Annotated in this window: 44 protein-coding genes (2 of these 44 cut by a window edge); 29 read left to right on the top strand and 15 right to left on the bottom strand. The window is 62.9% G+C overall.

All coding sequences use genetic code 11. The features are described from left to right. Positions 1 to 467: the end of an FAD-dependent oxidoreductase gene (locus AB4Z15_RS07810; RefSeq protein WP_442016813.1), read on the top strand. The gene continues 1096 nt to the left of window position 1, outside the view; the window shows 467 of its 1563 coding nt (coding positions 1097-1563); its start codon lies beyond the left edge, outside the window; the stop codon is at positions 465 to 467. Positions 468 to 490: 23 nt separating this feature from the next. Continuing rightward, positions 491 to 1240 (top strand): MBL fold metallo-hydrolase, encoded by a 750-nt coding sequence (locus AB4Z15_RS07805; RefSeq protein WP_442016812.1) that lies wholly within the window; start codon positions 491 to 493, stop codon positions 1238 to 1240. Positions 1241 to 1337: 97 nt separating this feature from the next. Here the strand turns inward: AB4Z15_RS07805 and AB4Z15_RS07800 are convergent, their stop codons facing one another. Further along, positions 1338 to 2747 (bottom strand): NAD(P)H-quinone dehydrogenase, encoded by a 1410-nt coding sequence (locus AB4Z15_RS07800; RefSeq protein WP_442016811.1) that lies wholly within the window; start codon positions 2745 to 2747, stop codon positions 1338 to 1340. 131 nt (positions 2748 to 2878) lie between these two features. Between AB4Z15_RS07800 and AB4Z15_RS07795 the strand changes: the two genes are divergently transcribed. The 4 genes from AB4Z15_RS07795 (at position 2879) to AB4Z15_RS07780 (ending at position 9328) form a co-directional block, all read left to right on the top strand. Then, on the top strand, positions 2879 to 3679 hold the full coding sequence (locus AB4Z15_RS07795) for a purine-nucleoside phosphorylase (protein ID WP_442016810.1): 801 nt from the start codon (positions 2879 to 2881) through the stop codon (positions 3677 to 3679). 452 nt (positions 3680 to 4131) lie between these two features. Further along, on the top strand, positions 4132 to 5733 hold the full coding sequence (locus AB4Z15_RS07790; RefSeq protein ID WP_442006260.1) for a glycoside hydrolase family 68 protein: 1602 nt from the start codon (positions 4132 to 4134) through the stop codon (positions 5731 to 5733). 93 nt (positions 5734 to 5826) lie between these two features. Continuing rightward, on the top strand, positions 5827 to 7482 hold the full coding sequence (locus AB4Z15_RS07785) for a glycoside hydrolase family 32 protein (RefSeq protein ID WP_442016809.1): 1656 nt from the start codon (positions 5827 to 5829) through the stop codon (positions 7480 to 7482). A gap of 100 nt (positions 7483 to 7582) precedes the next feature. Then, positions 7583 to 9328, top strand: a complete 1746-nt coding sequence (locus AB4Z15_RS07780; RefSeq protein ID WP_442016808.1) for a phospho-sugar mutase — start codon at positions 7583 to 7585, stop codon at positions 9326 to 9328. 21 nt (positions 9329 to 9349) lie between these two features. On the opposite strand, the gene nirD is transcribed toward AB4Z15_RS07780, so the two are convergent. Further along, on the bottom strand, positions 9350 to 9718 hold the full coding sequence (gene nirD / locus AB4Z15_RS07775) for a nitrite reductase small subunit NirD (protein ID WP_442016807.1): 369 nt from the start codon (positions 9716 to 9718) through the stop codon (positions 9350 to 9352). A 282-nt stretch (positions 9719 to 10000) separates the two neighbouring features. Here nirD and nirB point away from each other — a divergent pair, with 282 nt between their 5' ends. From nirB to AB4Z15_RS07735, 8 genes are all read left to right on the top strand, one after another. Next, on the top strand, positions 10001 to 12646 hold the full coding sequence (gene nirB / locus AB4Z15_RS07770; RefSeq protein ID WP_442016806.1) for a nitrite reductase large subunit NirB: 2646 nt from the start codon (positions 10001 to 10003) through the stop codon (positions 12644 to 12646). 8 nt (positions 12647 to 12654) lie between these two features. After that, positions 12655 to 13689, top strand: a complete 1035-nt coding sequence (cobA, locus tag AB4Z15_RS07765; protein ID WP_442016805.1) for a uroporphyrinogen-III C-methyltransferase — start codon at positions 12655 to 12657, stop codon at positions 13687 to 13689. A gap of 10 nt (positions 13690 to 13699) precedes the next feature. Continuing rightward, a complete protein-coding gene (locus AB4Z15_RS07760) occupies positions 13700 to 14857 on the top strand; it encodes a uroporphyrinogen-III synthase (RefSeq protein WP_442016804.1) in 1158 nt (385 codons plus the stop codon). A 124-nt stretch (positions 14858 to 14981) separates the two neighbouring features. Further along, positions 14982 to 16013 (top strand): LacI family DNA-binding transcriptional regulator, encoded by a 1032-nt coding sequence (locus AB4Z15_RS07755; RefSeq protein ID WP_442006267.1) that lies wholly within the window; start codon positions 14982 to 14984, stop codon positions 16011 to 16013. A 140-nt stretch (positions 16014 to 16153) separates the two neighbouring features. Next, complete coding sequence (locus AB4Z15_RS07750; RefSeq protein WP_442016803.1) at positions 16154 to 17449, top strand: sugar ABC transporter substrate-binding protein; 1296 nt, start codon at positions 16154 to 16156, stop codon at positions 17447 to 17449. 88 nt (positions 17450 to 17537) lie between these two features. Next, entirely contained in the window at positions 17538 to 18500 is a 963-nt protein-coding gene (locus AB4Z15_RS07745; RefSeq protein WP_442016802.1) for a carbohydrate ABC transporter permease, read from the top strand. 1 nt (position 18501) lies between these two features. Further along, positions 18502 to 19389, top strand: coding sequence for a carbohydrate ABC transporter permease (locus AB4Z15_RS07740; RefSeq protein WP_442016801.1), 888 nt, complete (start codon positions 18502 to 18504; stop codon positions 19387 to 19389). Positions 19390 to 19425: 36 nt separating this feature from the next. Further along, on the top strand, positions 19426 to 20958 hold the full coding sequence (locus AB4Z15_RS07735) for a glycoside hydrolase family 32 protein (RefSeq protein ID WP_442016800.1): 1533 nt from the start codon (positions 19426 to 19428) through the stop codon (positions 20956 to 20958). Between the two features lie 76 nt (positions 20959 to 21034). Here the strand turns inward: AB4Z15_RS07735 and AB4Z15_RS07730 are convergent, their stop codons facing one another. Then, complete coding sequence (locus AB4Z15_RS07730; protein WP_442016799.1) at positions 21035 to 22483, bottom strand: sugar porter family MFS transporter; 1449 nt, start codon at positions 22481 to 22483, stop codon at positions 21035 to 21037. A 135-nt stretch (positions 22484 to 22618) separates the two neighbouring features. Here AB4Z15_RS07730 and AB4Z15_RS07725 point away from each other — a divergent pair, with 135 nt between their 5' ends. Further along, positions 22619 to 23635, top strand: coding sequence for a LacI family DNA-binding transcriptional regulator (locus AB4Z15_RS07725; protein ID WP_442016798.1), 1017 nt, complete (start codon positions 22619 to 22621; stop codon positions 23633 to 23635). A 22-nt stretch (positions 23636 to 23657) separates the two neighbouring features. Here the strand turns inward: AB4Z15_RS07725 and AB4Z15_RS07720 are convergent, their stop codons facing one another. After that, positions 23658 to 24254, bottom strand: coding sequence for a dihydrofolate reductase family protein (locus tag AB4Z15_RS07720; RefSeq protein WP_442016797.1), 597 nt, complete (start codon positions 24252 to 24254; stop codon positions 23658 to 23660). 101 nt (positions 24255 to 24355) lie between these two features. On the opposite strand from AB4Z15_RS07720, the gene AB4Z15_RS07715 reads away from it, so the two are divergent. The 11 genes from AB4Z15_RS07715 (at position 24356) to AB4Z15_RS07665 (ending at position 36160) form a co-directional block, all read left to right on the top strand. Then, positions 24356 to 24781, top strand: a complete 426-nt coding sequence (locus tag AB4Z15_RS07715) for a hypothetical protein (protein WP_442016796.1) — start codon at positions 24356 to 24358, stop codon at positions 24779 to 24781. Between the two features lie 147 nt (positions 24782 to 24928). Beyond that, positions 24929 to 27655, top strand: coding sequence for a GMC oxidoreductase (locus tag AB4Z15_RS07710; protein WP_442016795.1), 2727 nt, complete (start codon positions 24929 to 24931; stop codon positions 27653 to 27655). Then, positions 27652 to 29673 (top strand): hypothetical protein, encoded by a 2022-nt coding sequence (locus AB4Z15_RS07705; RefSeq protein WP_442016794.1) that lies wholly within the window; start codon positions 27652 to 27654, stop codon positions 29671 to 29673. The genes AB4Z15_RS07710 and AB4Z15_RS07705 overlap by 4 nt, the downstream gene beginning before the upstream one ends. Beyond that, entirely contained in the window at positions 29670 to 30725 is a 1056-nt protein-coding gene (locus AB4Z15_RS07700) for an esterase (protein WP_442016793.1), read from the top strand. Before AB4Z15_RS07705 ends, AB4Z15_RS07700 begins: the two co-directional genes overlap by 4 nt. After that, the gene (locus AB4Z15_RS07695; RefSeq protein WP_442016792.1) at positions 30722 to 31723 is read left to right on the top strand and encodes an acetoacetate decarboxylase family protein; all 1002 of its coding nucleotides are present in this window, start codon (positions 30722 to 30724) and stop codon (positions 31721 to 31723) included. Before AB4Z15_RS07700 ends, AB4Z15_RS07695 begins: the two co-directional genes overlap by 4 nt. Beyond that, positions 31720 to 32202, top strand: a complete 483-nt coding sequence (locus AB4Z15_RS07690) for a hypothetical protein (protein ID WP_431119171.1) — start codon at positions 31720 to 31722, stop codon at positions 32200 to 32202. Before AB4Z15_RS07695 ends, AB4Z15_RS07690 begins: the two co-directional genes overlap by 4 nt. Beyond that, positions 32199 to 32681, top strand: a complete 483-nt coding sequence (locus AB4Z15_RS07685) for a hypothetical protein (protein ID WP_442016791.1) — start codon at positions 32199 to 32201, stop codon at positions 32679 to 32681. Before AB4Z15_RS07690 ends, AB4Z15_RS07685 begins: the two co-directional genes overlap by 4 nt. Further along, the gene (locus AB4Z15_RS07680) at positions 32678 to 34039 is read left to right on the top strand and encodes a patatin-like phospholipase family protein (RefSeq protein WP_442016790.1); all 1362 of its coding nucleotides are present in this window, start codon (positions 32678 to 32680) and stop codon (positions 34037 to 34039) included. The genes AB4Z15_RS07685 and AB4Z15_RS07680 overlap by 4 nt, the downstream gene beginning before the upstream one ends. Before the next feature lie 160 nt (positions 34040 to 34199). After that, positions 34200 to 35060 (top strand): FAD-dependent oxidoreductase, encoded by an 861-nt coding sequence (locus AB4Z15_RS07675; RefSeq protein WP_442006289.1) that lies wholly within the window; start codon positions 34200 to 34202, stop codon positions 35058 to 35060. Positions 35061 to 35187: 127 nt separating this feature from the next. Further along, the gene (gene deoC, locus AB4Z15_RS07670; protein ID WP_442006290.1) at positions 35188 to 35880 is read left to right on the top strand and encodes a deoxyribose-phosphate aldolase; all 693 of its coding nucleotides are present in this window, start codon (positions 35188 to 35190) and stop codon (positions 35878 to 35880) included. Between the two features lie 52 nt (positions 35881 to 35932). After that, positions 35933 to 36160, top strand: a complete 228-nt coding sequence (locus tag AB4Z15_RS07665; RefSeq protein WP_442006291.1) for a hypothetical protein — start codon at positions 35933 to 35935, stop codon at positions 36158 to 36160. A gap of 61 nt (positions 36161 to 36221) precedes the next feature. Here AB4Z15_RS07665 and AB4Z15_RS07660 read toward each other — a convergent pair whose 3' ends face one another. From AB4Z15_RS07660 to mfd, 7 genes are all read right to left on the bottom strand, one after another. Further along, the gene (locus AB4Z15_RS07660) at positions 36222 to 37031 is read right to left on the bottom strand and encodes a PIG-L deacetylase family protein (RefSeq protein WP_442006292.1); all 810 of its coding nucleotides are present in this window, start codon (positions 37029 to 37031) and stop codon (positions 36222 to 36224) included. After that, the gene (locus AB4Z15_RS07655) at positions 37021 to 38163 is read right to left on the bottom strand and encodes a glycosyltransferase family 4 protein (protein ID WP_442006293.1); all 1143 of its coding nucleotides are present in this window, start codon (positions 38161 to 38163) and stop codon (positions 37021 to 37023) included. Before AB4Z15_RS07655 ends, AB4Z15_RS07660 begins: the two co-directional genes overlap by 11 nt. 5 nt (positions 38164 to 38168) lie before the next feature. Continuing rightward, complete coding sequence (locus tag AB4Z15_RS07650; protein WP_442016789.1) at positions 38169 to 41153, bottom strand: oligosaccharide flippase family protein; 2985 nt, start codon at positions 41151 to 41153, stop codon at positions 38169 to 38171. A 35-nt stretch (positions 41154 to 41188) separates the two neighbouring features. After that, on the bottom strand, positions 41189 to 42619 hold the full coding sequence (locus tag AB4Z15_RS07645; protein ID WP_442016788.1) for a glycosyltransferase family 4 protein: 1431 nt from the start codon (positions 42617 to 42619) through the stop codon (positions 41189 to 41191). Further along, positions 42616 to 43428 carry a glycosyltransferase gene (locus tag AB4Z15_RS07640; protein WP_442006296.1) on the bottom strand — a complete coding sequence of 271 codons (813 nt, stop codon included), beginning with the start codon at positions 43426 to 43428 and terminating at the stop codon, positions 42616 to 42618. Before AB4Z15_RS07640 ends, AB4Z15_RS07645 begins: the two co-directional genes overlap by 4 nt. 94 nt (positions 43429 to 43522) lie before the next feature. Next, the gene (locus AB4Z15_RS07635) at positions 43523 to 44332 is read right to left on the bottom strand and encodes a metal-dependent hydrolase (protein ID WP_442006297.1); all 810 of its coding nucleotides are present in this window, start codon (positions 44330 to 44332) and stop codon (positions 43523 to 43525) included. Positions 44333 to 44336: 4 nt separating this feature from the next. Beyond that, positions 44337 to 47969, bottom strand: a complete 3633-nt coding sequence (mfd, locus tag AB4Z15_RS07630) for a transcription-repair coupling factor (RefSeq protein WP_442016787.1) — start codon at positions 47967 to 47969, stop codon at positions 44337 to 44339. Positions 47970 to 48162: 193 nt separating this feature from the next. On the opposite strand from mfd, the gene AB4Z15_RS07625 reads away from it, so the two are divergent. From AB4Z15_RS07625 to nhaA, 3 genes are all read left to right on the top strand, one after another. Then, on the top strand, positions 48163 to 48660 hold the full coding sequence (locus AB4Z15_RS07625) for a DUF2505 domain-containing protein (protein WP_431119148.1): 498 nt from the start codon (positions 48163 to 48165) through the stop codon (positions 48658 to 48660). Position 48661: 1 nt separating this feature from the next. Then, a complete protein-coding gene (locus AB4Z15_RS07620) occupies positions 48662 to 48883 on the top strand; it encodes an SCO4848 family membrane protein (protein ID WP_442006299.1) in 222 nt (73 codons plus the stop codon). A gap of 158 nt (positions 48884 to 49041) precedes the next feature. Continuing rightward, on the top strand, positions 49042 to 50340 hold the full coding sequence (gene nhaA / locus AB4Z15_RS07615) for a Na+/H+ antiporter NhaA (protein ID WP_442016786.1): 1299 nt from the start codon (positions 49042 to 49044) through the stop codon (positions 50338 to 50340). Between the two features lie 33 nt (positions 50341 to 50373). On the opposite strand, the gene sufU is transcribed toward nhaA, so the two are convergent. From sufU to AB4Z15_RS07595, 4 genes are all read right to left on the bottom strand, one after another. Then, positions 50374 to 50826 carry a Fe-S cluster assembly sulfur transfer protein SufU gene (gene sufU / locus AB4Z15_RS07610; RefSeq protein ID WP_442006301.1) on the bottom strand — a complete coding sequence of 151 codons (453 nt, stop codon included), beginning with the start codon at positions 50824 to 50826 and terminating at the stop codon, positions 50374 to 50376. A 59-nt stretch (positions 50827 to 50885) separates the two neighbouring features. Next, complete coding sequence (locus AB4Z15_RS07605; RefSeq protein ID WP_442016785.1) at positions 50886 to 52214, bottom strand: cysteine desulfurase; 1329 nt, start codon at positions 52212 to 52214, stop codon at positions 50886 to 50888. A gap of 133 nt (positions 52215 to 52347) precedes the next feature. Further along, complete coding sequence (locus tag AB4Z15_RS07600) at positions 52348 to 54855, bottom strand: ATP-binding protein (protein WP_442016784.1); 2508 nt, start codon at positions 54853 to 54855, stop codon at positions 52348 to 52350. A 469-nt stretch (positions 54856 to 55324) separates the two neighbouring features. Further along, positions 55325 to 57671: the 3' portion of an AAA family ATPase gene (locus AB4Z15_RS07595; protein ID WP_442016783.1), read on the bottom strand. Its footprint extends 317 nt past the window's final position; the window shows 2347 of its 2664 coding nt (coding positions 318-2664); its start codon lies off the right edge, out of view; its stop codon occupies positions 55325 to 55327.

The raw sequence follows: 57671 nt of genomic DNA, 5'->3' as shown, positions 1-57671 counted from the left end.
ACAACCAAGCCGATCCATGGGACGAAGAGCTTCTGGAAGCCGGGGCCACTGCTGGCCGGGCACGCCGCCAGATCTCCCAGTGGGCCGATCCCGAGCACGGCCGCTACGTCAAGATGACAACGCGCGGCGGAGTGCTGGAGGGTTTGGTGGCCGTGGGCATGCCCCGGACTGCGGCTGAACTGGTGGTCCTTTTCGAACGTTCCTCAGAGCTGCCAGCGGACCGTTCCCTGCTGCTTCGCCTGGACGGCCCGGACCAGTTGGATTCCGGCGCTACCAGCAACGATCCCCAGCGCACAGTGTGCCGCTGTGCAGGCGTCAGCGCGGCAAGCATTGAGGATTCCGTTCTGGATGGTTGCAGCACTGTTGGCGAGGTCTCCAAGGCCACCCGCGCCGGAACAGGGTGCGGCGGATGCCACGAGGACATCAAGGGGCTCATCGAGAAGCACTTCCAAGCGGCTGCTGCATAGGTGTCCCCGCTTAGACTTCTCGGGTGAACGTATCTGAGCAGGCGCCAGGGGTCTTCTTCGTCGAGGGTCCTGCGTCCAACTGGGTCATTCTCCGGGATGCCCCGGCCTCCGCGGACAGGCCTGCCTTCCTGCTGATCGACGGCGGATATCCTGCCGACCGGGACCTGGTCCTCGAGTCCATCCGCCAACTGGGGCTGGATCCCGCCAATACCAAAGCCATGCTCATCACCCATGGCCATGTGGACCACACGGGCTCCGCGGCGTACTTCTCGCGGACGTTCGGCACGCCCATCCTGTGTTCCCCGGAGGAACTTGCCCACGTTCAGGGCAAGGAGAAGCACCAGGTCACGTTCGGCCAGGTGATTATCCGGGCGTGGCGGCCACGTGTTTTCCGCTGGTTGCTCCATGTCATCAAAGCGAAAGCCCTCCAGGCGGAGCCCGCAATCCGCGCCGAGCCGTGGGACGAGAACAGGCTCCGGAGCCTGCCCGGCCAGCCGGAAGCCATCCTCTTGCCCGGTCACACCCCAGGCAATGTTGCTCTACTGATCCCCGGGGCGCAGGCCATCGCCGTAGGTGACACATTTGCCAGTGGCCACCCGATCAGCACAAAATCCGGGCCCCAGATGCTGCACCGGATGTACCACTCGAATCCGGAGACCGCCCTCGCAGCGGCACGCTCCTTGAGCAGCGTCCAAGCCAACGTGATCCTGCCGGGCCACGGTCCTGCGTTGCACCTGCCACTCGCCGAAGCCATCGCGAGCCTCCAAACGTAGGAAACAGAAACGCCCGTTTCGATGGCTCGCTGCGCATTCGACGTCCAACCATCGAATCCGCAGCAAGCCATCGAAACGGGCGCCACAGGAGCAAAAACTACATGTGCACGTGCAAGCGCCGGGCTGCCTCCGAGATGGACCCAGTCAGTGACGGGTACACCGTGAAAGCACTGGCGACGTCGTCAACGTGCAGCTTCTGCGTCACGGCCACGGAGATCGGGAAGATGAGTTCGGAAGCGTTCGGTCCCACCACCACGCCCCCAATCACGGTGCCGGATCCCTTGCGGGCGATGATCTTGACGAAGCCATCCTTGGTGTTGCGCATCTTGGCGCGGGCATTGCTCAGCAGCGAGAGCATCACGACGTCGCCCTGGTACTTGCCGGAGGCGAGATCGGCCTCGGAAACACCCACGGAGGCGATTTCCGGGGACGTGAAGATGTTCGACGCCACCTGGTTGAGCTTGAGCGGCTTCACGCCATCACCCATGAAGTGTGCAACCGCGATGCGGCCCTGCATGGCGGCCACGGACGCCAGCGCGAACACTCCCGTGCAGTCGCCGGCTGCGTAAATGTTGGGGGCAGTGGTGCGCGAGACACCATCCACCTTGATGTGCCCGGACTCCGTCAAGGTCACCCCTGCTTCCTCAAGCCCGATTCCGGCCGTGTTGGGGATGGAACCAACGCACACCAGGCAATGCGAGCCGGTGACCACCGATCCATCGCCCAAGGTGACCTTCACTCCGTCGTCCGTCCGCTCAACCGCGTTGGCCCGCGACCGGGACAACACGCGCACGCCGCGGCGCTCGAAGACGCCTTCCAGCAGTTTGGCGGCGTCCGTGTCCTCACCGGGGAGGACCTGGTCGCGGCTGGAAATCAGGGTGACCTTGGAGCCGAGGCCGTTGTAGGCGGAGGCGAATTCGGCGCCGGTGACACCGGAGCCCACCACGATCAGTTCCTCGGGCAGCTCGTCCAGGTTGTAGATCTGGGCCCAGTTGAGGATGCGTTCGCCGTCGGGCTTGGCAGTGGGGAGCTCGCGCGGGTGTGCGCCCACCGCCAGCAGGATGGCATCGGCGTCGATGGTGCGGACGCCTTCAAGGGTCAGGACCTCAATCGTGTTGTTGTCCAGCAATTTGCCGGAACCGATCACGATCTCCACGCCGAGGCGCTCCAGCCCCGCGCGGATGTCGTGGGACTGTCCACGGGCCAGCTCCAGGACGCGGTTGTTGATGTGCTTCAGGTCGGCGCGGGGCTTGGAGCCGCCGCCGTCGCCGTCGAACTTGACGCCCAACTCGTCCGCCTCACCGACGCGGGTCATGAGGTCGGCGGTGGCAATAAGGGTTTTGGAAGGCACGACGTCGGTCAGCACGGCGGAGCCGCCAAGGCCTGCCCGCTCGACGATGGTGACTTTTGCGCCAAGGGAAGCGGCCACCATGGCGGCTTCATATCCTCCGGGACCACCTCCCAGAATCGCGATACGGGGGGAACTGAAGTCAACTTGGGTGGTCACAATCCTCAATTCTCGCTCATTGCAGCGCAGGCTGCCAGTCAGCCAAGCCTCACCCACGGGTGTCGAAAAGGCGTCCCTACCAAATTGCCGCACACGCAAGGTAGCTTGTACCAGTGAGTAACACTGAGCTGATGAACACAGACCCTTTCGAAGCTGCCCGGGCCGCCGCGGACTTCATTGCCGCAGAGACCGGCGTTGAGTCCCACGACGTTGCCTTGGTACTCGGTTCCGGTTGGGCCGAAGCTGCGGATCTCATTGGTGAAACTACGGCCACGCTGAATGCCTCCGAGGTTCCCGGCTTCCACCAACCTTCAGTTGTGGGCCATGTGGGAACCATTCGCTCCGTCCTGACCAAGGAAGGCAAGCGCGCCCTGGTCCTCGGAGCCAGGACGCACTACTACGAAGGCAAGGGTGTCCGCTCCGTCGTCCACGGCGTTCGCACCGCCGCAGCCGCAGGTTGCAAGACGCTGGTCCTCACCAATGGCTGCGGTGGCCTTAATGAGGATTGGACCCCGGGCACGCCTGTACTCATCAGCGACCACATCAACCTGACCGCCACGTCCCCGCTTGAGGGCGCAACGTTCGTGGACCTCACGGACCTCTACTCCTCACGTGTCCGGCAACTGGCCCGCGAAGTTGATCCGTCACTGCAGGAAGGTGTCTACGCCCAGTTCAGCGGTCCTCACTACGAGACACCGGCCGAGGTCCAGTACGCCAAGCGCATCGGAGCGGACCTCGTGGGAATGTCTACGGCGTTGGAAGCCATCGCCGGACGCCATGCAGGCATGGAGGTCTTCGGCATCTCGCTGGTCACCAACCTCGCCGCGGGTATCAGCCCGGTTCCGCTGAGCCACGCCGAAGTCCTCGAGGCCGGCCAAGCGGCAGGCAAGCGTATCTCCAAACTGCTTGCGGAAATCATCGCGAAGCTCTGAAGGCCAACCTCCAACAATCCCCTCCATTACCGCCAGTAGGCCTCCATCGTCTGTGTGACTTGAACCATTTCAAAAGTAAACACACAGCAAATTCTCAGATTAAATCTGATTTATAACGAAACAATTGATTCCGTCGCGGAGTTGTGGCACGCGCACGCGTTGAGAAATGTAAGCGCTTGCACACAGATGTCTGACAATCCGTTTTGGCCTCTGAAACGTGCTTTGATTTGTCCCGCGAAGCCCGTCTAGCGTGGGAGTCGTTCCGGTAAGTCGACGTGCCGGAGCCGCCGCGGCGAGAACCCTGCAAGGGGTTCGCCGCACCTCGAAACGATGGCGTCCCTCGAAGACGCCATCAGCGGATCGAGCGGACGCTGTAGTAGCGAGCCCCCTCCCGGGGGATCAGGGCATGCGCCCCACTCCACGAAGTCCAACACTCCGCGAGAAGAGCAAGCATGAACACGCACTCAACCCTTCAACGGCCGCGCCGCCGTCTGCGACAGGCAGCCGCCCTCGCAGCCGCAGCCAGCGTGGCCGGAAGCATCCTGCTGGTGACGCCGGCTGCGCAGGCCAACCTGCCGGCTGACCCGCCGTCGAGCACCATGCCGGCACCCACGCCCGGCTTCCCACTGCCCTCCGTCCACACGCAGGAGGCGTACGACCCCGCCGCCGACTTCACGTCCAAATGGACCCGTGCGGACGCCAAGCAGATCATGGCACAGAGCAACACCAACGTTGCTCCGGGCCAGAACTCCATGAGCCCCGACGTCACCATGCCGGAAATCCCCAAGGACTTCCCCGCCATGAACGACGACGTCTGGGTTTGGGACACCTGGTCCCTGACGGACGAGAACGCGAACCAGATCAGCTACAAGGGCTGGGACGTCATCTTCTCCCTGGTAGCTGACCGGCACGCCGGCTACGGCTTCGACCAGCGCCACTGGAACGCCCGGATCGGGTACTTCTTCCGCAAGACCAACGCTGATCCTGCCAAGGACAAGTGGAACTACGGCGGACACCTGTTCCTGGACAACACGTCCATCGGCAACACGGAATGGTCCGGCTCCACGCGCCTCATGCAGGGCAACAAGATCAACGTCTTCTACACGGCCACCACGTTCTACGACGTTGCTGAGCGCAACGCAGGCGGCGGCGGCATCGCTCCGGATGCTGTCATTGCGAAGGCACTGGGCAACATCCACGCCAACCAGGACGGCGTGACCTTCGATGGCTTCGAGCACACCAAGCTGCTGGAGCCGGACGGAAAGATGTACCAGAACAAGGCCCAGAACCCGGGCTTCGCTTTCCGTGACCCGTACACCTTCGCGGACCCCGCCCACCCGGGCAAGACCTTCATGGTCTTCGAAGGCAACACCGGCGGCACGCGCGGCGATTACAAGTGCAAGCAGGAAGACCTCGGCTACCAAGCGGGCGATCCCCACGCCGAGAGCCTGAACCAGGTCAACACCACCACAGGTGCCTGGTACCAGACCGCCAACGTGGGCCTGGCTGTGGCCGACAACAAGGACCTCACCAAGTGGAGCTTCCTGCCCCCGATCCTGTCCGCCAACTGCGTCAACGACCAAACTGAGCGTCCGCAGATCTTCATCCAGAACGAAAACGGCAAGAACAAGTACTACCTGTTCACCATCAGCCACCAGTTCACCTACGCCGATGGCATGCGTGGCCCGGACGGCGTCTACGGCTTCGTCGGCAACGGCGTTCGCTCGGACTTCCAGCCGGTGAACAACAGCGGCCTGGCCCTGGGCTCCCCCACGGACCTGAACATGCCGGCCAACGCGCCGGAGGGTCCGGACCCCCGCCAGAATGGTCGTCAGTTCCAGGCTTACTCGCACTACGTACAGCCCGGTGGCCTCGTCCAGTCGTTTATCGACAACGTGGGCGGCGTCCGCGGCGGCTCCCTGTCCCCCACCGTGAAGATGAACTTCCAGGGTGGCGTGACGCAGGTTGACCGCAGCTTCGGCAAGAACGGCCTTGGTCCGTTCGGCTACCTGCCCACCAACGTCCGCGTTGGCGGCGAAGGACTCTACAAGTAGGCCGCAACACCCCCGGCCGTTAGGCCACGGCAGGGGTGCAGGCTCCACAAGGGCCGGCACCCCTGCCACTCCCCAACCCCAGGATCTCTCCCCATGACTTACCCCAATCCCCGCCTGTCCCGCCGTAACCTGCTGGCCGCAAGTGCCGCCGTCGTGGTCGCCTTTTCTGCTGCCGCCTGCACTGCTCCTGCACCGGAAAGCCCCGGCCTGGCAACGGAAAGCCCGACGTCGGCCCCCATCCCGGGCGGCCACCGGCCATCCGTTTCGGATCCGTGGCGGCCCGCAGCCCACCTGACGGCTGAAAAGAACTGGCTCAACGATCCCAACGGCCTCGTCTACCACGACGGGACCTACCACGCCTTCTACCAGTACAACCCGCGCGGGAACTCGTGGGGCAACATGTCCTGGGGCCACTCCACCAGCACGGACCTGGTGCACTGGGAACAGCAGCCTGTTGCCATGGAGGCGAGCCCGCAGGAGGAAATCTTCTCCGGTTCGATCGTGATGGATAAGAACAACGCGTCCGGACTGGGGTCCGCGCAGAACCCGCCCATGGTTGCCCTCTACACCAGTGCCTACGGAAAGAACGGCGTGCTCCCACAAGGTGCGCAGGCGCAATCCGTAGCCTTCAGCCTGGACAACGGCAGCACCTGGCAGAAGTACAAGGGCAACCCTGTCCTGAACCTGGCGCCCACCAACAACAACTTCCGCGACCCCAAGATCACTTGGTACGAGCCCGGCCGATACTGGGTGATGACCACTGTCGTGGCGGACGCGCAGGTAGTGAAGATGTTCAAATCCACGGACCTTCTCCACTGGGACTTCCTCAGTGATTTCTCCGGAGTCGGCGCCCAGGGCGGACTCTGGGAGGTGCCGGAACTCATCCAGATGGACGTAGAGGACTCCACCGCGAAGAAGTGGGTCATGCTGCTGAGCATCAACCCCGGTGGCATCGCGGGTGGCTCAGGCATGCAGTACTTCGTCGGCGAATTTGACGGCACCCGTTTCACGGCCGAGAACGCCGCGCCCGCGGATGCCCCGCTCACGGAATCCCAGTGGCTGGACCATGGCGCCGACTACTATGCGGCAAACTCGATCTCCGGAGCGCCCGGCGGCAAGCCCGTGCTCCTTGGCTGGATGGGCAATTGGGACTACGCCCAACACGTTCCCACCACGCCCTGGCGCGGATCCATGGCAATCCCCCGCGAGCTCACCCTGGTGCGGGGCCAGAAGCGGTTCGAACTGCGATCGGCCATTGCCGGCGTGGCGAGGGAAGCACTCGAACATGCCGGAGGTGAGGTGAAGAGCAAAAACCTCACCGTCGGGCCGGACGTGCAGGATCTTGGCAGTGATTTCGCCCGTCGTACGCAGCTCATTGAACTCGAAATGGACCTTGCCTCGGCTCGGGAAGCAGGAATTCTCCTTCGTCGATCCGCTGACGGCAGCGCTGGCCTGCGTATCTCCTACAACAAGGAAAAGCGCACCGTCAGGGTTGACCGTTCCAAAGCCGGGACCAGCAACTTCTCCGAGAAATTCAGCCCCTACCACGAGGTTGCCCTGCCCTCCTCCGGCAGCGACAGCAAGGTCCGCCTCCGCATCCTCCTGGATTCCTCGTCCGTGGAGGTCTTCGCCCAGGATGGGGCTGCAGTCATTTCGGACATCTTCTTCCCGGACTGGGACAACACGGGATCCTCTGTGTTCAGCATGGATGGGAACACGGACTTCACCGTCCGATCCCTCGCCCTCTAAAGCAACGCGGGGTCAGATATGGCCCATTGCGACTGGATTTATGGGCCATATCTGACCCCGCGTTGCCTTTGACGTGGGCAATGAGGATAGTTTTGTCCCTATGACATCAAGCGATGCCGCCCTTAACCAGCTGCTCACCGACGCCCGTGAATGGGCTTCCCATGATCCGGACCCCACGACGTCGGCCGCTCTCCTTGAGCTCACCGACCTCGCCAGCGGCGGTGACGCGGGAGCAGTCCAGGAATTGGGCGACAGCTTTAACGGCACCCTGCAGTTTGGCACTGCCGGCCTCCGAGCGGCTCTCGGCCCAGGTCCCAACCGGATGAACAGGGTGGTGGTGCGCCGGGCAGCGGCTGGCTTGGCTGGTTTCCTGACCGAAGTGGTCGCTGCAGCTGCGCCGGGTACCCGGCCCCGCGCCGTCGTCGGCTTTGACGCCAGGTATAACTCGGTCATTTTCGCGGAAGAGACGGCTGCGATCTTCACTGCGGCTGGCATCGAGACCTTCCTGATGCCAGCAGCACTCCCGACGCCGTTGCTCGCCTATGCGGTCAGGGCGCTGGATTGCGATGGCGGCGTGATGGTCACCGCGAGCCACAATCCGCCGCAGGACAACGGCTACAAGGTTTATCTTGGCCGGCACGCCGTGACTGAGAGCGGCCGGGGTTCACAGATCGTGGCCCCGTACGATGCTCAGATTGCGGAAAAGATTGCGGACGTGGGCACCCTGGCGTCGATCGACCTGGCCGCGGCTGGCTGGACAGTACTTCCCAGCTCCATTGCCACGGACTACCAAGCGGCGATGGCAGGTCTGGTGGATGCAGAGCACTTCCCCTCGCGGGACCTGAAGATCGTCCTCACCCCCATGCATGGTGTGGGCGGCGAAACGGCCGTATCCGTACTGAACGCGGCGGGCTTCACGGATGTCACCCTCGTCGCTGAGCAGGCCGAACCTGACCCCGATTTCCCCACCGTCGCATTTCCCAACCCGGAAGAACCAGGCGCCCTGGACCTGGCGCTTGCGGCCGCGGCGGACCTGGGTGCCGACATCGTCCTGGCCAACGATCCCGACGCCGATCGGGCCGCAGTTGCTGCGGTTGACCCCGCAACCGGGGCTTGGCGGATGCTGCGCGGGGACGAAGTTGGTGCACTCCTGGGCGCACACATCGTTGCGCGCATGGCTGCCGGCGCCGGTGAAGAACCCCGGGCAGGCGTCTTCGCCAACTCGATAGTGTCCTCGCGGCTGTTATCACGCATTGCGGCTGCGGCGGGCTATGCCCATGAGGAAACACTCACGGGCTTCAAGTGGATTTCGCGCGTCCCAGGACTCACTTACGGGTATGAGGAAGCGCTGGGATATTGTGTGGCGCCGGATCTGGTCCGGGACAAGGATGGCATCTCAGCGGCCGTGTTGATCGCGGAATTAGCGGCAACCGCCAAGGCCGAGGGCAAGACGATCTTCGACACCCTGGATGAGCTGTACCTGGTGCACGGGCTGCACGCGAGTGACCAGTTGAGCATCCGTGTGGCTGACCTGGGGCTCCTGGATGCCATGATGAACCGCTTGCGGGTCAACCCGCCGGAAGCGTTTGGAGGCTCCGCCGTCGAGATTTTCACCGATCTTGCCGAAGGCAGCGAATCCTTGCCGCCCACGGATGGGCTCCTCTACCTCACACGGGACCAGAGCCGCGTGATCATCCGGCCCAGCGGCACGGAACCAAAGCTCAAGTGTTACCTGGAGGTCATCCAGGCTGTGGAGTCGGCAGCAGAGCTTCCAGCTGCCCGCCAAGCAGCGCGGACATCCCTGGACGATGTCCTTCGGGATGTCCGCGAAGCATTGGGCTTGTAGCCGCCGGAGTCTGGCGGGTTCTTAGAGTTCGACCTCGATGTAGCCATCCACAAGGCGGGTGGCAAAGGTTGCGAGCTTGAGGTCCGGATCGGTGAAGCACTCACCGGTTTCGAGGTCGTAAACCTCTTTGTGCAGCGGCGACGCAATGGTCGGCCGGCTGCCGCGGGACCCGATAATGCCGCGGGCCATGACGTTGGCCAGGGTGGCCGGGTCCTGCTGTGCGACGGCGAAGACTTCGCCGGGTGCGATGCGGAACAACGCTACCTGCCGGCCCTCGATGAGTGCCGCTTCGCCCCAGGCCACTTCGAGTTCGTCCACCGGGCACACACGGTGCCATTCGCCAACGGCGGTAGTAGTCAGTTCGTCGGCACGGTCCAGAATTACGGTCATTTCAGCCCCTCTCACTGTGTCCGGGCGCTGGCAATTTCCACCTTCACTCCCCCGGACCGGGCCACGCTTGCGGCCACTCTTCAAAGCTAGGGCGCGGGTGTTTCATCGGGGGTCCGCATTTGTGTCCGGTGCGTAAAAGAGACCTCACACCCCGCGAAATGCGTTCGTGATGCAGAAGTTAAGATCACGAAACAAAAGGGAAACTGAAGCGAAACTGCCCGTCCCTAGGCTGGAAGCACAAGTTGCGGAGATCCGTCTGCAACATCTGCGAAAGGCCCACCAGTGACCGGACACACTTCAAGTACAGAGAACCCGCGCCGCATCGTTGTCGTCGGAGGCGGCCCTGCGGCCCACCGTTTCGCCGACGCAATGTACAACCGCGGTCTTGAAGGCTGGCAGGTTACGGTGCTCACCGAAGAAGCCCACCTCCCCTACGACCGCGTTGCGTTGAGCAAGGCATTGACGGAAATGGACGTTGACCTCACGTTGGGCGAGGCGTCCATGTGGGACCACGAGGCATTGACGCTGAAGACCGGCGAGCGCGCCGTCAAGATCGATGTCGCCGCCAAGAGCGTCCTCACGGCCGCAGGGAACAAGTACGAATACGACCACCTGGTGGTCGCTTCTGGTTCAAACGCTGCCCGCCTGCCCATTCCCGGCAACGAGCTCACTCACGTGTACCGCACCCTTGAAGACGTTTGGGCCATTAACAAGGCCATCGCCGACCTCACGGAAAAGCTTGGCCGCAAGGTCAACGCGGTCACGATTGGTGGAGGCCTCCTCGGCCTTGAGTCCGCGGCCGGCACGGAGCAGCTGGGCGCCAACCCGATCGTCATCGACGGCTCGCAGTGGCTTATGGCCACCCAGCTGGATGAAGGCGCCGGCCAGGCGATGGGCCGCCTGATCAAGGCCAAGGGCTTCGAAGTGCACAGCGGCGTCTTCCCTTCCGAGGTGTTGTCCGACGACGACGGCCAGGTCACCGGAGTCCTCATGGCCGACGGCCGCACCATCGACGCAGATATGGTGATCGTAGCCATCGGCGTACGGCCCCGGGATGAACTCTTCCGCGCCGCAGAGGGTGAAGAGCAGCTCTTCTCGCTTGGCCAGCGTGGCGGCGTGGTCATCAACGACTACTGCGCCACAGAGGTCGATGGTATCTGGGCCATCGGTGAAGTAGCCAACTTCGAGGGCATGTGCCTGGGCCTCGTTGCCCCCGCCAACACTATGGCCGAGATCGTTGCAGACCGCCTTCACGGTGGCGAGGCAACGTTCCCGGGATTCGATACGGCCACCAAGCTGAAGTTGTCCGGCGTGGATGTTGCGAGCTTCGGTGACGCCTTCGCCCGCACCGAGCACTCCCTCGAAATCGTCTATGCCGACCCCGCCCGCGGCGTCTACCAGAAGATCGTCACCACTGACGATGCCAAGACCCTCCTGGGCGGCATCTTCGTGGGCGACGCTTCCCCTTACATGAGCCTTCGCCCGTTGCTCGGACGTGAACTGCCCGCCGAACCGGGCGCCTTCCTGAGCGCTGCCGGTGGTGGCGAGGCTCCCGAAACCGAGCTTCCGGATGATGCAATCCTGTGCTCCTGCAACAACGTGTCCGCCGGAACCATCCGGGACACCGTCAACGGTTGCGGTGCCTGCGAGGGCAACGCTCCGGTCCAGGAACTCGGCGAGCTCAAGGGCTGCACGCGTGCGGGCACCCAGTGCGGTTCCTGTGTCCCCATGTTGAAGAAGCTCCTCGAAGGCGAACTGAAGAAGTCCGGCATCGAGGTTTCCAAGGCCCTCTGCGAGCACATCAGCCTGTCCCGCCAGGAGTTGTTCGATGCCATCCGCGTCTTGGAACTCACCTCCTTCGAGGAGATCATGGCCAAGTACGGCACCGGTGCCGGTTGCGATATCTGCAAGCCGACCATCGCCTCCATCCTGGCCAGCCAGCACTCCGCTTACGTCCTGGATGCCGGCCGTGGTTCCCTGCAGGACACCAACGACCGTGCCTTGGCGAACATGCAGAAGGACGGCACGTACTCGGTGGTTCCGCGTATCGCCGGTGGTGAAATCACCCCCAAGGGACTCGGTGTCATTGCAGCGGTCGCCGAAAAGTACAACCTGTACACCAAGATCACCGGTGGCCAGCGCATCGATATGTTCGGTGCCCGCCTGGAGCAGCTGCCGGACATCTGGAAGGAACTGGTTGACGCCGGCTTCGAGTCCGGCCAGGCGTACGGCAAGAGCCTGCGCACGGTGAAGTCCTGCGTCGGATCAACGTGGTGCCGTTTCGGCGTCCAGGATTCCGTAGCCATGGCCATCGCCCTGGAACTGCGGTACCGGGGCCTGCGCAGCCCCCACAAGCTGAAGATGGGTGTCTCTGGTTGCGCCCGCGAGTGTGCCGAGGCCCGCGGCAAGGACGTCGGCGTCATTGCCACTGCTGATGGCTGGAACCTGTATGTGGGCGGCAACGGCGGAGCCACCCCGGCACACGCCCAGTTGCTCGCCAAGGATCTGGATGACGAAACACTCCTGAAGTACATCGACCGCTACCTCATGTACTACATCCGCACCGCCGACCGCCTGCAGCGCACTGCGCGCTGGCAGGAAGAGCTCGACGGCGGCATCAAGCACGTCGAGGAAGTAGTGGTACACGACTCCCTGGGTATCGCCGAAGAGCTTGAAGCCGCCATGGCCAAGCACATCGACACCTACGAGGACGAGTGGGCTGAGACCTTGAAGGACCCGGAGCGCCTCCGCCGTTTCCGTTCCTTCGTCAACGCCCCCAACCAGAAGGACGAGTCCATCTCCTTCGTTCCGGAGCGCGGCCAGATCCGCCCCGCGACGAACGAGGAAAAGGGCGGCGTGCTCATCGCCTCCACCATCCCGGTCCGCCGCGAAACTGTCGGCGCAGAACGCGTCGGCGCAGAGAACTAGGGGTACCCATGCAGCTCACCATTGATCTCACAGGCCGCGAAGTCCTCGTCACGGGATCCGAAAAGGCCGCCCGCCAAGCGGTTCGCCGCTACCAGGCTGCCGGGGCCAAGGTGTTCCGTCTCAGCACGCCTGCCGGCGCACCCGGCGACGGTCCGCTGCCCGAGCGTCCGTTCCTGGTAGCAGTGGTGGACGACGGCGACACGGGCTGGGAGCCGTTGGTGGAACGCTGCGGCGGCGCCGGGATTCCGGTTGCCTTCGAGCCCGCACCAGGCATCGAGGGCCATGTAACCCTGGTGGGAGGCGGACCTGGCGCCTTGGATCTCCTCACGGTTGGTGCGGTGGACGCCCTGCGCGATGCCGACGTCGTGTTTTACGATCGCCTGGCCCCGTACCAGGAGCTGGCCGACCTCACTTCCGGCGAGTTGGTGGACGTCGGAAAGCAGCCCGGGCACCACAAAGTCACCCAGCGTGACATTGAGAAACTCATGGTGGAAGCCGCCCTCCTGGGCAAGAATGTGGTCCGGCTCAAGGGCGGCGACCCTTACGTCTTCGGCCGCGGCGGCGAAGAAGTGGCCGCCTGTGTTGCCGCCGGCGTTCCGGTCCGCGTGATTTCCGGCGTCACCAGCGCTATCTCCGTTCCGGCCGCAGCCGGGATTCCGGTAACGCACCGCGAGGTCAGCCACATGTTCACGGTCGTTTCCGGGCACGCTCCCCTGACGGAGAAGGAACACACGCACCTGGCAGGACTCGGCGGCACGATCGTGGTCCTCATGGGCATCGGAACCCTCCCTCAGCTTGCCGCCGGCCTGCGCCGCGCGGGCATGGAATCCGACATGCCGATGGCCGTGGTGGAGCGCGGCTACCGCCCGGGCCAGCGCACTACCATCGCCGATCTGGGTACGATCGAAACGGCAGCCACCGGCTGCAGCAACCCGGCCGTGCTGGTCATAGGCGAGGTGGTCCGGGTGGCTGAAGCCAACCGTAATCATGCCGAAGCATCCGCTGAACTGAGCCGACTCGCGGCTTCGCTCCTTGAAGCCTGAAAGTAAATCAATGACTGTTGCACGTGCCTTTGAAATCCAAGACGTCACAACCGCCACGGACGTTTCAGAAGCTACCGAAGCGCCGCTGGACGGGTTCCGCATCGGCGTCACCTCGCATCGCCGTTCCAGGGACCTCATCGAGGCCCTGGAACGCCGTGGTGCGAGCGTGCTCCATGCTCCGGCCTTGAAGATCGCGCCCGTGCAGGAGGACATGGTCCTCATCGAGGACACCCGCACCATCATTGCCGCGAAGCCTGATATCTGCATCGCCACCACGGCCTACGGCATGCGCCGCTGGTGCGAGGCAGCCGACTCCTTCGGCATCGGCGAGCAACTCCTGGAAACACTCTCAGCCTGCCGCATGTTCGTTCGGGGACCCAAGGCCCGCGGTGCCGTCCGCGCGGCCGGCCTTGCCGACGTCGGCATCAGCAGTGACGAAACCACAGCAACACTTGTGGATATGCTCCTGGCGGAAGGCGTCCGGGGCAAGACCGTTGCTGTGCAGCTGCACGGCTACACCGACGTGCGCCAGCTGGAGCGCCTCCGGATGTCCGGTGCCACCGTCTTGACGGTGACGCCCTACCGTTGGGTCAAGCCCGACGGCGAGGACAAACTGCCGCGCCTGATCGAGGCCGTGTGCAACGGCAACCTTGACGTCCTGACCTTCACCAGCGCCCCCGCAGTGGACGCAATGTGGAGCACCGCGCACGAGATGGGTCTGTACCGCCAGCTTATTGAAGCGCTCAAGGGGCCCGTGACGGTCGCCGCCGTCGGGCCCGTCACCGCGCAGCCACTGGTCGACGCCGGGCTGACGCCACTCATTCCCGACCGCTACCGCATGGGCGCGCTGATTCGCCTGGTGACCGAGCACCTGTCCCTGAACCATGTGCGCCGCCTGGAAACCAAGAGCGCCACCATCGAACTCCGCGGTCGCTGCCTGCGGATCAACGGCGAAGTGATTGATCTTGCGCCAGCCCCGCTCCTGCTGCTCCGGGCCCTGCTCGGCGCTGGTGGTGCGGTGCTGTCGCGTGAAGCGCTCTCGGATCTCCTGGACCTCCGCGGTTCCGTGCACGCCTTGGACATGACCGTCAGCCGGCTGCGTTCCTCGCTTCCGGACGGCAAGCTCATAGAAACCGTCGTGAAGCGCGGGTACCGGCTGCGGGCTTAGGTTCGTCCCCCAAGAAAGCACCGCGACGTCCAGGGCGTTGCGGTGCTTTTTTGCTTGACAGTTGCAAAACGTTTTAGGTAATGTGATCCAAACAACATCCAAAACGTTTTGCAAAGGACTGTCGATGACGACGAGGGTAGGTATCCGCGAAGTGGCGAAGGCTGCCGGCGTTTCAATCACCACGGTGTCCCATGCACTCAACGACGCCACCAGCGATCGCGTGAACCGCAAAACGCAAGAACACGTACGGGCAGTGGCCAAGGACCTGGGCTACGCCCCCAATCGCCTGGCGAGCGGACTGCGGAACCAGCGTTCGCAGATCATCGGCCTCGTCAGTGATCAAATCACCACCACACCCTTTGCCGGGGCCATGATCCGCGGCGCCCAGGAAACCGCCTATCAGCGGGGCTACCTGCTGATGGTGCTCAATTCGGGGCTCGACAACGATCTTGAGAAACACGAGATCCAAACCCTCCAGCAGCACCAAGTGGACGGGATCATTTACGCCCGTATGTACCACCAGGGCGTCACGGTTCCGGAAGAACTCTACGAAGTCCCTACCGTGCTGCTGGACGCGGCCTCCGCTGACAGTTCAATCTCCTCAGTGGTCCCGGATGAAATCGCCGCCGCAGAAAGTGCAGTGGAAATCCTTGCTGCTGCAGGGCATACGAGGATCGGGATGATCAACAATATCGACGACATCCCGGCCACGCACGGACGGCTGGAGGGCTACCGAAACGCCCTCATTCGCAACGGGCTGCCGGAAGATCCCCGACTCGTCGCCTCTGCGCTCTCGGACACTGTGGGCGGCAGGCAAGCAGCGGCACAACTGCTGTCCTTACCTGATCGCCCCACTGCCCTGTTCTGCTTCAACGACCGCATGGCCATGGGCGCCTACCAATCAGCTTCCGCAGCAGGCCTCCGCATCCCGGAAGACCTCTCTGTGGTGGGAATGGACAACCTCGAACTCATCGCAGACTCGTTGTGGCCGGGGCTGACCACGGTTGCCCTTCCGCACTACGAGATGGGGTGCTGGGCCGTTACCCGGCTTCTGGACGACATTGAAAAGCCCGGCACGCCGCCGGGGCAGAAAAAACTCATCTGCCCTGTCATAGAGCGGGGCTCGGTGGCACCACCCACTGACATAAGCCACTAACCCACGCGAAAGACCACGTCAAAACACGACGTCACAACACCGGATTCCACAAAGAAAGGGACGCAGCCGTTGCAGCGGCTGCGCCCCGAAGGACCCGGGTCAATCATCCACACCCAAAAACAGCAGAAAGATTGAGAATCATGAACACACGATTCACACGGATCCTGGCAACCAGCATAGCTGCGGCGGCCCTCGTCGGCAGCCTGGGCGCCTGCAGCAAGGGCAGCTCCTCGTCCACAAGCGACAGCCCCAAAGAGATCACCATGTGGACGCACGCCGCCGGAAACCCGGAGGAACTGGCGGCAACCCAGGCGATCGTGGACTCCTATAACAAAAGCAGCGGCGCGAAGGCGCAAATCAAGGTGCAGGCTTTCCCGCAGGAGTCCTACAACGATTCCGTCGTTGGGGCCGCGTCAGCCGGAAAACTTCCCTGCATCGTGGACATTGACGGACCCAACGTTCCCAACTGGGCATGGGCCAAGTACCTGGCGCCGCTGAAGCTGTCCGCGGACCTTTCCAAGAACCTCCCCAGCACCGTTGCCAAGTGGCAGGGCGAGACCTATGCGGTTGGGTACGGCGACGTCGCCTTGTCCATGTTTGCCCGCAAATCCGATCTCGCTGCGGCGGGCGTCCGGGTCGCCACCCTTGAGAAGCCATGGACAAAGGACGAGTTCCAGGACGCGTTGACCAAACTCAAGGCACTGGGTAAATGGGATTACCCGTTGGACATGGGTACTGCCGGAACGGGCGAATGGCTGCCCTATGCGTACTCGCCGTTCCTGCAGTCCTTCGGCGGAGACCTGATCAACCGCCAGGATTACCAGTCGGCTGACGGAGCCCTTAATGGCGACAAAGCTGTGGAATGGGCCAAATGGTTCCGCGGACTGGCGGATCAGGGCTTCATGGCGACGAAGAGCGGGAAAGACTCCACCCAGGACTTCCTGAACAACAAGAGCGGCCTCCTCTACACCGGTTCCTGGGCCGGGGACAAGGCCCGGGCCGCCCTCGGAGATGAGCTCGTCGTCATGCCCAGCGTGGACCTGGGCAACGGTCCCAAGATCGGCGGAGCTTCCTGGCAGTGGGGCGTCACCAGCGGCTGCAACAACATGGATGCCGCGATGGACTACCTGTCCTATTCCTTGAAGCCGGAAAACGTGGCTTCCGTCATCAAGGCAACGGGAGGCATCCCCGCCACCAATGAAGCCGCCGCCCTGATTCCAGCGTTCGCCGAGGGCGGTGCCAACCGTATCTTCATGGAGTTCTCCCGCGAGTACGCGGTATTGCGGCCTGAAACCCCGGCTTACCCGTTCATCGCCACCGAATACGGCAAGGCTGTCCAGGACATTCTGGCCGGTGCGGATCCCAAGGCGGCCCTGGACAAGGCGGTCAAGGCGATCGACGCCAACATCAAGTCCAACGGCGGCTACAAGAACTAGCCGGCGAGCCGAACGGAACGGCGACGGCGGCACTCACCTGCCGTCGTCGTCGGACCTCCCGGCCCCCGACTGTCAACGGAGAACCCCCATGACAACCACCCGAATTCCCCCTGCTTCTGGCCGCCGCCTGGCGGCCCCCGCCTCCGCTGCACCGCCCAGCAAACCCCATCGCCGGCCACGCCATCTGCGCGAGCAGATCGCCGGATGGGGAATGATCGCCCCGGCCGCCGCCCTCCTGCTGCTCTTTGTCTTCCTCCCCGCGATCCTGGGCTTCGGCCTGGCCTTCACCAACGCCCGCCTTGTGTCACCGCGACCTGTTGAGTTTGTCGGTGCCGACAATTTCGTCCGGCTCTTCACGGATCCCACGTTCTGGCGGGCATTGCTGAACGTCAGCTACTTCGCGGTTGTGGTGGTGCCCGTCCAGGCCGGCCTTGCCCTGGCGATGGCACTGCTGATCAACAAGAAGTTCCGCGGCGTGAACTTCTTCCGCACCCTGTACTTCCTTCCCGTGGTGACGTCCATGGTGGTGGTGTCCCTGCTGTGGCTGTTCATGTACCGCAAGGACGGGCTGATCAACGAGTTCCTGTCCGCGGCCAGCTTCGGCCTGATCGATGGCCCGGACTGGCTCAACGATCCGGCCACGTCCATGCCGGCCATCATCATCCTGTCGATCTGGCAGGCCGCCGGCTTCCACATGATCATCTGGCTCGCGGGCCTGCAGAGCATCTCCGGGGAATTGTACGAGGCAGCCCAGCTGGACGGGGCAAGCCGCTGGCACCAGTTCCGCTACGTCACCTGGCCGGGCCTCAAGAACACCCGCACCCTGATCCTGGTGACCATCACCATCCAAGCACTCGGGCTCTTCGACCAGGTCAGCGTCATGACCCAGGGCGGGCCGCTCGATTCCACCACCACCATCATTTTCGAGGCGGTGCGCTCAGGCTTCAAGCAGCAGGAGACATCCTATGCCTCGGCCATCTCCCTCGTATTCTTCGTCCTGGTGCTGCTGATCTCCGCAGTGCAGCGCTACCTGACCCGAGAGAAGGACTGACATGAAAGAGACACTCACATCCAAGGGTCTCAGCAGTGCAGGCACCATGGTTGTACGGATCCTGTTTGCCGTCGTCGCCGCCTTCCCCCTCCTGTTCATGGTGGTGTCTTCACTCAAGCCGGACCAGCAGATCTTCGGGGACATGTCCTCAGTGGCAGCCTTCCTGCCCATCGGCAACATCTCGTTTGACAACTACACTGCTGTCTTTGACCGTGTGCCGGCCGCCCGCTTCCTGATCAACTCCATCGGGGTCTCGGCCGTGACGGTGGTGATGGGCATCTTCATCAACAGCCTGTGCGCCTTCGCTTTGTCCCGGATGCAGGTCCGCGGCAAGCGCATTGTGTTCACGGCGATCCTGGCCACGCTGATCGTGCCCTTCCAGACCCTGGCGCTGCCGCTGGTGTGGTGGGTGAACCAGTTGCCGTTCTTTGAGCTCAATGGGTTCAGCCTGGAGATCTCCAAGGGCTGGCTGGACACCTATCAGGTCCAGATCATCCCCTTCATCGCCAATGCGTTCTCCATCTACCTCTACCACCAGTACTTTGAGTCGATCCCGAAGGAGCTGGACGAGGCCGCAAGGATTGACGGCGCTGGCTGGTTCAAGATCTACCGCCTGGTGGTGATGCCCCTGGCAGGCCCGGCGACAGCCACGGTGGCGATCTTGACGTTCCTGCCCGCATGGAACTCCTACCTGTGGCCGCTCATGGTGGTCCAGTCCGAGGAGCTCCGACCCGTCATGATCGGCATCCAATACTTCTTCCAGCTCAACGTCTCCTGGGGCGAAGTCATGGCTTATGCGTCCCTCATCACGGTCCCGGTGGTGGTGCTCTTCATCGCCTTCCAGCGCTCCTTCATCAACAGCATCGCCTCCAGCGGCGTCAAGGGCTGACACGGCGTGCCCCTCATGCGAAAGGGAAATGCTCCCATGAATACAACCGCCGACCTCGACTGCCGCTACCGGCCCAAGTGGCACTATTCCGCGCAGCGCAACTGGCTCAACGACCCCAACGGGCTCCTCTACTCCAATGGCGTCTACCACCTCTTCTACCAGCACAACCCGGAGGGCGATACGTGGGGCAACATGTCCTGGGGCCACGCCACCTCGGTGGACCTGCTGCATTGGGAAGAGCAGCCCGTGGCCATCCCCTGCGACGATGAAGAAGCCATCTATTCCGGCTCCGCTGTGGTGGATGTCCGTAACACGAGCGGTTTCGGCACCAGCGACAACCCGCCCCTCGTGGCCATCTATACGAGTGCTTACACCTCCGGCTCGCCCATGGCCGGCCTCCAGGCGCAGTCCCTTGCCTACAGCACGGACGACGGCACCACCTGGACGAAGTATTCGGGGAACCCAGTGCTGGACAGGGTCTCCCCGGACTTCCGGGATCCGAAGGTCTTTTGGTACGACGGCGACGCCGGCAGCTACTGGGTTATGGTCGCCGTCGAAGCAGCCCGACGCGAAGTCGTGCTGTACAGCTCACCGGACCTGCTGTCCTGGGAATACCTCAGCACCTTCGGCCCGGCGAACGCCACCGGAGGCGTGTGGGAATGCCCGGACCTGTTTGAACTTCCGGTGGACGGCGACGTCTCCAACACCCGGTGGGTTCTGGTGGTGAACCTCAGCCCGGGCGGTATCGCCGGCGGCTCCGGCGGTCAATACTTCGTTGGAAAGTTCGACGGCGTGACGTTCCATTCCGAAACTACCGTCACCGAAGGCCTCCAGGCCGATGACACCCGGATGGCCGAGTACGGCTGGCTCGACTGGGGCCGGGACTACTACGCGGCCGTGTCCTTCAGCAACGTACCCGGCGGGCGCCGGCTCATGATCGGCTGGATGAACAACTGGCAGTATGCGGCTGCGACACCCTCCGACGGCTGGCGCAGCGCGATGTCGCTGGTTCGCGAAGTGAAGCTGGTTTCCCGCGGCGGGCGTCCCGTGCTGGTACAGGAGGCCATTGACCCTTTCGAAGGTCAGGGGACGGAGCTGACATTGGGCCGGAATCGGCTGGAGCCCGGGCTGACGTGGCTTCCCGAAGAGCTATCCGGGGACGTGCTGAGGATCGATGCCGAGTTCGAGCCCGGGCATGCCGGAAGGGTCGGCATCGTGCTGCGGGCCGACCCGCAGCGAGACGCCGCGACGGGTGTCTTTTCCGCAGGCTCAGAGCGCACAGTGCTGGCCTACAGCCCGGCAACGGGGGAACTCAGCCTGGACCGAACCGAATCCGGCAACGTGGGATTCCACGAGGCATTTCCGTCAGTGGATCGCGTTGCTGTGCCGTTGGAAGATGGCCGGATACGGGTTCGGATCTTCCTGGATCGCTGTTCCGTCGAGGTCTTCGCCCAGGACGGCAGGGCGACCATCACCGACCAAATCTTTCCCGCGGACTCCAGTGCTGCCCTCGCCCTCTTTGCAGAAGGTGAGGGGGCAAGCCTGGTGAGCTTCGCCGTCGTGCACTAACCAGAGGTTCGCAAAAACCGCCGGAGGGGAACGACGTGTTGAGTGTCGCTCCCCTCCGGCGTTTTTGGAAGAGTGACTAGTTCTTGTGCACCAGGTAGATGGCGCCAGTGGTCACGTCCTCTTCGAGTGCCTCCAGCGTACGTCCACGGGTTTCGGGGACCTGTGTGTAGATAAACACCAAGGCGAAGATGCCCACAACACCAAACAGGAAGAACGTTCCCGTAATCCCCATCCCGGCAACGAGTGTGGGGAAGAAGAGACCCAGCAGGGCGTTGACGATCCACAGGCAGAACACGGACAGGCCAATGGCGAAGCCGCGGACGTGCAGCGGGAAGATCTCGGACAGCATCACCCACACAGCAATGTTCAGGAATGTCTGCATCGATCCCACGAACGCCACCACCAGGAACAGGATCACGAAAGGCCTGGCCGCATTGCCCACCGGAAGGGCGATCGACGCGATACCGATGAGGAAGTGGCAAACCGTAGTCAGGGTGAAACCCAGGAGCAGCGTTGTGCGGCGGTTGACGCGCTGCATCAGCGTCAGCGCAATGACACCGCCGACGACGGCGATCACACCGGGCGCGATGTTGGCGACGAGCGCGGCATTGGAAGTGAATCCCGCCTCAACGAGTACGGACTGGCCGTAATACATGATCGAGTTGATGCCCGTCAGCTGCTGGGCAACGCCCAGCCCAATGCCTACAAGAATGATGCGCAGGATCCACTTGTCCTTCAGCGCGCCCCATGAGGTAGCCCTCGACGCCCTTTCTTCGTCCGCCAGGTGCTTCACGTCTGCCATTTCTGCCTCGGCGCGGTCCTCCGAGCGAATGGTCTTGAGCACTGCCAAGGCTTCCGGGTTCCTACCCTTGGAGATGAGCCAGCGTGGAGATTCCGGCATCCGCAGCATGCCAAAGAACAGTGCGATGGCGGGCAGTGCGGCAACAGCGAGCATGATGCGCCAGACTCCGCCGACTTCGCCCCAGACATTGCCGATGATGGCGTTGACAACGAACGCAGCCAACTGGCCGATGACAATCATGAGTTCGTTCCGCCCAGCCAGGGAACCACGGATTTCGTAGGGGGCCAGCTCGGCCAGGAAGACGGGCACCACAGTGGAAGCACCGCCAACGGCCAGGCCCAGGATGACGCGCCCGATGACCATTACCTCGAAGCTTGGCGCCGACACACAGGCCAGCGTACCCATGAGGAACAGCACGGCCAGGAGGATGATCGTCTTCCTACGGCCCCAGCTATCCGAGAGGCGCCCGCCGCCGACTGCTCCGGCAGCTGCCCCAAACAACAGTGAACTGGTGACGATCCCTTCCGTCAGCGGTGTCAGTGCGAGGTCGGCTGTCATTGGCCTCAGCGCGCCATTGATGACACCAGTGTCGTAGCCGAACAGCAGGCCCCCGAACGTAGCAACCAGGGCAACAAGGCCCAGTCGCTTACGATGCGGGCCATTGGTTAGCGGAGGAAGGGCAGCATTGCCGGTTCCTTTGCTCTGCGTTTGCGTAGCAGACATCAGGACTCCTTTGTCGGTGTGTTGCAGGCCATAGTCGCCTGCCCTGAAGTACAGACTAACGCGCGAAAGGCTTAAATGTAAGGTCAATCTAACAAATGACAAATTTTCATTCTTTTCCCCGTGGGAGGATGAACTATGGCTCCTGATTCTCAGCACCGCCCCGCAACGCAAAGCGACGTCGCGCGCGAAGTGGGCGTCTCCCGGACCTTGGTGTCCTTCGCCTTCCGCGGCGCACCCGGTGTCAGCCACGAGACAAAGCAGGCCATCTTCGAGGCAGCCAAGCGTCTCGGGTACCGGCCAAACGCCGTGGCCGCCGATTTGGCACGCAAGCACCGTTCCGCCGTCGGGCTTTATCTGCTGGACATCCGCAACGAGATCTACGCTGATGTCCTCAGCGGCGTCCGGACCGCGCTCCCCCAAGACAACAACCGGCTCATTTTAAGCGTTTCGCGGTCCGTGGACGGCGTGGATCCGGGCGCGCTGGAGTCCCTGATTGAGGCCCGTGTTGGAATTATCATCGCGGCTACGCTGCTGGACTCAGATGAACGAGTGCAAGAAATGGCCCGGATCGTCCCCCTGGTGAGTGTGACCCGGCCGGTGCACGGCGTGGACAGCGTGTACTCCGATGACCTTGCGGGCGCACGAGCGGCAACTGAGCATCTCCTCGGACTTGGCCATACGCGCATCGCCCATCTTTCTGGCCCGGTCTACGACGGCCACGTCGTCCGCCGCCAGAGTTACGAGCAGACAATGCGCGACGCCGGGCTCTCACCGCAGACGGTGGCAGCAGAGGACTTCACACCGGATGCAGGACAGCGCGCCGCCGCGCAGATGCTGAATAATTCCGACCGGCCGACTGCGATTTTCACCCACAACGACCAGTTGGCGCTAGGCGTTCGTGAGGCCGCCTACGCACGGGGACTCTCCATTCCCGAAGATTTGTCCCTTGTGGGCTACGACAATACAAGGACCGCCCACCTGCATGGCATCGACCTCACGTCCGTGGACTTGCATGCTGTTGAACTGGGTCGGACCGCCGGCACAGTAGCCCTGGAACGGCTCAATAATCCGGACGCCCCCATCGCCGACGAACGCCTCATGCCGCAATTGGTGGTGCGTAACTCCACGGCCCCGGTCAGGCGCGCGGGGTAGGTTCGTTTACCGGTAGGTTCGTTTACCGGGGCAGGCGGTACCGAACGTGGGTGACGAGCTTGGTGCCGGCCACTTCCGTAGGCTCAAGCTTGAGACTACCCACGCCGTCCAGCAACCGCTCGCCACCACCAAGAGTCATGGGCGAAATGTGGAGCCGCAACTCATCCATCAACCCCGCTTGGATGTACTGCCGGGCCGTCTGGGCTCCGCCAGCGATGGCCACGTCTTTGCTGCCTGCGGCCTCCCGCGCCTGTGCAAGCGCGGATTCGATCCCGTCGTTCACGAAATGGAACGTGGTGCCGCCCTGCATCTCCAGCGGCTCATGCTGATGGTGTGTCAGGACGAAAACCGGCGCGTGATATGGCGGTTCTTCACCCCACCACCCACGCCATTCCTTGTCCCACATGTCTGGGCCCGGTCCCGCAAACATATTCCGCCCCATGATGAAGGCGCCGGCGGCGAGGATTTCCTCAACCTGGGCCGCGTTGGCTTCGGGCTCTTCAAACATCCATCGGTGCAGAAGCTCTCCGCCGTCGCCCAAGGGCTCCGACATCCGCTGGTTGGGACCAGCAACGAAGCCGTCCAGGGAGATGGTCAAATCGCACGTCACTTGGCTCATTCGCCCATCATGTCACTGGGCAACCTTCGCCAACCAGGGCAGCTCTCGCCAAATCGGCCACCTACGGCGGAAACTGGGGCTACACATCTCAGGAGGACCACATGACATCCGAACTGCTGGAGCGACTCAACATCCTGGTCGGCGAATGGGAGACCACTGCCCCCGGCATGGACGCGGTGGGCCGGACAACGTTCGAATGGCTGCCAGCCGGCGGCTTCCTTATCCAGCGATCCACTGTTGAGAGGCCGGAATTCCCTAATGCCATCTGCACCATCGGCGCTACAGGGTCAGACGGCGCACTTCAGCAGCATTACTTCGATTCCCGGGGCGTCGCCCGCATCCTGGACATGACCCTGGAAGAGAACGTGTGGACCCTTTTCCGGGATGGACCCGATTGGCCGCAACGCTACATCGGACGCATCAGCGAGGACGGGAACACCATCACGGGCCGATGGGAGCGGGGAACCTACCCAGGCGGACCGCTTGAGCACGACTTCGACCTCAACTTCACGCGCATCCTCCCATGACAGTCGGCGAGCAACGCCGGATCAACGGATAACTCCACCTCATGGACAGATCCCCGGCCCGGTGGGAACATAAGGGCGATAGTCCGGAGGCACCGCCGGTCACGCCGGGGCTGCCTTCAGGTCAGCTTTCCTCTGAGAGGAACGGCCATGGGTCGTCTGGGGACCGGGAACAGTGGCAATACGGGTGCGGAACCAGCACCTGATCCGGCACGCCGCATTGCCCGGCACGGGGAACCAGGCATCGAAAAGGTTGACGCCGTGGTGGTCGGTTCAGGATTCGGCGGTTCGGTGGCTGCCCTTCGCTTGGCCGAGGCCGGGCAATCCGTGGTGCTCATGGAACGCGGCAAGCCTTATCCGCCCGGCAGTTTCGCGCGTTCGCCGGCGGAAATGGGCCGGAATTTCTGGGACCCGGATCGCGGACTGTACGGGCTCTTCGATGCGTGGACCTTCCGGGGCACGGAGGGGTTGGTATCCAGCGGCCTGGGCGGCGGCTCACTGATCTACGCCAACGTCCTCCTTCGCAAGGACGAAAAATGGTTCGTCAACGAGTCCCCCATTCCCGGCGGCGGTTACGAGAATTGGCCTTTCACACGGGCGGACCTTGATCCGTACTACAAGGCCGCAGAAGAGATGCTCCAACCTGTCCGTTATCCGTATGACGACACGCCTAAAACCATGGCAATGGAGAAGACCGCCGCAACCCTTGGCCTACCTATCAGCAGACCACCCATCGCCGTCACCTTTTCCACGGACCCCACCAAGGAACCACAAACCAACAGGCCACTCCCCCTTCCCGCCTACGGCAGCATCCACGGACCAAACACCGTCCGCACCACATGCACGCTCAGCGGTGAATGCGATATCGGCTGCAATGCCGGCGCCAAGAACACCCTGGACCACAACTACATTTCGGCGGCCGCTCATCAGGGGGCGGACATCCGCACGTTCCACGATGTCCGCGGGATCAGGCCACTTGCCAGGGGAGGTTACGAAGTCCGCTACGTGGTGCACGATCCTGAGCGTCAAGGCGAGCTCCTCAAGGAGCGGATCATTCACTGCCGCCGGCTCATCCTTGGCGCCGGCACCTTCGGCACCAACTTCCTGCTCCTGCGCAATCGAAGCTCCCTGCCCGCCCTTAGCGACGCCATAGGCACCCGTTTCAGTGGCAACGGCGATCTCCTGACGTTCATCATGGACGCCAAGACACCGGCCGCCAACGGATCCCCACCCGGAGTGCGAACACTCACCGGCAGCCGCGGACCCGTCATCACCACCGCGATCAGGATCGCCGATTCCAACGACGACGACGGCGATGGTCGCGGCTACTACGTGGAGGACGCCGGGTATCCAGCCTTCATGAACTGGCTCATGGAGACCGCCCAACTCAGCACCACCGTCAAACGGACAGCCAAAGTTGCCCGCCAACTGCTGATGGACAGGCTGTTCGACGCCGGGCGCTCGAACGTCTCCGCCGACCTCGCCGCTGCGCTGGGTGACGGCCGCCTCTCCTCCAGTTCGGTGCCGCTGCTGGGGATGGGCCGAGATATCCCCGACGGCGTCATGACCCTTCGCGACGGAAGACTCGCCATTGCATGGACCATGGCCACGTCCAAGGACTACTTCGGACGCGTCCGCGGAACAATGTCCGAGATCGCCAAGGACCTCGACGGAGATTTCGTAGACAACCCGCTGTGGTGGGCCAAACGTGTCATCACGGTGCACCCCATCGGCGGGGCACCATCGGGCCGCCACCCTGGCGAGGCGGTGTGCGACTCCTACGGCGAGGTGTTCGGTTATCCCGACCTGTTCGTGATGGATGGGGCAGCCATGCCTGGCCCGGTGGGCGCCAACCCTTCACTGACCATTTCCGCTTTTGCCGAACGTGCATGCCGTCACATCCTGGAGAACGCCCACAGTGCCGGACACAGGGGAATTACCCCCGCCGATGCTGCTGGAAGTGACGACCTGGCCAGTGATGACTCGGCTGGCGCTGACAGCCGGGCCAACGACCTCGACGCTTCGGCTCCACGCGAATTGGCGCCGGACGCTACCAAGGGCAAGGGCGCGCCCGAGGAGCGGCCCGCGAGCGCGGTCGCAGACGGCGCAACCGCCACGACGGCAGCAAGGAGCCGTGGTTTGGGGCTGCCGCGACCCCAAGACCAGCAACCAGCGGCGACAGACGCCACCACCTCTGTGCGTTTCACGGAGCAGATGCACGGCTGGTTCAGTCCCGGTCTCAGTGATCCGGAGAAGGGGCGAAGCCTGGGCAGGGACCGGAGCCGCAGGATCATGTTCGAGCTGACGATTACCGCCGAGGACATGCACGCGTTCGTTGAGGATCCGAGCCACCCTGCCAAGGCCGAGGGCTATATCCTCGCAGACTACTTCGGCGGCCGAATGCCGGTGGAACGTGGTTGGTTCAACCTCTTTGTGGAGGACGTTTCCGACGACGGCAGGCCGGCCAGGCGCATGCTGTACCGGTTGTGGCTGCGGGACCCGGGCGGAACGCCGTTCACGTTCACCGGGTACAAGCTGATCCATAACGAGGCCGGGCTGGATATTTGGCAGGACACGACCACGCTGTCCGCCACGATCCTGCGCGGCCATGTTCCGCCGTCGGAAGCGGTTGACGTTGAGGAGCCAGGCGGGCAGGAGCCAGGCCAGGAGGATGTCTTCGGTGCCGGCATTCTGTACATCCGCCCCTTGGACTTCGCCAAGCAACTGACCACGTTCCGTGCCAAGGGCCCGGCGCCGGCCGCGGGTTTGGCGTCCTTCATGAAATTGTTCGCCGGTGAGTTGTGGGAGGTCTACGGGCGGGGCCTCAAACGGGTCCCGTTCCCGGTCCGGAGACCACTGCGACGGCCACGCAGATGAAGAGCTGGGAGCTTGCGAAGCACCGTACTGTCCTGGGCTTCACTCCCCAGGCAGCGGTTCGCTGGCTCTCGCCGATGTCGCTGGCACGGACGGCATTGAAAGTCATGGCAGCCACTGTGTTCGCAGACTTCGGTGACAAGAGGGAACTTGAGGGGAGCTTCCCTGCCGATCAATTGCGCCTGGATAAACTCCCGGTCCCCGGCCAACCAGCCCAGCCGCCGGTCACGAGCCGCGGGCTTCCAAACCCCGGAGAGCTTGAGGCATCCCGCACCACAAAGCCCGACGAGCCCTTGAGCCCCGCTGATCTGTGGCTCGATTACACCGCAGATCTTGGCGACGGCTTCGACGCGACCTACTCCGTCGCAATGCTGCTCGCCCAGGACAAGGTAACCGTTCAGGGCCATGAGCTCCCCCGCGGAAGCGTGCTGGTCCTCGGGGGTGATGAGGTCTACCCCGTCGCCTCACCAGCTGCCTACGAGAATCGGATGGCAGGACCGTACCGGATGGCGCTGCCCACCAAGCACAATCCCACACCCATCATGCTCGCACTCCCCGGCAACCACGACTGGTACGACGGCCTGACCTCGTTCATCCGGATGTTCACCCGGCAACGAAGCATCGGGGGCTGGCGGACCATCCAGACCCGCAGCTACTTCGCGGTGCGGCTCACCGGACAATCGGGCACCCAGGGTCCCGATGAACCACAGGACGGTACGCCGGGCTGGTGGCTCCTGGGCCTGGACAGCCAGCTGGGACAGTACATCGACGAACCACAACTGGATTACTTCTACCGGAACGTCACACTCCAACTCCAACCAGGGGACGCCATCATCCTGTGCGTGGCGGCTCCCTTTTGGGTTGACGCCGAGCACCCGGGGCCGAATGAGTTCAGGCAGGTCAACTTTTTCGAGCAGGACTACCTGAGGCGTCGGTTCAATCCCGAGACCGGCCTGTTCGAGGCCACGGGCGCAAACGTCCGGCTGTGGCTCACCGGCGACCTGCACCACTATTCCCGCTACGAGGAACGAACGCCGACGGAGGAACCGGGCCCTGACAGACCGGGCGCCCAAAACCTCCCACCGGACTCAACGAGAACGCAAATGATCACCTGCGGCCTGGGCGGCGCCTATCTTTCAGATGCCCATTGGCTCCCGGATCACCTCGTCCTTCCCTGCCACGAAAACGCACCGGGCATGTCCTCCAGCGTCACCCAACCCGGAAACCCCCACGGCGACCACGAAGAAGCACCAACCCGGCACTTCACCCGCATGCCCACCCTCTACCCGGATCAGGCCGACTCCCAGTTGCTCGGTCCGAGGCTTGCGAACCCCTTCTCGCAATACTGGCTTCCCATCCGCAACCCTGGCTTCGGTTTGTCCCTGGGCATTGTCCACGTCATCGCTGCACTAACGCTCTGGACAGTCTTCAGCGCATTCCGCGGGGAATCGTTCGTGGACAGCCTCCGCAGCCTGACCCACGGAAACACCCTGCTCCTCATCGTCATCTTGATCCTTGCGATGCCACTCCTGCTCGGAGTCGTGGCACTGCTCGCACGATCGCTCGGGCTGGCGAAGGCAGGAATCGTGGTCTTCACCCGCGGCGCGCTCTACCAGCTGTCCGCCCTTGCGGTGAGTGCCGCCGTCGTGATCCTGCTTCCCTGGCCGGCCGGCTGGCCCGACGTCGTGATTCTGCTGCTGGCGCTCGCGGTGGTGTATCTGGGTGGCTGGGCGCTTGGCAGTGAGGCCTTCGCCCTGTTCATCCTGGCGACGCCAACCGGTGAAGTCTCTACCTGGAAAATGTCCGGGCAATCCATCGAAGACCATAAAGGATTCCTCCGCCTCCACCTCGCCGCTGACGGCAACCTCACTGTCTACCCGCTTGTGGTGGACACAGTCTGCCGCGATTGGCAGCTGGTACAGAACGACGACGGCGCGCGGCTGGTCCCGGAATCCGGCCTGCCCGCCGTGCGGCTGCTTGAAGAACCCATCACCATCACGCGGAAAGGAACCGCACCATGATCATCACCCGTGCCGAGCACCGGACCGAGGTCATCCCGTTCCGTGCCCGGGACAACACCCCTTTGAGCCTGGTCCATGTGACATCGCCCGTGGAAGTGACCAAAGGGCCTGTCATGCTGGTCCATGGTTCCGGCGTGCGGGCAGAGCTGTTCAGGCCTCCGGTCCGGACCACCATCGTGGACGTCCTGCTGGAGGATGGATGGGACGTGTGGATGCTGAACTGGAGGGCGTCCATCGACCTCGATCCCCTGTCCTGGACGCTCGCCGACGCCGCCGTGTACGACCACCCTGCCGCCGTCGAGCATGTGCTGAATGCGACTGGAGCGGACACGATGAAGGCTGTCATCCACTGCCAGGGATCGACGTCGTTCACCATGTCCGCCGTGGCCGGTCTCCTGCCTCAGGTGGACACCATCGTCTCCAACGCGGTGTCCCTGCATCCCGTGGTGCCTGTGTTCTCGCGGCTTAAGATCGACTACCTCACGCCCGTGGTCAAGATCTTCACCCCTTATCTGTCCCCGGCATGGGGCTATAAATCGCAGGGCTACTTCACGCGGGCCATCCGCGGCCTGGTCAAAGCCACCCATCGGGAGTGCGACAACATCGTCTGCAAGATGGTCAGCTTCACCTACGGCAGTGGCCACCCGGCGCTCTGGGCCCACGAAAACCTCGACGACGCCACTCACCAATGGCTCAGCGGCGAGTTCGCCGAGGTCCCGGTGACATTCTTCGAGGAGATGGGCCGCAGCATCAAAGCCGGGCACATGGTGGCTGCCGGAAACCATCCGGAACTGCCGGAGAACTTTGTGGCCGAGGCTCCCCAAACCGATGCGCGGTTCGCGTTCATCGCCGGGCTGGACAACCTCTGTTTCCTTCCCGAAAGCCAGCAACGCACCTTCGAATTCTTCCAAAAGCACCGGCCAGGGAAGGACTCGCTCCACCTCATCCCCGGCTACGGACATCTGGACGTCTTCTTCGGCGAGCATGCCTGGCAGGACACCTTCCCGGTCATCGTGGAGGAGCTCAACAAAACCCAGGAGCCAAGGTCATGAAAACACTTACCGAACTGGTTACTCCCCTGCTCAAGCTCATGCCGTCGCCGGTTCCCCGACGCCAGGAACGCCTCCGCGGCCAGCACGCACTGGCCGATGGCATCAAGTACGTCATGCCGGTCAATTCCGACGACTCCCCGGTGCTCATGGCGGCCTTCCCCATCAACAAGAAAGCCGCAGCGGCCGCACTCCCCGGTACCGAGATGAGGCCCTTCAGCCTTGGCGGCAAAGGGCTGCTGGTGGTCACCGTGGTCAATTACAAGTCCACGGACATCGGGAAGTACATCGAATACTCACTGGCCATCGCCATCACCCACGGCAGCAGGCCGGCCCCGCCCATCCTCCCGCTGATCTTCCAAAAAACCTTCAAGCTGGGGCAGTTCGTGGTGGACCTGCCCGTCAGTTCGGAGGTATCGGTCAAAGGTGGCAAGGGAATCTGGGGCATGCCGAAGCACCAGGCCAACCTGGACTTCGTGGTCACTGATTCCACCGTGTCAGCGCAATACGACAAAGACGGCAGGCTGGGTTGCTACATCGAGATCGAACGTCCCGACCCACTTGGCCTGCCGCTGAAGCTTGCTGCCTCGAACTACTGCGTATTCCGGAACATGCTCTGGAAATCGGACATCTACTTCGAAGCTACCGGAGACATCGCCCTCGGAGGACAGGCCAAGGCGCGCCTCATCCTCGGTGACGCGCCCGGCGTCGAGCCTTTGAAGAACCTGCAGGTGGAAAGCAAACCTGTGTTCACCGCCTGGCTGCCACAAGCCCACGGGGTCCTGGACGACCACTACGAAGCCTGGTTCCTCACCGCACCTACAGAATCCGCCGCAGCAGCCCTTCGCGGAGGCGACATGCTGGACAGCGTCGTGAACCTGGGCCAGAGCCAGGAATGGCTGACCCCGCCGGACCGGAGCAGGATCGCAGGGACGGCGCCAATGGGCACAGCACGAGACTCCGGCGCCGTACCCCGCGCTACTCCGGGAAGCCTCCAATGAACTGGCTACTGCTCATCAACGCGCTCTATTTCCTGTTCGGCGCCACGATGTATGTGGGCACCATGTGGGTCCTCAAATTCTTCCTGTACCCCACATGGCGCTCGCTGGCCCGTGAGAACGTCGACATGCACTTCGGTATCCCCACGCGCGCAGCAACCAAGTTCTTCACGGTCGTGGTGCCCATCATGTTCATCTCAGGCGGCATCCTGGTGTGGTCCGAGTGGGGCACCATCCGTGTCATCCCAGCCATCATCTGCCTGCTGGGAATCATCGTCCTGACCTGGGTCGGCCAAGGCATCATCATCCCCATCAACAAGCGCATCCGCGGCGGCGACTTCGCGGACGACGCCGAACTCCGCACCCTTCTGAAGCGCTGGATGATGCTGAACGACATCCGCTTCTACGTCTCTACGCTGACCTGGGCCGCCATGGTGTGGCTGCTCGTGGACCGTGGACGCCTGCTGGAGTCCTTCGCATGAGCGCCCAGCAGCCGGCACAGCCCACGCCCCATAACCAAACTCACCATCAAGCGCGACGCCCCGGCGTGCTGGCTTGGACCACCGCCGATCCACTGCGCGCCATCCTCGCAGCGATCGCCATCATCACGGTGCTGACCGGTGCCGTGCAGGTCCCGTTTGGCGGACAAATATTGCCCTTGATCGGCGCCGACCCCACTCCTGGAATGCGGCAACTGTTCGGCACAGTGGGCATGTTCATGGTGGTGGTTGGCGGACTGCTCCTCCACACCCTGCTTAACGCGGCGCCCTCCCCCGAAGTGGTGCTCTGGTCCGGAGTACAGAAAGCCGGGGCATTCGGCGCCGTCGGAATCGGGGTACTGAACGGCGTCTTCTCACCCGTCGCGCTGCTGGTGGCTTTCTTTGACCTCGCGACGGCGGTGCTCCTGTTCGTCTATTGGCGCAGGATCAGTGGGGGCATGGCCGGAGGAACCGGACTGTGAAAAGGTCACTGGTGCTCGCCGGTGGCGGGATGCGGGTGGCCTGGCAGGCCGGCGTCATGCGGGCGCTCGCCGAAGAAGGCCTGGAGTTCCAGCATGTTGACGGCAGCTCCGGCGGGATCCTGACGGCGGGGATGCTGCTGTCCGGGGTGTCGCCGGAAGAAATGTGCACCCGCTGGTCCAGCGTGAACGTGAAGGACTTCGGCTCGGCGCTGCCGATCGGTGACTACCTCAAGGGCCCGTGGGCGCTGCCAGCTATTGGGGACGCGGACGGCATCCTGAACAAGGTCTTTCCCGCACTCGGGATCAATGATGCGACTATCCGGGGCCGCGCTGCGGAACCGGGCGCCGTCGAAGGTTCCTTCAACGTCGTGGAATTCACCGAAAAGCGCTGCCACGCCATCGATGCCACCGCCATTGACGCGGAGCTTATGGCCGCTGGAATGTCACTGCCGATCTTCCTGACACCGTTGCGCCGGGATGGAAAGATCTGGACGGACGCCGTCTGGATGCGCGACGCCAATGTAGCCGAAGCCCTGCGTCGGGGAGCGGAGGAAGTGTGGCTGATTTGGTGCATCGGCAACTCGCCCTATTGGGGTGACGGACCCCTGGAGCAGTACGTCCACATGATCGAAATGAGCGCCATGGGAGCCCTTCTCGCTGATTTCGAGGCTGCGAGCGCGGCTGGACGCGAGTTTGTGCTGCACGTGGTGCGTCCTGAGCATCCGCTGCCGCTGGATCCCGAGTTCTATCTGGGAAGGATCGACGCCGATACCCTGATCGGCATGGGATACCGGGACGCCCGGGCGTACGTGGACACGATGACGACGGCCGGCGTCCCGAAAGATGCCAGTTGCACCGCCATGACAGAACCGGCTGCGGGTGTCCGTTTCAACGACACCTTACGCGGAGACTTGGACGGCTCACCCCTGACGTTCAAGGCAACCGTCATGCTGCCCACGGCCGGGTCCACTGTGCCCCCACAGTTCACCGGATTCCTGGAGCACCCGCTCTTCGGCGGTCGCGTCTTTTTCTCGGATGGACGCGTTGAAACAGAAGGCCACGACGTCACGTACCGTGCCCGGATCAGGCTCGACGGCGGGTGGCAGGACGTGTCCCTGACCCGCACCTTGCGGGACGATCCCGGTCCGGATGCCTGGACCGACTCGCGCCAGGCAGTATTGCAAGTGGACGGGTTGCCGGCGGGAAGCCTGACCGCCGAGCTGACCATGAGCCTGGCCGACGCGGCTGGGCTTCTGGCCTCTGTGGAGCCAGTGGGTGCGCACGGCTTCGTTGACCGGGCGGAGGCCGTCGCTTCCTTCGCCGCCAACGGTTTGCGGGAGTTGCTGTCACGGTACTGAACTCCACTGTGATCGCTAACTCCGCTGTGATCCACGTTATTACCGGCTGGTAAACAGCGCGCTACCGATCTGCAAAAGATGGCAACAAGGGGGAAACACCCGCGAAAAACCGGCACCCTACGCTGATGATCAACAGGTCACGCCAGCGAAAGGGCCAAACATGTCCTCCACACCCGTTCACATCGTCATTGCAGGCGCAGGTCCCGCAGCCCAGGCTTTGGTGCGGCGGCTGGCCGGCAGCGGTTCAGGTTCCCGGCAACGCCCCTTCGATGGCACCGTCACCGTGCTCAGCAATCGCGACGAATGCCCCGAGGCGCTCCTGAAACTGGCAGAACTGCCGCAGGTCTCGGTCCGGTTCGGGCAGCCGGCAAGCTTCATCGACGCCGCAGCAAAGATCGTCACCACCGTGGACGGCATGGAGTTCTCCTACGACCAACTCGTGATCGCCACGGGTTCAGCTCCAAGCCTTCCGCCGGTCGCCGGGGCCGAAGACGGTCTGAGCTACTCCACCATCGACGACGCCGCGGACATCGGTGAAGCAATCAAGGACGTCACCAGGATCGTCGGCCGGCGCCCGCTGGGAATCCTCGTGGGCAATGGTCCCGCAGCGGGCCAGGCAGAAGCCGTGCTCCGGGCCCGCGGTGTCCGTCCCGTCCGCACCACCCTCCGGCCAGCCGCCGTCGTTCGTTCCACCTCAGGTTCCACGTCGGCGGCGACCGGCATCCTGTTCGAAGACGGCAGCAGCATGAACGGCGACCTCGTGGTCCTCGCCGAGGAACGTATCGCGCGCAGCGAGCTTGCCGAAAGCGCAGGTCTCCTGATTGCCTCCGACGGCGGGATCGCAGTAGGGCGCGATCTCACCACCTCCGTCCCCGGCATTTGGGCGATTGGCGACGCGGCTTCCTGCGACGGCCTCCGACTGGGTCTTCTCCTTTCTGCCGAATCCTCCGCGATGCTGTGCGCCTCGGGGATGCTGTTAGGCGCATGGGGCAGCGACCAGAGTGCCGCGCTGGCGGCCTGACTGCGGCTTCTGTTGCCATTGTGGACAACCCCAACCGGCATCCGGACCATATGGCAAGATGGTCCTTTGACGGGCAGTGACAACCCTGCGGCCATCGGGCCGGCCACGCCCGGCACGGAAGGATCCCATGAGCAACGAAGCCGTCGCGCCTGCAAGCATCGCCTCGTACATCGACCACACACTGTTGAAGCCGGAGGCCAGCGAGGCCGAGGTTTTGAAGGTTTGCGCCGAGGCCGTCGAGTACAAATTCAAGTCCGTCTGCGTCAATCCGATTTGGGTCAAGACCGTCACCAAGGCCCTCAAAGGATCCGGAGTCTTGACCTGCTCCGTTATTGGGTTCCCGCTGGGCGCCACACCCAGTGACGTCAAGGCATTCGAAGCCCGCGGTGCAGTGTTGGATGGCGCCGATGAGATCGACATGGTGATCAACATGGCGGCCGCCCGCGCGAATGACAAGGGTGCCTTGGTGGATGACATCACCGCCGTCGCCGAAGCTGTCCACGCCGGCGAAGCGATCCTTAAGGTCATCATCGAGACGTCCATGCTGACCGATGAACAGAAGGTCATTGCCTGCGAAGCCGCCGTGGAGGCAGGGGCTGACTTCGTCAAGACCTCCACTGGTTTCAACGGCGGCGGAGCAACCCTTGAAGACGTTGTCTTGATGCGCAAGACCGTCGGACCTGATGTTGGGGTCAAAGCGTCAGGCGGAGTGCGGTCCCTGGCTGACGCACAGGCTATGATTGCTGCTGGTGCAACACGTATCGGAGCGAGTTCCGGAATAGCCATTGTCAAAGGTGAACAGGGTTCATCGGATTACTGAGGCATCCGCAACCGCCACAGATTTTGAGCCCTGCGGGGCCGAGGAGGAATGAATGTCCAAGAACGCAACAAGCGCTCCCATTGAAAAAGAGAACAACCTCGGCACAAGCATTGTCCTGTTCGTGGTCATGATCGTGCTCTTCCTGGGGGCTATCTACTCCCTGTCCTTCCTCAGCCTGGATAACCCGTGGCCGATGGCCGTCTGCCTGGGCCTGTTCGCCCTCGCATTCTGGATTCCCCAGACCATCCTTGGCCGCTCGGACTCAGCTGGCGAAAGCTAAACGTTCACGCAGTTTTTCAATGGCCCGGGCTAACGCCTGGGCCATTGCTTTTGGGGCGGGCTTAACTGCTTGAGCTTCGGGAAGGATGCGGGACAAAGTAGGTTTCCGCTTTGATGGGAATTACACCGCTGGGGAACAACCCATCCGCTTGTGTGGAGTACTGCCTGATCCGCGGGTGCTTGGATGACAAGCCTTCTTCCCAAATCCACGGTTGGTACCCAAGGCGCGCTAACCCTGCCGTATCCGGCGGCGAGACCAAATCGTAGGGAAAGTCCGAATAAAGGACCAGGTTTTCAGGGTGGCCTTCCCCGGCCTTGCGGGTGATGAGGTGGTCAACATGGCTACCCACACCTACAGGAACGAAGAGCAGTTCGGCCTTGGTCACGGCCATTAGCTCGGCAACATCGTCCTGGAGTTGCCGGATGAGCGTTTTATCTCCCCGTGCTATCCGTCCGAGCGCGATGTCGAATCGATACGTCGAGTAGCGGTGTGTCAGTTCCGGCAGGAGCTTGTTCCACGCGCCTTTGGCGAGCCGCGGTAACTGGCGACGACGGAACAAGGCATCCACGGCACCCAGATGTATGAGCTGTACGCCCATGGCAGCAAGGACAGCCTTGTCCTCTGCTTTGCGGGCCTCGAATAGTTGCACCCCATCCTCAAGCATGGACTGACGCACGAAAGAGCGGGCGGCCCGGGTGTGCGGTGCAGGGGAGGCTTCCGTGAACACAGTTGCCACGATGATCTCCCGTTCCTGCGCCTGCGCCTCGATAAGCGCACCACAGGACAAAACCGCGTCATCAAGGTGGGGCGACAGGAACAGCCAGGGAGCGTCGCCTGCCAAGGATCGTTCGATTTTTGATTCAATTGCCATGCGGAGGCCCTTCCTGTGGATGAGGCCCGGTTGGAGCTGCTTCAGCAACTGCATTACGAAAGGATGTGGCCTGCATTTCGGCGAGCCGGTCCCAATTGAAGCCTGAAGCAAACGCCCTGCCTTGGGCCCCCACCTCCATCAGTCCATCCTGCGGGTATCTGCGCGTTATCTCGGCAGCAAGGGCGTCGACGTCGAACGCCGGAACCAACCAGCCGGCGGCGTCGGGGACAATCTCCCTCAAGCACGGGATATCGAAGGCAATGACCGGAGTTCCAACAGCCAATGACTCGATGGCCACCAACCCAAAGGTCTCCTGCCTGGAGGGAACAACCACAAGCCGCGCATCACTCATTGCTTGAAATTTCTGCTCCCCGGAGAGCCACCCAAGGAGCCGTACCCGGCTGGAAAGGCCCCTCTCTTCAATGACGGCGCGCAGCTTTCCTTCATCAGGGCCAGCACCTGCAATCAGGAGCTGGCCATCCACGCGGCCCGCACATTCTTCCCATGCTGCCAGCAGCAAATCGAGACCTTTGCCACCGAACTCCAAACGCCCAATGCATAGGATGTCCTGTCCGGGTTTGGGTTCGGGTTTCCAGGCTGCGGGATCCACACCATTACCGATCACCTCCACACGAACGTGGGGGTTCATGGCCGTCAAGCGGTCAGCGATGCCCTGCGACACTGCGATCATCCGCCGGTAACGCCTAACACCCCACTGTTCCACCCAATGCAAGGGCAACCCATATTCACGTGCTTTCTCTCGCGCATGCAGCCACTGGACCAGGCCAACTGTGGGGCGCTTTGTCCAGAGCGGCGCAGCCATGCTGGAAAACGGCGCGAAAAAGTCCTCCACCACCAGATCAGCGGCTCCGCGACGCCGTCGAACCTCAAAGGGCAGCATCAGCACGTAGCCCAGGAGCCGGGCTAATCTGTTCCGCCCCTGGCCTATTCCGATCGGCACGTAGTGAACGCCGTCCTGCACACGTACAGACCACCCGGGGTATCTGGTGGTCAGGACCGTCATTCGGAAGCCGTTGGCAACCAGCCGACGATCGACCTCGTGTGTCCTCACTGATCCCCCACCGGCGCCGGGCATGCCTGGGTCTTCGAACCCGAGATGTAAAACCCTCATGATCTTTACCGTTCTGTGCCATGGTCTTTGGACGGGAACCCGATATTCGCCGATGCCGCAACGTCCAGATCCGCTTCCCGCACGAACCAGAGCGTCGTATCACCATTGGTGGGTCCCTCGGAAGTGAAAACAGGAGTTGCGTGCTCCTTTAGCCAGGCGAGCATCGTGGGATTCGCGTAGCCGTATCCCTGGCTGGTGGGCAGCGACTGGGTCAGGATGTAATTGACGCCATGCTCTTTCATCAAGGGTGCTGATGGCCAGATTCCGAACCTGGCGTCATCCCTGAATGCCAACTCCGCAGTGCTGTTGGTGACGCTGACGCGCGCATCAGTCGGGAGGTTCGCTTTGACCCACTGCCTCGCACTGGCAAAGCCATTGTCCACAGTGAGTGCCGTGCGCACCCCAAGGAGCACCGCCAAAGCAATGAAGCAGATGGACATCGCCGCGAGGGCCCTTCGACCCTTCGGATATCTCTCAATGAGCTCCACCACGGCCAGCACTGAGCACAGGACCCCTGCCACCATGACGCCATACCCATATTGCTCTTCGAAGGTGCCGAAGATGGCGCTGTAGGCGCCCGCGACACCCAGAGCCAGCCCCGCCAGTCCAACAAACCGCCGCCCTGCATGAAGGCTGAAGCACAAGAGGAGGCTCACTACGGGACACAGTGCCAGGAGAATATAACTGGTGCCAAAGTGACCGCTCTGCTCGATCAACCGTGACACGATGCTCGGCGAGCCTTCCGCCGTGAAACCCGTGTTCTTCTCAACCCCGGACATCCGGAGCAGCCCATTGCTTTTGGCCCACACCCAATCCGGCATTTGTCCCCGCAGCGCTACCACGGCGAGGTAAGCGGCATAGGGAATGGCAGCCACCGCCGCCACCACCGCAGCTTTTTGCCAGGGCAGGGTCTGCTTCCACAACACAGCAACCAGCACCGGAACGAAGGTGCAGATGATGAAGAAGTCCTTGCACAGAACTCCGTATCCCAGAAGCAATCCCGCTAGCGCCAATCGCAGGAAAGGGACAGGTTCCTTTGCCCGCTTCGGCGTTCGCAGCAATATCAAAAACCCTGCAAGCACAGCGGCCATGGCCGAGGTCTCGAGGAAAGCATGGCTGTTGTTACGCAGAATGAAAGGCTCGAACGCAAGTAGCACAGCGCAGAGCCACGCGGGCGCGGCACTGGTGAGCCTTTTGACAAGGAGGAACCCCAAACCCACTGTCAGTGCTCCGAGCGCGGCGTTGAGCCATCGCAAGTGCAGTACGACATCCACAATTTCGCCGGAGACGTTAAACAGCCTGATGATGCCGGCTTCAAGGATGAAATAGCCGGGCGGGTGGAGGAAGAAGGGCCCGTCAGGGAGCGTGGGAAAGTGGCCGGTACTGACAGACTCGCCTAAACGCACGTACAGCAACTCATCCACCCAGAGCTCGAAGCCCCGTTCAAGACCAAGGGCACGAACGCAGAAGGCTCCGGCAACAACGGCGAAGAACGGCATCCAGATGCCCGTGAGTCTCTGAACGCGCCGCGCAACCTTGCTCCAGCCGGGCAACAGACCGCGCTGATGCGCCAGTATGGCAGAGCCCGCGCCGGACGCCAGGAGCAACCACAGCAATGGTTGAAACTGGCTGGCCACGCCCAGCACGACAGCCAGTCCGGCTGGGTAGGCAAACCACCGCCAGGCCACGCCTCCCGGACGCTTGGCGGCGGCAAGAACGGGACGAGCTATAAGGGCCAGAACCACGGAGGCCAGCACGGAACCCGCCGCTGAGCCCACTGCCATGCCGGCAACAGCATTCAGACACCAGCCAGCCCACAACCCACCCACCACCAGAAGGCAAGCGACGGCAAGGCCTACCTGGCATCGCCGGTACGCCCTCACCGCGAGAAGGATGGTGGACAGTACCATCAGCACCGCGTAGCCAAGGCCAGCTACCGCCAACCATGGCAGCAGCTCCAGGGAGCCGTGATACTTCTGGGGCACAATCAGCCCGGCCAGCGCGTGCGGTGCCGTCGCGATAATGACGAAGGCCACTACCGCCAATTGCCCAAAGGAGGTGAAGGCGGCTCCAAGGATCTTGCGCACGTCCGCGCCTGGGGTGCGTAGCAAGGGGAAAACCACCAAGGCAGTACCAGCCGCTACATACACCGGCCCCTTGGCAACTGACGCCAAAGCTTGGAATCCGGCTGCAGCGGAGGATCCTTCGTCCAGAAATCCAACCACCACAACATCCAGGCCAACCAGTACCGAAACTACGCACAGCACCGATGCGATCTCGATGGTCTCCGCCCACCGCCATTTGTCCAGAAGCACACGCGGACGCCAATGCAGGTCCCGGTAGAAGGAAAGTGGCACGGCAAGTGGAGCTACTGAACCCACAGCAAATCCGAGGACCGCTCCCCCGGCACCCCAGGCCAGGAAGATCACCAACACACTGAACCCGAGCCTGAGGACAACTTCGCCGATGTTTGTCAGGGCAACCCAAGTGAAACGCAATTCACCCTGCAACCAGCCCGAGGGTGCCGTCACGATGAAGATGGCCAGCGAACCCAGCGCTACAGCTCCAGCCAGCGCTGGTGTGGCAAAGGCCAGAGTCACCATTCCTGTCACTACGGCTGCCGCTGCTCCCGCCAGGCATGACACAAAAACCGAGAAGGCCAGGCCATCCTTGCGTTCCTCGGAGCCTTCAGGATTGACCGCGACTACATGGGACAAGGGAAGAGGTACCAGCGCTGATGCGACAATCCCCACGATTCCCATCAGCATCGCGGCCGACGCAAAATGCGTGTAGTCGCTGGTTGGCAGCATGTTGGCCATGAGTAAACTGCAGGCGTAACTGACTGCACCCACTACACCGGCCGACATCGCCAGGAAGACGCTGTTCTCCCCTACTTTGCTGTTCTCACCTACTTTGTTTCTCCGTCCCGGCAGACTTTCCACACCACCGGGCTTGGTTTCCTGATCCGTTTGAAGCAAAGTGTCAGCCATGTCCACACTCCTGGCCGATTCCGGCCGTATGCGCCCTACAGGCCATCAACGGCGTGGGCAGGCGAAGCAGCGCTTGCGGGTCCGGCCAGCAGGACGCTTCGTCCGGCCGGTTGCAACTCTGCCGAGTCAACTCCGATCTGCTTCAAAACCGCGAAGGCTTCGAACTCATCGCGGCCTTTCATCAGTACCGAGGCTTGGCCGTCGCCCTCCCACACTTCATCGGTGGGACGCAGTATGGCCCGGAGATCGGTGCCTGGCGGTAGTTCGAAACGAACCAGTGTGGACATATCGGAGCGGGAACTGCGTCCACCGGTGGCTTCCAGGCTTTGCGTCTCTTCAAGGACAACACCAGCCAGAAGCGCCGAACTCCGCTCCCACGTAAAGCAACGTGCCCACTCCTGGCATTGTGCAGAGAACTCCTGCGATGCCTCATGGGCAGCCAACGCCTCCAAGGCGGCAACCATGGCGCTCCCGAATTCCTTGGCTGTATCCACCAACCATCCTGTGCTGCCGTCCACTACGGAATCGCGGATGCCTGGAACACGCAATGCAAGGCAGGGAACGCCCCAAGCCGCTGCCTCGATGACTGAACATCCCCAGCCCTCGGACGCCGACGTGGAAGTAGTAAGCCATGCCCGGTTCAGCAGCCTGTTGCGGACCTCGTTGGGCTGATAGCCGTGGAAAGTCACAACGTGGCTCAGCCCCAGGTCCATCGCGAGTTGCTGAAGGCGGCCCCTTTCGGGCCCATCGCCCACGATTTCCAGGCGCAGATTAGGGATACGGGAGGCTGCAACGGCAATCTGGCCCAGCAGCAAGTCCAGTCGTTTGTGCGGCACCAAGCGGCTGACCACCGTAATGGTGGGCTCAGGCGCCCTGGGCCCAACCTCGGCCGGGACGTCGATGGTGCCATTGGGTACTACGTGTATAGGACCGGAAAACCCGAGCCTGCGAAGTTCCAACCGTGTGGAGGGTGATACGGCAACAATGGCACGCTGGCCATAGACAGCTTTTGCGCCGCGGCTTTCCAGGAAACGACCGAGGGCAGCCAAGGGCGGAGAGAACCTGCTGCTGAATTGCTCTTGGTGAACGTGATGGATCAGTTGAATGATCGGCGTCCTGCCCGGCATGAAGAGCGGCGAGAAGAACGGGATTCCGTTCTGGCAATCCACCACAGCATCGTAAAGACTGCCTGTTCGCACGAGCTTGAGCGCGGCGTGGGCATAGATTGCCAAGGGACCGCCAGCGCGAAGTATCCGGATGCCGTCGATGACGTCCTCCGCAGCCTGGTTCGCTTCACGTCCGGTAAACCACGTGACTTCAGCCCCGGCCTCTATCCACCTGCGGGAAATCTCGTGCATATATTGCTCGGCGCCCCCGGCCTGTGAATGGCCGACGTCACGCCAGTTCAGGATAAGTACGTGCTTTCCAGCAAGATGTGTCGGCGACATTGGGAAAGCACTGGTCATAGGATCGATTTCTCTAGTTGAAGCACGGAGGCAAAACTGGCGATTCCGTCGTGGAATGGCCGGAAGGTTGACGATTCTCCGTCAGTCCAGGCGACAGGCAGTTCGATGATTCGGGCCCCTTGGTGTTGCAGCCTCAGAAGCAGCTCCACATCAAAGGCGAATCCCGTCGCGCGGCATTGGACCATGGCAGCCGTCAGCGAGGACCGCTCAAAAAATTTGAAGCCGCACTGGGTATCGAAGATGCCCTTCACTTTGGACTTAGTTAGTGCGCGGAAAGCAGTACCGCCGACGCGGCGTCCCAGTTGTTGCGGACGAACCAGGGTGGAACCCGGCGCGTGGCGCGAGGCAATAACTGCTGCAGCACCCTCTTCGAGGTGGGACATGGCAGCAGTCAGCGTATCCAAGGGTGTGGCCAGATCGGCATCAAAGAATCCGGTGAAACGTGACGTACCGCTGAGGAGGCCCCGGCGGACAGCTGCCCCCTTGCCGCGACGGGAACACCCGATCACGGAAATCGGGACGGTGCTCCCGGTCTCACGGCTTCCTGTCTCGCGCGAAATACGGCGGACTACAGCCCCGGTCTCGTCAACGCTGGCGTTATCCACCACCACGATTCGAGACGACCAGGGCTGACTTGCCAGGAAATCGACGGCTTGCAGCAGGGTATTGGGAATCCGTCCGGCCTCATTGTAGGCCGGAATTATGACTTCAAGATCAACCAGGGAGCGACGCAGAGAATCCACATGTCGCAGTGCCCGAAGGCTTCCCCTGCTGCCGACGTGCATACTGCGTGAGTGGAGCACAGCCATCTGAACCTCCGTATACGTGAAAACGCAAAAGTTCGTTTTCTCGTAAAGGGAGTGGGCACAGGCCGCGAGACATGACGCCAACTTGGCATCCCGATCAAGGGGCCTGGATCACACCGCCGAATGCCGCAAGCACTCCGGGCCAATGTTGCTGGGCCAGAGCCCAACCCGCTGCCCCCATTCCCACCATGGCGTATCCACTGACGGGTATCAGGACCAGCCACTCCCGCCGGGAGCCTGCCTTGCCCAGCAAGGGAATGGAGAAAGCACCGTTGGCCCGCCAGATGCCACTGATCAGCGATTTCCGCAGGAATTTAGGTGGCTTGATCACGATTGGCCACAGCAAAGGCACACCGCCGACCGTAATCATGTCCCCCACAATGTGGACCACGACGCCCGTCAGCATTGACAGCGGCAACCAACCCCATTGATCCGGTGCAAACCAGGTAACCAGGCCAGCCATCAGCACAGCGAACAGCCAGTTGGTGATCCAGCCGGACTTCGGAAACAGGTTCAAAGCCTTAGCTGCCAGGTTGATCATGAACATACACAGCAAACCAGCGCCAACAGAGAGCTTCCCTGCCGGTGTGATCATCTGAAATTGAGCTGCCATGGCTGCCAGCACTACAAAGGCCGAGGCTCCCAACAGCGAGTGTGTGCCTTGCCGGTGCCCTCCGCTGGCTTTCTCGATTCCCACTGCAATGACATTCGAAAGCGGCGGCAGCGAATTCGCAATGGTGCTGTGCCGGTGGTCCCAGTCGCACACCAAGGCGGTGCCCGCCGTCGCCATGGCTCCGATCAGGATGCCGGTGGAGTCCAGCGGATACCAGCCCAAGGCGTAGGGGCCGGTCGAGGCAATGGCAATCCACGCCGCGGCTCCCGACGCGGCGTGGTGTCCTCCCATCATTCGCTCAGCCTGCCTTTACGGGTACATCTGAGAAGATCGCTTCGATCACGTTGTTGGCCCACTGGAGGATCTCGGCGTCCTGCAGATCACGGCCACCGATCCTGGCCGTTTTGGGCTTGGGGATCAGCACAGCATCCAACGCAGGCTTGACCTGGGAACCCGGGTACATGCGGTTCAGGCGCATGGTTTTGGATTCGGGCAATTGCGCCGGCGAGAAGCGGATGAAGTTGCCTTGGAGCGCGACGTCGGACAGGCCGGCCTCGCGGGCCCCCACCCGGAAGCGCGCAACGGCGATGAGGTTCTGTGCGGGCAGCGGCGGCTCACCGTAGCGGTCCACGAGTTCGGCGAGGACCTCATCAATGACCTCGGTGGTCACCGCCGCGGCCAGCTTTCGGTAGGCCTCCAGGCGCAACCTCTCACCCGGCACATAATCATGCGGCAAGTGGGCGTTGACGGGCAGCTCGATCTTCATCTCGGCTGCCTTTTCCTCGGCCTCGCCGCGGTACTCGGCAACAGCCTCGCCCACGAGCCGGATGTAAAGGTCGAAGCCCACTCCCTGGATATGTCCGGACTGCTCACCGCCCAGCAGGTTGCCGGCACCACGGATTTCGAGGTCTTTCATAGCCAGCTGCATGCCGGCGCCGAGCTCGTTGTGCGCCGCCACAGCCTTGAGCCGCTCCAGGGCTACCTCGCCCAGGGGCTTTTCCGAGGGATAGAGGAAATAGGCGTAGGCACGTTCACGGCCACGACCAACGCGGCCACGGAGCTGGTGGAGCTGCGAAAGTCCGTACTTGTCGGCGCCGTCAACAATCAGGGTGTTGGCGTTGGAGATGTCCAGCCCGGTCTCAATGATGGTGGTGCAGACCAGGACGTCGAACCGTTTCTCCCAGAAGTCCACAATGATCTTCTCGAGGCGGCTCTCGGACATCTGCCCGTGCGCCACTTCCACCCTGGCCTCGGGGACCAGCTCGCGGATCTGCGCTGCAATTCGTTCAATCGAGGACACGCGGTTATGCACGAAGAACACTTGCCCTTCACGCATCAGCTCGCGGCGGATGGCCGCTGATGTCTGCTTGTTCGTGAAGGGGCCCACATAGGTGAGTACGGGGTGGCGTTCCTCCGGCGGGGTTGCCAGGGTGGACGTCTCACGGATGCCCGTCAAGGACATTTCCAAGGTACGCGGAATCGGCGTGGCGCTCATGGCCAGCACGTCCACGTTGGTGCGCATCTTCTTCAGTGCTTCCTTGTGTTCCACACCGAAGCGCTGCTCTTCATCCACGATCACCAACCCCAGGTCCTTGAACTCAAAGTCCTTGGACAGAAGCCGGTGCGTACCGATCACAACATCGACGGCACCGCTTTTAACGCCGTCGGCGGTTTCTTTTGCTTCCTTGCCGCTTTGGAACCGCGAAAGGGGTTTCACCCGCAGCGGGAATCCGGAGAAACGCTCGGTGAAAGTTTCGTAGTGCTGCTGGGCCAACAGCGTGGTGGGCACCAGGACTGCCACCTGCTTGCCGTCCTGGACAGCTTTGAAAGCGGCGCGGACTGCGATCTCGGTTTTGCCGTAGCCAACGTCGCCGGAAACGAGCCGGTCCATGGGGATTTCCCGCTCCATGTCCGCCTTGACCTCGTTGATGGTGGTCAGCTGGTCGGGGGTCTCCACATACGGGAAGGCTTCCTCGAGCTCGCGCTGCCACGGGGTGTCCGGGGCGAAGGCGTGTCCGCGGGAGGCCATCCGGGCCGAGTACAGCCGGATGAGCTCTCCGGCGATCTCCTTGACGGCCTTGCGGGCCTTGGACTTGGTGCTGGCCCAGTCAGCGCCGCCCATCTTGCTCAAGGCAGGGGCGTCCCCGCCGACGTAGCGGGTGACCTGATCCAACTGGTCCGTGGGGACAAACAAGCGGTCCCCCGGAGCGCCGCGCTTGGATGCTGCGTACTCCAGCACCAAGTATTCACGCAGCCCTGCATCGGAGGACGACGTACCGGTCACCTTGCGTTGAATGAGCTCCACGAACCGGCCGATTCCGTGCTGCTCGTGCACCACAAAGTCGCCTGCGTGCAATTGCAACGGGTCCACGGCATTCCGCCGCTTGGACGGCATGCGCCGCATGTCCTTGGTGGAACTGGCGGTGGCGCGGCCCAGCAGGTCCGCTTCGGTCAAAAGGCCCAGTTTGAGGCCGTCCAGGACAAAACCACGCCCGACGGCGGCAGTGGTCACCTCGATGATGCCCGGCTGTGGATCGTTATCCAACGAGTCCACGCGAGCACAGGGGATGTCGGCATCGTGGAACAGCTCAACTAGGCGCTGTGCCGGTCCCGGGCCGTCCGTAACAACCACCAAGCGCCACTGCTCCCGGACACGGGAGCCAATGAAGTCCAGCATTTCCGCGACCTCACCCTGGTAACCGCGCGGCTCCCGGGCATGCAGGTTGAGGACGTCGATGTCCAACACCAGGTCCTCGTCCGTTGCGAGCGAGGTGATGGACCACCAGGAAACGCTGTGTTCCAAGGCGGCGGATCGGGTGTCTGTCAGGGAACGGAAGCTCGCGGCGTGCAAGTCAGTGGATGCCTGGGACGACAGATCAAGGGGCGCGGAACCGCCGTCGGACGCTGTTGACCAAGCAGCTTCCAGGAACTCTTCGTTGGTAGCAGCGAGGTCGTGCGCGCGGGTGCGAACCTTTTCCGGTTCGATCACCACGCTCAAGGACCCGGCCGGAAGCTGGTCCACGAACGGGACCATGGCATCCACCAGGACCGGAGCCAAGGACTCCATACCTTCAACGGCGATGCCACCCGCGATCTTCTCCAGCATGTCAGCCGCCGCCGGCATATCGGCTTTGAGCTTGGCAGCGCGGGACATGACGGAGGGCGTGATCAGGATTTCACGGCACGGCGGGGCGTGCAGTTCCGTGGGGTGGTGGATCCCGGGAGCGGACAGCGAACGCTGGTCGGCCACAGCGAACCACCGCATTTGGTCAACTTCATCGCCGAAGAACTCCACACGGATGGGATGGTCCTCCGTGGGAGGGAAAACATCCAGGATGCCGCCGCGAACCGCGAATTCACCTCGGTGCGTCACCATGTCAACCCGGGCATAGGCGGCGTCGGAGAGGGCCCGGACAACATCGGTGAACGAGCGTTCCTGCCCTACCTGCAGCGTTACGGGAACGAGGTCGCCCAAACCGGCAACAATCGGCTGGACCACGGCGCGAACCGGAGCAACCACCACACGCAAGGGTGCCGCCGTCGAGGTTTCAGGGTGGTTCAGGCGGCGCAGGACGGAGAGCCTGCGACCTACGGTGTCCGAACGCGGCGAGAGCCGCTCGTGCGGGAGGGTTTCCCAACTGGGGAAAGTAGCCACCGAGTCCGCGGGGAGATAGGAGGCGAGTGCCGCTGTCAGGTCCTCGGCCTCACGCCCGGTGGCGGTGACTGCCAGCACAACAGGGGCGTTCGCGGCGTCGGCTCCTTGGGCAGCAAGGCCATCGGCCATTTCTGCAAGGAGAACTGCCCGCATACCGGTAGGGGCGCTGATCTGGTAGTCGGTGCTCCGGGCCGAAAAGGCCCGCTGAGCCTCAGTTCGGACGCGCGCAAAAGTCTTGTCCTCCGCCAGTGCGCGGCGCAGACCGTTGAGGCTCATGGCTGAAACTCCTAGGGTGGGTCCAAGGGCAGGCAACACAAATGCCCGGAAATTCGAACGAATGCCGGGTCATTCCAGCCTACCCCTCCCTCAGGGCCCGTTGATGGCGGGACATTTCCGCTGTGGCCACGGACACCCCGTAGGATGTTGGGAGCTAAAAGAGCTTCACCACCAACATATCCACGGAGGACCCATGGCCCTGAGTGCATCCACCACCCTGCCGCACAGCGTTGACCGAGTAGCGGCCGTCTTTGTCGACGAAGACTTCCTGCGTCACACGAGCGAACTGGTGGGCGGCTCCCTGGAATCGTTCACGATCGACGGCGACCCTGCCGGCGCTTTCAGCACCACCACGGTTCGTACTCTGCCCACTACCCGTCTGCCGGATATCGCCCGCAAGTTCGTGGGCGAGCGCCTGACCGTCACGCAGACCGAGCAGTGGGAAGCGCCCGCAGCAGATGGTTCCCGCGCCAGCAAGATTGCCTTGAAAGTCTCCGGTGCCCCGCTTGATGTCACCGCCGTCCAGCGCCTCGTGGCTGAAGGCGCGAACACCCGGATCGAACTTGAGGGCAACGTTTCCTCGTCTGTTCCGTTCCTCGGCGGCAAGATTGCCGATGCTGCTGAGCCGATGGTTGGCAAGGCCTTGAACATCCAGTCGCAGCAGGCGCAGGCCTGGCTCGAAAGCCACTAGCATGCAGCTCCCTGCCATTCTGGGCTGGGTCCTGATCGTTGCCGGCGTATGGTCCCTGGTTGTATGGCCGCAGTTCCTGAAGCGCGTCATGAAGGACCCCCGGGCTCGCGACGCCGCAGGGAAGGCCACAAGGTTCCTCACGGTCCACGTGGTCCTGGTTTCCATTTCCATGGTGCTGGGACTAGCGACGGCGGTCATCGGGATCACGGGGCTTCTCGCCTAAGTTTCGCCCAAGTAAGTCGCAGCAGTGCGCGTTTTGAGAGCTCATAACGCGCACTGCTGCGACTCACTTGGGTAGAATGGACTTTGGTGTGCCGGGAAGTCTGGTCGGCGGTGTCTTTGCGATGCCTGCCCTTGACTACTCGACCCACAGGAGCCACCGTGGCCAAACAACCCCTGACCACCATTGTTTTCAGCCGCTCCAGCTACCCCGAGTACCGCCGGATCCTCTCGATCCTTCGAACAGAGACCGTGGGCGGCGCTCTCCTTCTGGCCGCCACCGTCATTGCGCTGATTTGGGCAAACTCCCCCGCCGCTGACGGTTATTTCGCATTACGCGACCTCAAAATAGGCTACGAACCCTGGCACCTGCAGCTCAGCGTCGGGCATTGGGCCTCCGACGGCCTGCTGGCTGTATTCTTCTTCCTCGCAGGCCTTGAACTCAAACGGGAGTTCGTTGCCGGGGAACTCCGGAAACCGGCCCGCGCCGTTGTACCGGTGGCCGCCGCCGTTGGTGGAGTTGTTATTCCTGCCCTGATCTACGTCCTCTTCAACCTCGGCTCCGCCTCGGAGACGCTCAAAGGCTGGGCCATTCCCACGGCTACGGACATCGCATTCGCCCTGGCCGTGCTTGCCGTTATCAACACACACCTTCCCGCCGCGCTCCGGACTTTCCTGCTGACTCTCGCGGTAGTGGACGACCTCATCGCCATCGGCATCATCGCTTTCTTCTACTCCACCGGGATCCAGCCCCTCATGCTCCTGGCCGCGCTGGTGCCGCTGGCCCTTTTCACGTTCCTGGTCCAGAAGCGGATCCGCAGTTGGTACATCCTGCTCCCCTTGGCCCTGGCCACCTGGGGCTTCGTCCATGCCTCCGGCATCCATGCCACCGTGGCCGGGGTGCTGCTGGGCTTTGCGGTTCCGGTCTTCAACAGCGGGAAAAAGGGTGAGCCGGAGGAAGGGCTCGCTGAGCACTTCGAGCACCGGCTGCGCCCATTCTCAGCGGGATTCGCCGTGCCTGTCTTCGCGTTTTTCTCCGCAGGGGTGGCGCTGGGCGGGTTCGACGGCATGCGGGCCGCGCTCAGTGATCCGGTGGCCGTGGGAATTGTTGCGGCGTTGGTAATAGGCAAGGCCGTAGGCGTCTTCGGTACCACGTTCCTGGTGACCAAAACCACCCGTGCGAGCCTGGATTCCAGCATTGCGTGGATCGACCTCTTTGGGTTGGCACTGCTGGCCGGGATCGGGTTCACCGTCTCCCTGTTGATCGGCGAGCTGAGCTTCGGCGCGGGATCTGCACACAATGACCACGCCAAGGTGGCCATCCTGGCAGGTTCCCTGATCGCGGCGCTGCTGGCCGCCGTCGTGCTCAGGGCCCGGAACCGGCGGTACCGCCAGGTTCAGGCAGAAGAACAACGGGACGACGACGGCGACGGCGTACCTGACGTCTTCAGCCGCGCCTAGCGCGGGGCTGCTCCGCCGCTGCTCGATGGGCTGCTAGGCCGTCGCCTGGTTCAGCGCGTCCTCCGCAGCAACCCACGAAATCATGGCGCATTTGACCCTGGCGGCGTAGCGGGCCACACCTTCGAACGCGGCAGCGTCTCCCAAAATCTCTGGATCCGCCTGCACCTTTCCACGCGAGCGGAGGACCTCACGGAAGTTATCGATCACGGCGTGCAATTCCTCTACCGACATTCCCTCGCCGAGGTCGGTCAACACTGAAGCCGACGCCATGGAGATGGAACAGCCTTCACCGTCCCAGCTGATCTGCCTGACCGTTCCATCGGCGACAGCCAGTCGGAGCGTTACCTCGTCCCCGCAGACCGGGTTGAGTTGGTGGGATTGCCCGGTTGACGTGCCCGTTGGGACTTCCGTGCCCGCGAGCCCGCTGCCGTGCCGCTGCTTGGAGTGGTCCAGGATGATCTGCTGGTACAGCTGGTCAAGACTCATGGTGCTGGTTACCCGTTCGTGGAAGTGTGTGGGGAGCGGCTGCAATTCGGCCGCGTGGGTCAGGCCTGGAAATAGGCCCGAACGCCAGACACGGCGTCAAGGAAGGCATCGACGTCGTCCGTGGTGTTGTAAAGGTACGTGCTTGCCCGGGTAGTAGCAGTCAGCCCCAAGCGACGGTGCAGTGGCTGGGCGCAATGGTGGCCGACGCGAACGGCGATGCCGCGATCGTCAAGGAACTGGCCGACGTCGTGCGCATGGACACCGGCGACGTCGAAAGCAGCCAGCCCGATGCGTTCCGCACCAGAAGCAGGGCCCACCACGCGGATGCCGTCGATGCCCTCAAGTCCCTTGACCAGGCGCTGACCCAACGTGGCTTCCCAAGCATGGATGCGGTCGATCCCGGTTTCGGACAAGTAGTTCATGGCAGTGGCAAGGGCAACCGCTTGGGAGATGCGCTGGGTTCCGGCTTCGAAGCGCTGGGGGGCAGGCAAATATTCGGCGCGCTCCATGGTGACAGTAGTGATCATGGAACCACCTGTGAGGAACGGCGGAAGGACATCCAGGAGTTCCTGCTTGCCGTACAGGACGCCGACGCCCGTGGGGGCCAACATCTTATGGCCCGAGAAAACCGCGAAGTCAACGTCCAGGTCCTTGACGTCAATGGGCATATGAGGGACTGACTGGCAAGCATCCAGGACCACCAACGCCCCCGCGCGGCGGGCGAGAGCCACGAGTTCGGCAACGGGGTTGATGGTGCCCAGAACGTTGGAGGCATGGGTGAAAGCCAGCAGGCGGGTGCGCTCCCCCACGATCTCTGCTGCGGCGTCCAGGCGAAGGGTGCCATCATCGGTGATGGGAATGTACTTGAGTGTGGCTCCGGTCCGGAAGGCGAGCTCCTGCCAGGGGATCAGGTTGGCGTGGTGCTCCATCTCCGTGACCACGATTTCGTCGCCCGGGCCGATCCCCAACTCCTTCAACGCTGAGCTGCCACGGCCCTGCGCAGCCCACAAAGCGGCGTTGGACAGAGCGTAGCTAATGAGGTTCAGGCCCTCCGTGGCGTTGGACGTCCACACGGTTTCCTCGTACTGGGCGCCGATAAAGTCCGCCACCGTCTGGCGGGCATCCTCAAAGGCCTCAGTCGCGCTCACCGCAAGTTGGTGTGCGCCACGGTGTACTGCGGCGTTGCGTTGCTCGTAGAACTCCTGCTCGGCCTCGATCACGCTCAAGGGGTTCTGGGACGTGGCCCCGGAATCGAGATAGATCAACGGCTTGCCGTTGACCAGTTGGTCCAGGACGGGGAAGTCGTTCCGGATCCGCAACACCTCCGCATTGTCCATGGCAGGAACCACGGACTGCTGCAATGAGGCGGGAGTTGATACGACTGTCAAGGGGCACTCCTTGGAAATCCTTCGGGGACACTCAATTATCCCACGGCCCGACGTCCCCGGAGATGTGCCGTACAGCACGTCAATATCCTGCAGTATTTCAGTCTCCAGCAGTCCTTCAATGGCCTGCAGTACGTCAGTGCCCTGCAGTACCGGGCAGCCATCCCAGTGGCGGAGCAACATCGCTGTCGAAAGCCCCGTGCAGCCGCTCCATCAAGGTCCAGGCGCGGCGGCTCGCCGCACTCCGGGTCCTTGCTTCGTAGCCGCTGGCCGCCCGGGCGTAACAGAGGGCCGCCTCTGCGAATTGCCGGTCTGCAGACAGACTCTTGCCGGCGGACTCAAGCAGCTTGGGATCATTACCCAGCAAAGCCGAAGCGAAGGTTCCCATCGCCGCCGCGCGGGCCCCCTGCAACGAGGCGGCAAGCTCACCAAGGCGGCGCTGCACCACGAGGTCCTCGACGGCGGACTTGCTTGCGTTGAGCGTCATGAGGGTCAACGCCTCGGCTTCCATCAAAGGACTTTGCTGGTCATGGAATGCCTCGGCTACCGCAAACAATTGGCTCGGTTTGCGCGAAACCTTGTCCTGCGCAGCCGCCACGAACAGGGCGCTCAGCTGGGGCAACAGACCTTCGTCAGACAGGCCTTCACGAGTTGGGCCGGCGTGGGCGGGACTGTTGTGGGCTGGGCTGGCGGGGGTTTCGCCGGCTGCGTCCTTTCCCGCCACCAAGCTTTGCTGCACCCTTGCCATGGCCTGCTCCGAATCACCGCACAGCGCAGCGGAGTACGCCAGCATTGCCGATGCCAACTGAAGAACCGGCGGCAGGCCGGCGTCGTGCAGTTCAGCCACAACGGGTTCCAGCGTTCGCAAGGCGGGCCGGGGAAGGCCCTGGCTGAGCTGTGCATATCCCCGCGCTACTTCCAGGCACCAGGCCAAGTGCGCTGGTACTGCGTAGGCCCACGGGCAATCCAGGAGGGCGTCCACCTGGCTCCATGACAGGTTGTGCCGCAGGTGCAAAACGTGGCGGAGGAGGACCCCTGGCCGGAACATTTCCAGCGCCGGATTGGCGTTGATGGCGGCCAAGGCAGCGGAAGACTTTTCCAACGCCTGTGGAGCGTCACCGGACAGCAGGAGCTGTTCGGCCTCCTGGACATTCCACATGACCCGGGCGGCTGGATCCGACGGTTCCTCCAGCCCTTGCGCCCCGCCGTCGGGCTTTGGCGGCATGGGTGAGGCCGCTCCCAAAAGGCTGAGGCCCATCAACCGGGAAGCAGCCTCGGCCTGCACCTCCGCCTGCACTCCTGCGCCCACCAACTCACGCAACTCCGGTGCTGCTTCTTTGAGCTGTCCTTCGGCAATGAGTGCCCGGGCACGGAGCATCCTGGCTTCATTCCGGTGACTTGAACCGTTGATGCCCACGGAAGCCCGGATGGCCAACTCAGCGGTGGACGGTTTATCAGCCGCAGGCGCTGCGGCGAGGATGAGTTCGTCGGAGAGGCTCAGCCCGCAATCGAGCGTCCAGGTCATCCACCTCAGCATTGCGGGTGCGGAGTCCGCCGTGAGTCCCGGCTCCTCGATGCCAAGTCGGAGCGCCGTGCTGCGCGAGTGGGGAACGGACAGCCGGATGCCCTCGCCCCTCAGCCATGAACTCGTACGGACAAGCGGCGGCCTTCCAGGCAGCACACGGATGTCGTGTGAGTCAAGAAGGTGTTCCACGGCTTTCTGGCCGAAGTGGTGCTCAACAACATCCAAGGCCAGGGGCTCGGCGAGCGCAATAACCTCCAACGCCTTCAGTTCTTCCGCAGCATGCTGGGAGATGTCGGCCCGGACATGCTCAACCACCCCTGGCCATTGGCAATGTGCCCGTACGTCCATGGTCCAGTAACCGTCGCGCTCCACCAGGAGGTGGGCGTTGCGTGCATCCTGGATGGCGAGGCAAAGGAGTCCTACGTTGAATCCGCACATCGACGCCAGAAGACTGCTGGCGCGCCTTTGAACCTTTCCGCCCAGTACGTCCTCGGACAGGGCCTGCGCCTCGCTGAACGTAAAGGGAGCCAGGAAGTACTGCTCGAGAAATCCTTCTTCCCACAACTGGTACAGATCCGGCGGAAGCGGGCGGCGGCTGTCCGCCGTCGCCACCAAGGTGGCTCCGAATCCCGGCATCAGCTGCAACAAAACCGCGAGGGATGCAGGATCAACGAAGTGGATGTCGTCCACGAGGAGGACCAGTGGAGGCCGTTTAGGCTCAGGGTGACGCTTGCCTCGACGCCGTGCAAACGGTGGTGTATACAGGTATTCCGCTGGACCCAGGCTTTGGGTGAGCGCCCGCAGGACATGAAGTCCAGGGAGGGCCGTTTGTTCGCCGGAGGGCTCTACTGGTGCGCTCAAAGCACCATAGACGGTTGTCTGGAGTTCCGGTTTGCCGGCGAATGTGCGAACGTCCACGGAGTCCGGGAGTCCTGCTTTGATGGAGAGCAACAAATGGCTCTTTCCAGATCCCCTGTCGCCTGTCACAACTATGCCATTGCTGGAAGGAGATGGTACTGCCGAAAGGATCAGATCCAGGATCTGCTTCCGGTCCGGGAATGTTGGCGGCCTCAGCCCGACTGTGACAGTGTCTTGGTCCAGCCAGGGGTCCGGCAACATGCGCACTCCAATAGCAGCAGTCCCTTGGTCCGGGAGAATTTAGGCTTCCGCGAGTTTGCGGGATCCCTGGCCTAGAAGCCGGCGACGGCTGGGGGGAGAGTCTCGGTCTCAGAAGACTCTGTCGCCGCCGGCTTCGTCCAGGGCCGGACCGCCTCTCGACGGCCGGAGCACCGGCTAAAAGAGACCACCGATGCGGTATTTCGATATGGAATTCGGGGGATGCTTGGGGCTTTCCTTCCTTCCAAGATCAGTTAACCGCGTGACGGAAATCAGAACACCAGTAATCGGTACTCGATTAGTAGGGCGGTTTCCAGGCCCCGATACTCTGTTGTACTCAGTACCTTGGAGGGGCACTACTTGGTCCCGCCGGGGATAAGGCCCGGGTTACTCCATTGATTGGTGGTAATGGGTGCAATACCGCGTCCACGTGGTGCTTGCGGGCGTCGGAGGCTACTCAAATTGCCGTGCGTCAATTGCGGACAGCAGCCCCAAGGTCCTCGCGCCGGCGGATGCCCAGCTTGGCATAGCTGCGGTACAAGTGGCCCTCCACCGTGCGGACGGAGACCATGAGTTTCTCTGCGATCTGACGGTCAGTGAGTCCGGAAACGGCCAGCGCCACAATATCCTGCTCCCGCCGGGTCAGGGGCACGGACCGGTCTACCTCGGTGTGGGGGTCGTGGACCTGCGTGTCCCCAAGGCTGGCCTCGCTGACGTCGCGCAGCACGGCCGCCTGCCGCGCCTCCGGGCGCTTGCCCTCGGCATCAAAGGCGATGGCGGCCTTGTCGAAAGCTGTGGCCGCTGGCCCTGGCATGCCTCCAGCGGCCAGCAGATTGCCCGCGTTAACGAAAGCATCGCCGGCGCCGTCCACCTGGGCGGTCGCCAGCATGTGCCAACCGCCTGCCCATGCCCCAGCCATTGACGAGGCAGTCTCCCGGATCGGGTCCATTACGTGCTGGTCCCCCAGCTCTGCCCTGAGGACCAGGTTCTGGAGCAGGACGCCCGGAAGTTGATGCAAATGCGTGGAATCAGGGAGGCTCCGCAGCTTCTCCAGCCCTGTTCCTTTATTCAAATGCTCCTTGGCAGCAAGGGTAAAGATCTCAGCCAGGGCTTCAACATAGGCGCCACCGGCAGCCGGGACCACTACCGTATCCACGGACAGGCGTTGGGCCAGTTCGTTATTTCCCGACCTGGCGGCAGCATAAAACGCAAGCGCGTTGCCCAGACGGCGCAACCTCTGCGGGTCCTTCACGCGGAGGGCCTCCACCGCGGGCGTCAGCACAGCGCTGGCTTGTTCCAAACGTCCCTGCCGGAGCAAGGACAGTCCTTTGAGCGCCTGGATGTCGCCGCCGAACGTTATAAGCCCCATGGCGGAGCTGGCGGCATAGCGGTTCAGCGCGGCTTCGGCTGCCGCCCAGTCACCGGATTCCAACGCGGCCAAGGCATAGCGGACCAGGATGAAGTCAGTGAAGTACAGGAGGTCGTCATGGTGTTCATCCAGCAACACCAGCGCTTCCCTGCCCATCTCCAATGCCTGCACCGCCTGGCCCTCCACCATCAGCAACTCGCACTGCATGGCCAGCAGGAAAAGCTGGTTCATGACGAAATCCGGCTCGTCCACGGCAAGACCGGCCTGGAACGTGGCAAGTCCCTCGCGCAGCTCCCCATAGCGGCCGTCATGGGCCAGCGCCGCCAATTCCAAAGCTGCAGCATGCCGTCGAATTTGCTGGACCACAGGGTCCTGGACGTTGCGGCCCGCCACTAGCGCGTCAGCGGCCGAGTGAGCGTCCGCCAGAATGTCACCCGAGCTGTCCCCCATTGCGGACCTTGCAGCCCCCCACAGCAGTCCGGCACCCAAGGGCCCGGACGGATCGGCGTCCAGGAACCCTGCGTCTTCCCCGAGCAGCTGCACGGCACTGCGGTAGTCGCCGTCGTTGTATTTGACCATTGCCATGACGGCACGGGCACGAGGACGCAGCGCTTCGGAGCGAACCTTGGCAGCGGCCTGCAGCGCGAGTGGATTCTGCAGGAGTTTTGCGGCGAGGAACGCCGCCCGCAGCAACTGTTCGTCCTCGACGTCGGCACCACAGTCCAGCGCCCAACTCACCATTCGAAGCAGACCCTCCGCCGTGGAGGGTTCCGCGGGCAGGTGCTGGACCATACGCTGGCGGATCTGGAGGCTGCGGGCGGGCGAAACGATGTGGCGAAGCGCCTCACCATACATCGGGTGCCACATTTTCACCGGGCTACCGGCGCCATTACTGGAAGTCACGAGCCTGTTGTCCATCAGCGACCGCAGCGTATCCCTGCCCACAAGCGCGTCGAGTACAGCGGCGGGCACGGGTTCGGAAAGGGCGATGATGTACATCGCCTCCCGTTCAGCCTCGCTGGTTCGCAGGACTTTGTTCCGAACCACTTCAGAGAGGCCCTCGCCGGCGCCGGAGAGGGCACTCGTGAGGAACCAGACGCCATTTCGGCGCACCAGGTTTCCGTCAGCCTTTGAGTCTTCCAGGAGGCAACGGAGCAGCAGGGGGTTCCCCTCCGAAACAGAATGTAAGACATCTGTGGTGCTTGCCATGACCGACCCACCCAGGGTTTTCCCTGCGAGCTCGGCCACTTCTTCCTTTTCCAGGGGATGGAGTTCGAAGCGCTCTGCCAAGCCGTCGTACCAGAGCTGGAGCAGGGCAGGAGGCAGCCCGGGCCGTGGCCTGCTGGTAGCCACGAGCCGCGCCCAGCCAGCCGTCACCAACTCGGCCAGAATCTGGCTGCTGGCCTCATCGAGGTCATGGGCGTCGTCCACTACCAAAAGGAGCCTTGCA

It is taken from the genome of Paenarthrobacter sp. 2TAF44 (assembly GCF_052114885.1).
GTDB lineage: Bacteria > Actinomycetota > Actinomycetes > Actinomycetales > Micrococcaceae > Arthrobacter.
The sequence above is the reverse complement of the archived record's forward strand: the minus strand, read 5'-3'. Positions and strand labels throughout refer to the sequence as shown.

Excerpts from the sequence above, each read along its gene's own strand:
- AB4Z15_RS07795 (WP_442016810.1), top strand. The coding sequence starts at position 2,879 with ATGAACACAGACCCTTTCGAAGCTGCCCGGGCCGCCGCGGACTTCATT.
- AB4Z15_RS07790 (WP_442006260.1), top strand. The coding sequence starts at position 4,132 with ATGAACACGCACTCAACCCTTCAACGGCCGCGCCGCCGTCTGCGACAG.
- AB4Z15_RS07785 (WP_442016809.1), top strand. The coding sequence starts at position 5,827 with ATGACTTACCCCAATCCCCGCCTGTCCCGCCGTAACCTGCTGGCCGCA.
- AB4Z15_RS07780 (WP_442016808.1), top strand. The coding sequence starts at position 7,583 with ATGACATCAAGCGATGCCGCCCTTAACCAGCTGCTCACCGACGCCCGT.
- nirD (WP_442016807.1), bottom strand. The coding sequence starts at position 9,718 with ATGACCGTAATTCTGGACCGTGCCGACGAACTGACTACTACCGCCGTT.
- cobA (WP_442016805.1), top strand. The coding sequence starts at position 12,655 with ATGCAGCTCACCATTGATCTCACAGGCCGCGAAGTCCTCGTCACGGGA.
- AB4Z15_RS07760 (WP_442016804.1), top strand. The coding sequence starts at position 13,700 with ATGACTGTTGCACGTGCCTTTGAAATCCAAGACGTCACAACCGCCACG.
- AB4Z15_RS07755 (WP_442006267.1), top strand. The coding sequence starts at position 14,982 with ATGACGACGAGGGTAGGTATCCGCGAAGTGGCGAAGGCTGCCGGCGTT.
- AB4Z15_RS07750 (WP_442016803.1), top strand. The coding sequence starts at position 16,154 with ATGAACACACGATTCACACGGATCCTGGCAACCAGCATAGCTGCGGCG.
- AB4Z15_RS07745 (WP_442016802.1), top strand. The coding sequence starts at position 17,538 with ATGACAACCACCCGAATTCCCCCTGCTTCTGGCCGCCGCCTGGCGGCC.
- AB4Z15_RS07740 (WP_442016801.1), top strand. The coding sequence starts at position 18,502 with ATGAAAGAGACACTCACATCCAAGGGTCTCAGCAGTGCAGGCACCATG.
- AB4Z15_RS07735 (WP_442016800.1), top strand. The coding sequence starts at position 19,426 with ATGAATACAACCGCCGACCTCGACTGCCGCTACCGGCCCAAGTGGCAC.
- AB4Z15_RS07730 (WP_442016799.1), bottom strand. The coding sequence starts at position 22,483 with ATGTCTGCTACGCAAACGCAGAGCAAAGGAACCGGCAATGCTGCCCTT.
- AB4Z15_RS07725 (WP_442016798.1), top strand. The coding sequence starts at position 22,619 with ATGGCTCCTGATTCTCAGCACCGCCCCGCAACGCAAAGCGACGTCGCG.
- AB4Z15_RS07720 (WP_442016797.1), bottom strand. The coding sequence starts at position 24,254 with ATGAGCCAAGTGACGTGCGATTTGACCATCTCCCTGGACGGCTTCGTT.
- AB4Z15_RS07715 (WP_442016796.1), top strand. The coding sequence starts at position 24,356 with ATGACATCCGAACTGCTGGAGCGACTCAACATCCTGGTCGGCGAATGG.
- AB4Z15_RS07710 (WP_442016795.1), top strand. The coding sequence starts at position 24,929 with ATGGGTCGTCTGGGGACCGGGAACAGTGGCAATACGGGTGCGGAACCA.
- AB4Z15_RS07705 (WP_442016794.1), top strand. The coding sequence starts at position 27,652 with ATGAAGAGCTGGGAGCTTGCGAAGCACCGTACTGTCCTGGGCTTCACT.
- AB4Z15_RS07700 (WP_442016793.1), top strand. The coding sequence starts at position 29,670 with ATGATCATCACCCGTGCCGAGCACCGGACCGAGGTCATCCCGTTCCGT.
- AB4Z15_RS07695 (WP_442016792.1), top strand. The coding sequence starts at position 30,722 with ATGAAAACACTTACCGAACTGGTTACTCCCCTGCTCAAGCTCATGCCG.
- AB4Z15_RS07690 (WP_431119171.1), top strand. The coding sequence starts at position 31,720 with ATGAACTGGCTACTGCTCATCAACGCGCTCTATTTCCTGTTCGGCGCC.
- AB4Z15_RS07685 (WP_442016791.1), top strand. The coding sequence starts at position 32,199 with ATGAGCGCCCAGCAGCCGGCACAGCCCACGCCCCATAACCAAACTCAC.
- AB4Z15_RS07675 (WP_442006289.1), top strand. The coding sequence starts at position 34,200 with ATGTCCTCCACACCCGTTCACATCGTCATTGCAGGCGCAGGTCCCGCA.
- deoC (WP_442006290.1), top strand. The coding sequence starts at position 35,188 with ATGAGCAACGAAGCCGTCGCGCCTGCAAGCATCGCCTCGTACATCGAC.
- AB4Z15_RS07665 (WP_442006291.1), top strand. The coding sequence starts at position 35,933 with ATGTCCAAGAACGCAACAAGCGCTCCCATTGAAAAAGAGAACAACCTC.
- AB4Z15_RS07660 (WP_442006292.1), bottom strand. The coding sequence starts at position 37,031 with ATGGCAATTGAATCAAAAATCGAACGATCCTTGGCAGGCGACGCTCCC.
- AB4Z15_RS07655 (WP_442006293.1), bottom strand. The coding sequence starts at position 38,163 with ATGAGGGTTTTACATCTCGGGTTCGAAGACCCAGGCATGCCCGGCGCC.
- AB4Z15_RS07650 (WP_442016789.1), bottom strand. The coding sequence starts at position 41,153 with ATGGCTGACACTTTGCTTCAAACGGATCAGGAAACCAAGCCCGGTGGT.
- AB4Z15_RS07645 (WP_442016788.1), bottom strand. The coding sequence starts at position 42,619 with ATGACCAGTGCTTTCCCAATGTCGCCGACACATCTTGCTGGAAAGCAC.
- AB4Z15_RS07640 (WP_442006296.1), bottom strand. The coding sequence starts at position 43,428 with ATGGCTGTGCTCCACTCACGCAGTATGCACGTCGGCAGCAGGGGAAGC.
- AB4Z15_RS07635 (WP_442006297.1), bottom strand. The coding sequence starts at position 44,332 with ATGATGGGAGGACACCACGCCGCGTCGGGAGCCGCGGCGTGGATTGCC.
- mfd (WP_442016787.1), bottom strand. The coding sequence starts at position 47,969 with ATGAGCCTCAACGGTCTGCGCCGCGCACTGGCGGAGGACAAGACTTTT.
- AB4Z15_RS07625 (WP_431119148.1), top strand. The coding sequence starts at position 48,163 with ATGGCCCTGAGTGCATCCACCACCCTGCCGCACAGCGTTGACCGAGTA.
- AB4Z15_RS07620 (WP_442006299.1), top strand. The coding sequence starts at position 48,662 with ATGCAGCTCCCTGCCATTCTGGGCTGGGTCCTGATCGTTGCCGGCGTA.
- sufU (WP_442006301.1), bottom strand. The coding sequence starts at position 50,826 with ATGAGTCTTGACCAGCTGTACCAGCAGATCATCCTGGACCACTCCAAG.
- AB4Z15_RS07600 (WP_442016784.1), bottom strand. The coding sequence starts at position 54,855 with ATGTTGCCGGACCCCTGGCTGGACCAAGACACTGTCACAGTCGGGCTG.